This window comes from Vibrio sp. 1159, assembly GCF_033340395.1.
Taxonomy (GTDB): domain Bacteria; phylum Pseudomonadota; class Gammaproteobacteria; order Enterobacterales; family Vibrionaceae; genus Vibrio; species Vibrio alginolyticus.
This window is the reverse complement of sequence record NZ_JAWOWL010000011.1, coordinates 1-57,671: the sequence shown is the minus strand read 5'-3', so window position 1 is coordinate 57,671 and position 57,671 is coordinate 1. Positions and strand designations below refer to the sequence as shown.

Below are 57,671 nucleotides of genomic sequence, written 5' to 3'. Positions count from 1 at the left end.
TTTATTTCCGAATTTGTTTTGTACCCAGTCACGCAATAAGTATCGGCTGCTCAAGAAGGCCAGTGTTGCCCCCATAGTGCTAGCGAAAGAAACCAGTAGCAAGCTTGTCCAAAAACCAAATAAGGCTGCACCAAGTAAGGTGACTACTGCCGCTCCTGGGATAGAAAAAGCGGTAATTGCAATGTAGGTAAAAAAGTAAATCGCAGCCGAGAATACAAAATTCTGATCGATGTATGTAGTTAGTGCTTCTTGTTGGGCTTTTGCATTCTCTAAGGTTAAATACTGGCCAAAGTTAATACCTAAAAAGACGATAGCCGCTAGTAGGATGAGACCTAATATCAGTTTCTTATTCATAATTTTGATTCCAATTTGGGATATATGTAATAAGACAGTAGGAAAACCGAAAAAATTTCACAAAAAAACCGCAGATTAGACTGCGGTTTTACAAGATAGTTTTTAGGCCGACTTTTATTGGAGGCCGTTCATCAACTCATCTCGGCGAGCTTGAGGTACCACACTCCAATGAGTGCCGTTGATAGCACCTTCTAGTGCCCATAGCAACTCAATGTTGACGGTTGCAGAGTGCGTATCTCTTATCGCTTTATAGGCGTTAAGCGCACCTTCCTCTTCAAGCTTCTCTACGGATTCGATGCCGGCTTTTTTTAGCATGCGCTCGGTAGCCAGTCGTAAGTTAGGCAAATCTTTCAAACGGTTAGGCTTTGTACTTGCTTGCTGTTCTTTCTCAAGCTTTGCCTTTTTCAATGATTGATTCGCTACTTCGATTAAGCGTTCGCTTGATTCCCATAAATCGCTGGAAATAGCGTAGTACTTTGTAACGACTGGAAAGCCACGTTTTTTATAAACGTAAGGCTTTAGCCCTTGTTTCTCGAAGTCAGATGAAGTTTTTTGGTCTGCTCTGATATGAAGCTGATTGTTTACCACTAGTGCAAACATTGTTTCATCAGCGAATAGTCCGAAGCCACCAAACATTGAGCGCGACTTGATATTACCAAGTGCCTCAAATAGCTTCATAGAGTCTTTGCGTCCCACTCTTTCGAATGGTTTGCCCTGTGCGTGACACAATGAGCATACTTCTTATATTGAATTAACATCACGGTTTAGCGTTAAAAGTGTGATTTCGGTTCAATAAAAATGATAGATTGAATGCTCTATTTTGCATATGGAAAGGTGCAAATTGGCCTTTGAAAAGGAGTTCTTAATATATATTACATTTATATAAAACAGGGAGTTAACGTTAGTCAATTGTTATTAGAGTGGTGTGAAGTATTAGAGAATGCTTAATTTTTCCAAAAAAATAAGCGCCCCTGTAGAGCGCTTATTTAACCGTGTTAAATACAGTGAAATTTAGTTCATTTTTTTCACAGTATTTCGAATTACAAGCTCAGGTTGCATTTCGAAAATTCGTTTTTCGTGTTCTTTATCTTTGATACGCTCAAGTAGAATTTCGAATGCATTTTTACCAACACGACGTTTAGGTTGGTGGATAGTCGTTAGCGGTGGAGAGAAGTATTCCGCAAGCTCGATGTTGTCGTAGCCGATCACTGAAATATCTTCAGGAATTTTGATCCCGTTTTGTTGCAAGCGGCTCATTAGGCCGAGAGCCATTGTGTCGTTAAAACAGAATACCGCCGTCGGGCGCTTGTCCATTGCGGTAATTTTATCTGCAACTAATACGGCCGTATCACATTCAAAGTTACCTTCAAGGATCCAGTCTTCATTTACAGCTAGGTTCGCTTCACTCATTGCGCGACGGAAACCTGCAATGCGCTCTTGGCAAGCAAGCTTTTCAAAATGACCGCTTAGACAAGCGATATCCGTATGACCATTGTCAATCAGATGTTTGGTTGCAATGTAGCCACCTTCTTCTGAGTTATCCATGATCTTGTCTGCTTGTGAGCTCTCTGGGCCCCAATCCATGACCACTTTAGGAATGTCCGCATGACGGTCAAGCATCTCTTTTAGTTCTTCGGTTAAGTCAGAACACATCACTAGGATGCCATCAACGCGCTTTTCAGCCAGCATACGAATGTAATCGCGTTGTTTTTCGTAAATCCCGCCTGTGTTACATAAAATCAGAGTATAGCCTTGGCGGTAACAGTAGCTCTCAACGCCATCAATCACTTCTGAGAAAAATAGGTTAGTTGATTGAGTTACTAACATGCCAATCGTACGAGTTGAGTTGCATTTTAGGCTGCGTGCAACGGCACTTGGCGCGTAATTCAGCTCGTCAACGGCTTTCATTACTTTTTCTTGCGTTGCTTCTGCAACGAAACGCGTTTTATTGATAACGTGCGAAACTGTCGTAGTGGAAACGCCGGCTAAGCGAGCAACGTCTTTTATCGTGGCCATAAATGGTGTCCTGTATCGAGCTACTGAAATATGTCGTATTGGATGTACCTGATGCTCTAATGGTTTCACACCTAGCAATATAAAATTGGCGCTAAGTGTCTCGGCAGCGGTTGATCCAAGTGCGACAAAAGGGTACGTAGCAGCATCGGTCGATGAATTTTATCTTTTTTCTATCTGATGAGAAATTGCCATCAACCTGTTAAGAAAACACAAAAACCGCTATATTTCAGCGGTTTACATATAAATCATATTTAATCGTTTGCGCTCACATTTTAGCCCTATGTGGACTGACTAGCAATGTTTTCAGCAAGAGATTTGTGTATTTGAAGTCACATTTTGACTGCTAAATAACCAAGCGTCTTTGCGCTAAGTTAAGGCAAACGAATATTATACCCAAGTTACTTACAATTGGTCACTTTCAGGCATACAGGAAGCCCGATAGGCAGGCTCCCTAAAAATAGGCGGCAATTATTCACCAAGAAGGTAGGCGCTGTCTAGTTTACAAAATGCAACTAATAGTTTCGCGACACTCGAGTAAAATCCAAATTCGTCGAATTTTTTACATTTGTCTGAAAACTGAGGTAACCAAGACATCAATTGTTGCTGGATAAAGTCGTTTTGTTTAACGAAGGCTTCTTCCATGTGTTTTTCTTGTTCAAGCTCGTTTGAGCGGATAATCATGTTCCCGAGAAAGTCGAGCTCAACGGCTAAGTGATCCGCAGGTTCCTTTAGGTTTTCGTCTACTTGAACGCCAAATTCAGCCATCAACTTTTCCATTTCCTCAGCTGGCTTGTCATTCAGTAAACCTGATTCACCAATGTACATGGATGCGTAAGGAAGAGCGCCGTATTTTTCTGTCTTCAAAAACAGTTCACAAAAGTCAGCTGCAAGCTCTAGTTGTGCATCTTCACGATCTTGTAACCGATTCAATGCATCAACTAGGCTATCAACAGCTGGTTTCAGCGACTCATTTTCACCTAAACCTGCGAGAAAACTGCGAATTTCAACACTGTGATAGGCTTCCAATTCTTTCTCTGTTAGTTCTTTTGCGAACAAGCTCGAAAACCACCAGTAAATTTCAGCGCGTTTTTCATTAAAAGCTTTCACTTCTTGCATTTTGGGCTCCTGAATGATGCTTCAAGTCATGCATCACAAAGTCAATTAGGGATATCCCCTAAGTGTAATCAATTAAAATGAATAGCAGTAACTATAATTGTTATGTTTTATGGTCAAAAATGACCGTTTATTAATAGCAATGGGCAAGCTTGTTTTGAATCAATAAAAACGCTAAATCTTGCGTTTTAATGTATCTATGACTAGAAATGTTACTAGTTATGAATAGAATACGTCTTGGATAATAAGAAGACAGAAAAGTGGTGTAAATGAGCTATCACGTATTAGTCGTAGAAGATGATGTTGTAACTCGTAGTAAGCTTGCGGGATATTTCCAAAATGAGGGCTACCAAGTCAGCGAAGCAGAGAGTGGCGCGGAAATGCGTGAAGTTTTGCAAGCGGGCGATGTAGACCTGATCATGCTGGATATTAACTTGCCTGGTGAAGACGGCCTGATGCTTACTCGTGAGTTACGTAGCCAATCGGATATTGGTATCATATTAGTAACAGGACGCACGGATAGCATTGATAAAATCGTAGGCCTAGAAATGGGTGCTGACGATTATGTGACAAAACCTTTTGAACTGAGAGAGCTGTTAGTTCGCGTTAAAAACTTGCTGTGGCGTATTTCAGCAGCGCGTAGTGGCAGCTCGAAAGCGAATGAAACCAGTGAAGAGCACATTGTGCGCTTTGGGGAGTGGACATTCGACATTCAACGTCGCGCACTTAGCCGCAACGGTGAGCCAGTAAAACTAACTAAAGCAGAGTATGAACTTTTGGTGGCATTATCGTCTTACCCTAACCAAGTGTTAAGTCGTGAGCGTATTTTGAACATGATCAGTCATCGAGTGGATGCGCCGAATGACCGCACCATTGATGTTCTTATTCGACGTATGCGCGCAAAAATGGAGTTCGATCCTAAGAACCCACAGATTTTTGTAACGGTACACGGCGAAGGCTATATGTTTGCTGGTGACTAGTTGGAACATAACTAAATCGTAAAAAGAAAAAGGAGAGCTTCGGCTCTCCTTTTTTGTGGCTTCAAGATAATACTAGTTTGCTTCAACCATTGGTGTTTGGCCGACAGTATCACGCAACCTTTGCCAAATACTGCCCAAGTACTCATGCCAATAAAGCTCTGTTTGTTCTAAGTAACGCGCTTTAGGTGAGTATTTATCCCAAGGTTGACTTATCTCGCTAATAGCTAAGAAGTTGGTCGGGGCTGGGATTGGTTTAATGCCTGCTGCGTTGAACTCATACAATGCACGGCTCATGTGGCTTGCAGAGGTGACTAACACAATCTCCTTTTGCTGAACGAATGCAGCCGCTTGACGTGCCTCTTCCCATGTATCCTTTGCATCCTCTAATAAAATGATATCGGATTTCGCGACGCCCAACGCAAGGGCAACGTTCGCCATCATTCGCGCGTGGCTAATTTCAGATCCACCAGCATAGCCGGATAAGATTAATTTCGCGCCTGGATACATTCTTAAAATACGAATGCCCTCAGTTAAGCGCATTAATGCTGCACGGCTTAACTGCGAGGTGGGTGGAATTTCGTCATCGATAACATGACCATTCCCTAAAACCATCACGTAGTCGATGGTGCCAGAAACTGGCAAAAAGGCTTTATGCTCTCGCTCTAACGGCATAAGAAGCTTGGTTGAAACAGGTTGGAAGGCAACAAGAAAAATGCCAACAAAAGAGAATAGAACAACGAAGCAGCCAGTTTTACGTTTTGTAGTAAAACTAATGAGAGCAAGACCCAACAAGCCTATCAGCAGCAATGCCGGAAGGGGCATAAGCATGGCTGACACTACTTTTTTCAGCTCAAACATACATAAATAGTCCGAAAAAACATCAATTGATAATAAAAATGAGGGTATCCCTCTTTATTCCTGCTTTCCTTGTGCCAGAATAGCGGCACAATCCGTTATGATAACTCAGCAGAAGTGACAGAAGACCGCAATTTCGACGATATCGCCCACAAATTTGCAAAAAATATTTACGGCTCCGATAAAGGGGAGATCCGCCAAATCATTGTGTGGGAAGATTTTCTACAGATTCTAAGTGAATTAGATGCTGACCAGCAACCCCTAGAAGTGTTGGACGCTGGTGGTGGTTTGGCACAAATGTCGCAAAAGCTTGCTAAGCTCGGACATCGAATCGCTTTATGTGATCTATCTTCGGAAATGCTGCAGTTGGCTAAGCAGGATATTGAAAAAAACGGTTTGCTTGAGCAGTATCGCCTGATTCATTCGCCTGTCCAATCCATCGGTGAACATATGGATGTACAGGTCGATCTGGTTATGTTCCACGCTGTGATGGAGTGGCTGGTTGATCCTAAGGCCGCACTTGAAACAGTTCTAGAACAAGTAAAACCGGGAGGCATCGCATCAGTCATGTTCTACAACCACCACGGTTTAGTCTATAAAAACGTAGTTTGTGGCAACATTCCTCATATATTAGACGGCATGCCTCACCGAAAAAGATTTAAACTACAGCCGCAAAAAGGCTTAAAACCTGAAGAAGTCTACCAGTGGATAGAAAATTCAGGTTTTAATATTTGTGGCAAATCTGGTATTCGCTCATTTAGTGATTACATAGGCAATATGGAATACATGGGTGATTACGAGTTTGAAGATGTGTTGGCGCTAGAAAAACAACTTTGTCGACAAGAGCCATACCTCTCATTAGGCCGCTACATTCATGTGTGGGCTAAAAAGAACGATAAACAGGAATAACAATGAGTGAGATGACTCTCAATGCTGCAGAGCAACCAATCGATGAGCTGGTTGGCTGGGTTAAGCAGCACGATTTCTCGTTGAACCTGACCACAGAGCGATTGGCATTTTTGATAGCCATTGCCGTACTGAGTAATGAAAGGTTCGATGAAGAACTGGGTGAAGGTGAACTGCATGATGCATTTGCCATCGTCACTCGACTATTTGATGAGACCGGCGAAGCCTCCGCTTTTCGTGCGAACAATGCGATCAACGAGATGGTTAAGCAGCGTCTTATGAGCCGTTTTGTCAGTGAAATTACTGACGGAGCGAGCATTTACCGCTTGTCGCCATTAGCGATAGGAATAACCGACTACTACGTGCGTCATCGTGAGTTCTCAAAACTGCGTCTATCTATCCAGCTATCCATGGTAGCGGATGAAATGGCGAAAGCGATTGAGGCAGCACAAAAAGGTGGCACACCGGGTCACTGGAAGAAAAACGTATACGGTGTTTTAAAATATTCTGTAGGCGAAATTTTCGATCAAATTGACCTCAACCAACGTGTTATGGATGAGCAGCAACAGTCAGTGAAACAACAGATTGCTGACCTGCTTAACAAAGACTGGCGCGAAGCGATCAACAACTGTGAAGCACTTCTGTCAGAAACATCAAGCACGTTGCGTGAACTTCAAGATACGCTGCAAGCCGCCAGTGATGAACTGCAAACTCAGATCCTCGATATTCAAGAAATTGTTTACGGTGACCCTGAGCTGGAGTTTATCGAAGAAGCCTTGTTTGGTCTGCAAATGAAGCTGGACCGAATCACAAGCTGGGGCCAGCAAGCTATCGACCTTTGGATTGGTTACGACCGACACGTGCACAAGTTTATCCGTACTGCAATCGATATGGATAAGAATCGTGCGTTTAGCTCGCGTCTGCGTCAATCTGTCAAAGATTACTTCGATGCGCCTTGGTATCTGACTTATGCAGATGCGGAGAGGCTTTCCGACCTTCGTGATGAGGCCCTAGTACTGCGTGATGACGAGGTCACGGGTCAAGTTCCGATGGAAGTAGAATACGAAGAGTTTCAACAAGTCAATGATGAGTTGTCTGAACGAATTGGTGACATGCTAAAAGCGCATAAAGATCAAGGCACACCAATCGATTTGAGTGTGGTACTGCGAGATTACCTTGCACAGCACCCTTACACTCATCATTTTGATTTAGCTCGCATTATCGTCGATCAAGCTGTACGTCTAGGGTATTCAGAATCGGATTACCAAGCGATTCAACCAGACTGGAAAGCAATCAACGAATTTGGGGCAAAGGTACAAGCGAATGTCATCGACCGATACTAATGAATACATGTCAGAGAATCTGGCAAAAGCAATTTCTAACCCTCTGTTCCCAGCGCTAGACAGCATGCTTCGAGCAGGGCGTCATATCTCAAGTGAAGATCTAGACAATCACGCGTTGTTGTCGGATTTCGAACTTGAGCTTTCTTCTTTCTACCAACGCTACAACACCGAATTGGTGAAAGCGCCAGAAGGTTTCTTCTACCTTCGTCCACGTTCAACGTCTCTGATTGGCCGTAGTGTTCTTTCTGAACTGGATATGCTGGTGGGTAAGGTACTGTGTTTCCTTTATCTAAGCCCAGAGCGTCTTGCGCACGAAGGCATCTTCACTAACCAAGAGCTGTACGACGAACTGCTTGCTCTAGCAGATGAAAACAAGCTGATGAAGCTAGTGACGAACCGTGCGACTGGTTCTGACCTCGATAAAGAAAAGCTGTTTGAAAAAGTACGTACGTCACTTCGTCGTCTGCGTCGCCTAGGCATGATCATCAACATCGGTGAAACCGGTAAATTCAGCATCAGTGAAGCGGTATTCCGCTTTGGTGCCGATGTACGTATTGGCGATGACATGCGTGAAGCGCAGCTGCGTCTGATCCGTGATGGTGAAGCAGTAGTGCACACCAAAGAGCCAAGCCAAGGCAGCTTATTGTCTGAAGAAGATCAAGACGATCAAGCCCAAGAAGAAACAACAGAAGAGGGTGAAGTATGAGCATGATTGAACGCGGTAAATACCAATCGCTGACCATGGTCAACTGGAACGGCTTCTTTGCCCGTACGTTTGACATCGATGGTCTGGTCACCACGCTATCAGGTGGTAACGGTGCAGGTAAATCAACCACAATGGCGGCGTTCATCACCGCATTGATTCCTGACCAAACGCTGCTGCACTTCCGTAACACGACGGAAGCAGGCAGCAGCCAATCGTCTCGCGACAAAGGTTTGTACGGTAAGCTACAGCCGGGCGCATGTTATGCGGCGCTAGACGTGGTGAACTCACGTAACCAACGCCTGTTGTTTGCAGTAAAACTGCAGCAAGTTGCGGGTCGTGATAAGAAGGTAGACATCAAACCGTTTGTTATCCAAGGTCTTCCAAGCCATGTGAAACCAACGGATATCTTGGTTGAAAGCGTATCTGCGACTCAAGCTCGTGTACGTCAAATCAACGAAGTAAAAGAATCGATCGCGGAATTTGAAGGTGTTCAGTTCAAAGCGTTCTCTTCTATCGTGGATTACCACGCGCAAATGTTTGAATTCGGTGTGATTCCGAAGAAACTGCGTAACTCTGGTGACCGTTCTAAATTCTACCGCCTGATTGAAGCATCGCTTTACGGTGGTATCTCAAGTGCGATTACACGCTCGCTACGTGACTACCTTTTGCCACAAAACGGTGGCGTGAAGAAAGCGTTCCAAGATATGGAATCGGCACTGCGTGAAAACCGCATGACGCTAGAAGCGATCAAAACCACGCAAGCAGACCGTGACTTGTTCAAACACTTGATTACAGAGTCGACCAACTACGTGGCGGCGGACTATATGCGCCATGCCAACGAGCGCCGTAAAAAACTAGAACAGACATTGTCTTTGCGTTCAGAGTTATTTGGTTCTCGCGAGACCTTGATTGAGCAAAACAATCTGCTTAACCGCGTTCAAGAAGAGCTGGAACTGCTGATCGAGTCAGAATCTTCTTTAGAGCAAGACTACCAAGCGGCTTCTGATCACTTGCAACTTGTGCAAAACGCGCTGCGTCAGCAAGAGAAGATCGAACGCTACCAAGAAGATCTTGAAGAGCTGAGCGAGCGTCTTGAAGAACAAATGATGGTAGTCGAAGAAGCGCAAGAACGCGTGATGATGGCTGAAGAGCAAGCTACCGTTGCAGAAGAAGAGGTGGATAGCCTTAAGACGCAACTTGCTGATTACCAGCAAGCTCTTGACGTTCAGCAAACTCGCGCCCTTCAATATCAACAAGCAGTTCAAGCGCTGGAGAAAGCGAAGCAGCTACTTGGCGATGACAGCCTAACGGCGGAATCGGCTCAAGCGCTTGTCTCTGAGCTTAAGAGTAAAGAATCAGAAAGCACCAATGCGTTGCTATCGGTTAAGCACAAACTGGACATGTCTTCTGCAGCGGCAGAGCAGTTTGAAACCGCGCTTAAACTGGTACAAAGCATCGTTGGTCAAGTTGAGCGCAAAGACGCGTCTGAACATGCGAAAACCGCAATTGCGAAAGCGCGTGAGTCACAACAAATCGCACAAAACGAACAGCAATGGCGAGCACAACACCGTGATCTCGAACGCAGCCTTAACCAGCAGCGTCAAGCACGTGAACTGGTTGCTGAATACAAAAAGCAATATCACGTTGAACTAACCGATGAGATTACGTTTGAACAAGAACGTGAACGTCATGCGACGCAAATCGAATCACTAGAGATAGCTCAAGAAGAAGTTCGTGATCAGCGTGGTGAACAGCGCCGTCTAGAGCAAAACGCGGTGGCAGAAATCAGTAAGCTTGAAGCAATAGCACCAGCTTGGATTGCGGCGAACGATGCGCTAGAGAAACTGAGAGAGCAGAGCGGTGAAGAGCTTGAGGATCGCCATGCGGTAATGAACCACATGCAAGTTGTCCTTGAACAAGAAAGGGAGCTGTCTTTAGCTAAAGATAAGCTCGCTGAGCGCCGTAGCCAGCTAGACGCTGAGATTGAGCGCCTAGCTTCTCCTGGTGGTTCAAACGACCCTCGCCTGAAAGGTTTGGCAGATACGCTGGGCGGTGTATTGCTGTCTGAGATCTACGATGACATCACGATTGATGACGCGCCTTACTTCAGTGCGATGTACGGTCCGGCTCGTCACGCTATCGTTGTTTCTGACTTGTCAGGCATCGAAGAGAAACTGGTAGAGCTAGACGACTGTCCAGAAGACTTGTACATCATTGAAGGTGACATCGATGCCTTTGATGACAGCTCGTTCGATGCAGAAGAGTTAGAGGGCGCGGTTTGCGTTCGTATGAACGATCGCCAAATGCGTTACTCTCGCTTGCCTGAGATCCCATTGTTTGGCCGCGCGGCACGTGAGCAGCGTCTAGAGTTGCTGCGTAACGAACGAGAAGAAGTGGTAGAGAAACACGCAAAAGCGGCGTTTGATTCTCAGAAAATGCAGCGCTTGTACCAAGCGTTTAACCTATTTGTGTCTAACCACATTCAGGTTGCTTTTGACGCCGATCCAGAACAAGCACTGGCAACTATTCGTGATAAGCGTAACCAAATTGCTCGCGTGTTGGCGGATCTGGATGCGAAAGAGCAACAACAACGTTCTCAGCTTCAAACCAGCAAGCAAGCGTTGTCTTCTCTGGACAAGCTAGCGTCACACATGGTGCTTGTTGAAGATGAGTCATTGCAAGCGCGTTTTGATGAGCTAGAAGAGAAAATCGCTCAGCTTGCAGAGGCAAAAAACTTCTTAAACAACCATGCAAAAGCCGTCACGCAATTAGAGAATATTGCGTCTGCGCTTGATGCTGACCCAGAGCAATTCGATGCACTAGAAGCAGAATACAAAGCGGCAGACGAGCGGCTACAAGATCTTAAGAAGCAAATCTTTGCACTCTCGGATCTCGTTGAACGTCGTCACTACTTCGCTTACTCAGATTCAGTAGACCTACTGAACAAGAGTAGCGAACTGAGTGAGCAGCTAAAAGCTAAACTGGTTCAAGCTGAACAAATGCGTACTCGCTCTCGTGAAGAGTTGAAGCAATCGCAGGGTCAAATGAACCAATACAACCAAGTATTGGCATCATTGAAGAGTTCACACCAAGCGAAACTGGAAACGGTTCAAGAGTTCAAACAAGAACTTCAAGAGTTTGGTGTTAATGCGGACGAAGGTGCGGAAGAACGTGCAATGCGTCGTCGTGACGAACTGCACGAGCGTCTACACACGTCTCGCAGTCGTAAGAGCGAATACGAGCGCACGATCACCTCTACTGAACTAGAGATGAAAGGCTTGGCGAAACGTCTGAAGAAAGTTCAGAAAGAATACGTTGAGCTACGTACGTTCGTGGTTGCAGCGAAAGCTGGCTGGTGTTCAGTACTTCGTCTGGCGCGTGAGAACGATGTTGAGCGTCGTCTACACAAGCGTGAACTGGCTTATATGTCAGCGGATGAACTGCGTTCAATGTCGGATAAATCATTGGGTGCGCTGCGTCTCGCGGTTGCGAACAATGACGACCTGCGTGATGCGCTGCGTCTATCAGAAGACAATGCACGTCCAGAGCGTAAAGTTCTGTTCTACATCGCGGTTTACCAACATCTTCGCGAGCGCATTCGTCAGGATATCATCCGTACTGATGATCCAGTTGAAGCGATCGAAGAGATGGAAGTTGAGCTAGCGCGTCTAACGGAAGAGCTAACCCAACGTGAAAACCGCTTAGCGATCAGCTCTGAGTCAGTAGCGAGCATCATTAAGAAGACGATTCAGCGTGAGCAAAACCGTATTCGTATGCTGAACCAAGGCCTGTCGAACATCTCGTTTGGTCAGGTGAAGGGCGTACGTCTAAACGTGAAGATCCGCGAAAGTCACGAAGTGCTACTGAACGGTCTAGCGACACAGCAAGAGCAGCACAAAGACCTGTTTGAATCGACTCGCTTTACTTTCTCCGAAGCAATGGCGAAGCTGTTCCAACGTGTGAACCCACATATCGATATGGGTCAACGTTCTCCTCAGGTTCTGGGTGAAGAGCTACTGGATTACCGTAACTACCTAGAGCTAAGTGTAGAAGTGAACCGTGGTACAGATGGTTGGCTACAGGCTGAGTCTGGCGCACTATCAACAGGCGAAGCGATCGGTACCGGTCAGTCAATCCTTCTGATGGTCGTGCAAAGCTGGGAAGAAGAGTCTCGTCGTCTACGCAGCAAAGACATTGTGCCTTGTCGTTTGCTTTTCTTGGATGAAGCAGCGCGTCTGGATGCGAAATCGATCGCGACATTGTTCGAATTATGTGACCGTCTGGATATGCAGCTTCTTATCGCGGCGCCTGAAAACATCAGCCCAGAGAAAGGTACGACCTACAAACTGGTGCGTAAGGTGTTTAAAGATCACGAACACGTACACGTGGTTGGTCTGCGTGGTTTTGGTCAAACGGATAAGCCTAAGACTGAAGCACAAGAGATGATTGAAGAGTTTGAATCGTAAACTTCGAATCTAACAAAACGCCCGCAATGAACGCGGGCGTTTTTGTATCTGTTTGCGAGGCAGGCTTCGAACTACATAAGATAAGCCGAGACTGTAGGACGGCAGTCTCGGCTTATTAGCGGAACTTAATGAGGAAGCGACGTTTATTCCTCTGGAATATCGTCCCTGACTTCGATCATTTCAGCAAGCTCTTCAAGTGCTTGGACAGAAAGCTCAGACAAGCGTTGTAGGTGTTGGTCTAAGCTCTCTTGTTCTTCAAGCTCTGGTTCATCATTATTTGTTTCTTTTATTAGCATTTCCCAACCTCTCAAGTTGAGTAAGGGGAGCTCTCATCATACTCAAAAGGCAAAGTAGAAAAGAAACGATCTATGTTGATTTTGTTAGCTCGATCATTGATTCAACTTATATATGAGAAGGATGTGTTTAATAAGGAGAGCAAGTGCAAGGTTTTTGGATGCGGGAACAAAAACGCCAGTAATCATGACAATTACTGGCGAGTAATAACGAACATTATGTCGGAGGGTTAGAACAACGGCTTCACACCGAACTGCTCTGCCGCGTAAGCGACGCGTTCAATCGGTTTTGGATACTCAGCAGGTGTACCAAGGCTCTCTATGTGTTTCAAACGAGGAAGCAAGCCTGCACCATTAGCGATTTGGATTGCCAGACCAGGGCGAGCGTTAAGCTCTAAAACCATAGGTCCTTCATCTTTATCCAGCACCATATCCGTACCCATGTATCCCAAACCTGTCATTTCCCAGGCACTTGACGCAAGCTCCAGCAAGCGCTCCCAATGCGGTACTTGAAGGGTCGAAAGGTCTTTACCTGTATCAGGGTGATGAGTAACTGGATGATCGAACTGCACCGCTCTGACGGCTTTACCTGTCGCGATGTCAATGCCTACTCCTACGGCACCTTGGTGAAGGTTTGCTTTGCCGTCGGAAGCCGCTGTAGAACAGCGCATCATCGCCATAACTGGATAACCTTTAAATACGATGATCCGAACATCTGGTACGCCTTCATAACTGAAGCCATCAAAACAGTCATCAAACTTGATTAAGTTTTCAACCACAGCAACGTCATTTTTACCACCAAGAGAGAAAAGGCCAGCAAGCGCATTACTAATGTGACGCTCGACCTCATCCCTACCAATTGTAGAGCCGGAGGGTTTGGTATATACCCCGTTTTTGTGAGACGTAACAACCAGAATGCCTTTACCGCCACTACCTTGTGCAGGTTTGATTACAAAACCAGGCCAGTTCTCAACCATTTTGTGGATAGTCTTAACTTCAGCTTGGTTATGAATGACACCGATCAGGGCAGGAACTGTTGCTCCTGCTGCCTGTGCAATAATTTTGGTCTTTAGCTTGTCATCGACAAGTGGGTATTTAGAACGATCATTGTAACGGCCAATATAGCTGTGGTTACGCTTGTTCATCCCCATAATGCCTTTATGGCGAAGCTTAGACGGCGAAGTAAAACTTTCGAACATCGTTTAGTCCTCCGCTAGTGGTTTGAAGCGTCGTAGCTCAGTGAGGCGGTAACCTGTGTAAGTACCTAGTAATAGAATACCGGCCAGAACAATCAACTGTAGACCAATGAAGTTAAAGGTTAAGTGTTGAATGTATGAGTTCGTCATTGCAAGGTAAACTAATACCGCTGTCAGCAATGAACCACCACCTTGCAGAGCAACTTCCTTCGCACCTTCTTCTTCCCATAGGATTGACATACGTTCAATCGTCCAAGACAAGATGATCATAGGGAAGAAGGTAATTGTTAGGCCTTCTGTTAAGCCCATTTTAAACGCAACAACGGTGAACACCGAGATGATCATAATAACGGTAATAATGACCGCAGATATCCTTGCTACCAGCAATAAGTTCAACCTAGACAAATAGCTTCGAATAATCAGGCCTGTACCTACAATTAGCAAGAAACCGACAATACCCGTTAATAGTTGAGTTTGAACAAAAGCAACGGCAATCAACACAGGCATGAAGGTACCGGATGTTTTCAGGCCGATAATCACACGCAAGAACACAACGATCAGAGCACCGATAGGGATGAGCATGATGGTTTTGAACATCGCTTGCTCTTCCAAAGGTAAGCTATGAATTGAAATATTCAGTAATCCATCTGCTTCTATTTTGTTGTTTGTAGCTTGTTGTGGTGTCATTTCTTGCTTAATCATCGAGAAATGCACTTGGCTATTTTTACCACCAACAAGGTCAAGTAAGGATACGTTTGATTCATCCCACACTAACAAGTTGGGTTTCACTGCTTTTTGTTCGGATTTTGGTGAAAACAGTACCCAATCTTTACCTGACCAAACCTGAACCATTGGTTGAATTGTTTGGCGTCGACGACCATCTTCTAGTTCGATAACACCGACGGTTTTGCTTTGTATACCTGCGGTAAGCAAAATATTATGCAGTGCATCAGTACGGCTGAAATCGTTCAGTAGTAGCGACGAGTTTTGGCTATCTGGGTCATTAAGCGCTTTGATAAGCTCACGAGTAAACGTCACATTATCGGCAGAGCGACTCATCGCACGTTCGATAAGGGCATTTGCCGCTGCTGCTTGTGGTGCTGATAGCGTTGGTGGCGTAATGTCTTCCGTTGGCGGTAAAGGAGTGACTTTAGCCTGAGGGTCTACTAAGAACTGGGCTTTGTAGTATATGGTTTGTGGCCCTTGAGCTTGGCGAATTGACCATTCTGCACGACGGCCTGAATCGTCATTGATGTAGGAAACGCCATAACCTGATGAGGAAGCAGATTCACCGATAAGTGTGTAACCACTTTGTGTATGAGGTGCTGCAAGTGACGCTTTTACTTCGTTGCCGTTAGCATTGAACTCAATACGAGCTTCTACATCCCATACCTGACGAGTTTCGCCTGGCGTCCAAGGCACGCCGTAGTTTTCATGCCTGAAAACACTCAGAGCAATGCCCGCAATCACCAATAAGATGATAGAAAGGTAAAACGGTATTTTTGACGTCATAATCTACCTTATTATTTTTTATCTTCGTCCGTTTGGATATAGGTACGACTTACATCGACAAGTGCTATGTCGCGCATAAATTCTCTACCCAGTAAAATAGGATGGTTCATATGTGAGCGATCTGCCAACGTAAATTGCGCTTTTTCATGAATTTTTCCAACGCGCACCCAAAGTTCTACCACAGCGCGGCGTTCTAACTCTTCACTGGTAACCTGGCGGATTTTGACGTAGCGAATGACAGGAGCTTCGATCCAAGTACTTTTCTCTTCTTCGGATTTACTGGTGTCTGCTAAGTGGAATCGGACCCATTTTTTACCATTTCTTTCGAACTCTTCAATATCAACGGCATTTAAAGACGACGTCGCGGCACCAGTGTCGATACGTGCATCAAAAGTTTGCTTAATCGACTCTACAGTGACCTTTTCGATAGAGCCAAGGACAATATCGTGAGTTGGGGTTGGTTCCACAGGAGCGGGAGATTGGACAATAATCGGCTCTTTCGGTTTTTTTACTTCTGCCATTGCTTCATCGCGAAATGTAAGAAGTTCAACCTGTAGTTTATCGACTTGTTCTTCAAGGCTGTCGATATAGTCCGATTGGTTGCTGAGCTGTAGCTCTAGGTTGGTAATGCGATTATTGACATTCGCTTCTGAATTTTGAATCGCCGCTAACGTTTCTTGGTGGTACTGTTCGCCTTTGGTTAGTGAGCATCCAGATAGTAAGGCGATGGCAACAATCGGGGTCAATCGTAATAACATTGAAAACCTTGGGATTGGATTAAGTTGTTTATTTTTTAGGAGTTTAGCTTATATCGATAAAGCCTCACAAGTAAGAATGTTTCTCTATTACTTATTGTTTGAGGAATAGTGATGAAAAGCCAAAAATCAAGGGCATAAAAGCGCATCCTTATTTAGAGCGTGCTTATATTTTGACGTGAAAAATGGATTCAAAAAACAAACTCGCTCATTACGAGGAAAGAGGGTAATGTCTTAACTCGTAAAATGAGTTAAGACAATGTCAGGAATCTCAGCGAATTATGATTTGCGAGCGACAAGAACCGCGCGGCGAGGGGCAGGATAGCCTTCTACAGTTTTGCTTGGGTCGTTCGGATCTAAGTAGTCAGGTAGAGAGTTATGCGTCATCCAATCTGTGGTACGTTGTTCATCTACGGATGTGATGTTTTCATCAACGATACGAACATCTTCAAAACCGACCAATTCTAGCCACACTTTTAGGGCTTTTGCTGAAGGGAAGAAATAGACATTACGCATTTGCGCGTAACGAGAAGTCGGGACCAGTACTGCATTCTCATCACCTTCAATCACGAGTGTTTCCAATACGAGTTCACCTCCAGATACCAATTGATCTTTTAGTTGCACTAAATGATCGAGAGGCGAGCGGCGATGGTAAAGCACGCCCATGCTGAATACCGTATCGAACGCTTCTAACTTAGGTAGTTGTTCAATGCCCAATGGCAGTAGGTGTGCACGTTGGTCATCGCCCATTAGTTTACGAATTGCTTCGAACTGAATCAGGAACAGGTGAGATGGATCGATACCGACAGTTAAGCGTGCACCTTCGCCTAGCATGCGCCACATGTGGTAGCCGTTACCACAACCTACATCGAGTACGCTGCGATTCTTTAATGGTGAAATATGCGGAAGCACGCGGTCCCATTTCCAATCACTGCGCCACTCAGTATCAATATGGATGCCGTGTACGTGGTATGGGCCTTTCCGCCAAGGATGGAATGTACGAAGTAAGCTTTCTAGCTTTTTAAGTTCCCCTTGAGGCATCGGCTCATTGTTTGAAATCGTGACAGAATCAACAATGTCGATGTTGTCCGGTCTACCCGCTGGGATTTTGTTCAGGGCTTTCAACCAGCGACCAAAGTCACCGTGCTCTGCATTTTGCCAATCCGTTAGCTGTTGCGGAAGCACATTAAGCCAAGGTTGAAGACGAGTGTCTTGGGCAATCAATTGGTAGAAATTTGCAAAGTTAAACATAGTTAGTCAATCGCTGAGTTGATGGGTATAAATTATTAACGAAAGCCGAAATCGGTATGGTTCAGGCTTGGTATGCATGGTCTATTTAATCGCGAACATGGAGCCGAAGTTAAAGCATTGGAACCAAACGTCGTAGCTAGAAAAGCCAATTTTAGCGAAACGCTCTTTATGTTCTTTCTTTGAATCTGGGCGCATTACGTTTTCTATCGCGCTACGCTTTTGGCTGATTTCTAGTTCGCTATAACCATTCGCACGTTTAAAGTCGTGGTGAAGGTCAATTAACAGTTCGTTCGAAACTTCATCTTCGAAGACGAACTTCTCCGATAGAATCAAAATGCCGCCTGGACGCAGGCCTGCGTAAATTTTCTCGAGCAAGGAGTAACGATCTTCTGGAGAGAGGAATTGCAAAGTGAAGTTCAACACCACCACTGACGCGTTTTCAATTTCGATATTGCGAATGTCTGCTTCTACTACATCCACAGGAGTGTCACTGCGGTAAGCGTTGACGTGAAGTTTACAACGCTCAACCATCGCAGGAGAGTTGTCCACTGCGATGATTTGGCAACCTTCTTGTTTGATATGGCGACGCATAGACAATGTTGCAGCACCCAAAGAACAGCCAAGGTCATAGATGTTTGAGTGAGGTTTTACAAAACGCTCTGCCAGCATACCGATTGCAGAAATGATATTGCTGTAACCCGGTACCGATCGTTGAATCATGTCAGGAAATACTTCCGCTACGCGTTCATCGAACGTGAAATCCCCAATTTTATCGATTGGAGCCGAAAAAATAGTATCTGGATTGCTCTTAGGGTTCATAACTAAGTCTCTGCATACAAGCCGCCTGAAAATGTCAGGCACCAAAAAAGGCGCGTATTTTATGGGAATTTCGCGCCTCTGTCATGTGTTGCGTTAGAACATCTGTAACTGCGAGTTGCCATCGTCAGCTGGGAAAGGCGCTAACTCAGGGAGCGTGATACGTTTTTGTATGTCTTTATACAGGTTTGCAGCCAACTCTGGCGCAATTATATTGTCTGCGGTATGGATCATGACATATGGCTGTTTACCTTCGGCAATCCATTGTGGCAACTTGTTGAGCCATGGTTTAAAAAACTCGTAATTTTGCTGTTCTTCTGGATGACCAATAAAGCGAATCAAAGGGTGTGAAGCGGTAGCAATGGCGTGAACAGGGACTCGTGGTTTTTTCATTTGTGCATCAATAATCGCCTCATTGTCGGGCTTAGCGGCAAAGACTGGGCGGCTATCCATAATAATGCGGTCAATATTATTCTCTACTAACCATTGGTTAAGTGCTCGCTCTTCTTCGCCTTTGGAGAAAAATGCCATATGGCGAACCTCAACACCGAGAGGGAAGTTAGGTGGAAAGCTCGCACAGAACTTTTTCAGTCGATCAAGGTGCTCAGGACCAAATGCGGCTGGTAATTGAATTGTCCATTGGCCTACACGGTCATGCAAAGGCTCCATGACTTTCATGAAGTCTCTCAGTTGTTCGCTGCAACCTCTTAGCATTTGCTCATGAGTGATGGCTTTAGGAAGTTTGAAAGTAAAGCGAAAATCATCGTGGGTTGCGGCTCTCCAGTTTTGCACTGTATTGAGCGTCGGTGTGGCATAAAATGTTGTGTTGCCTTCCACGGTATGAAACACTTGCGCATACCTTTCTAAACGTTCAGCGGGCTTTGTCCCGCTGCCGTAAAAACTTTGTTGCCATTGATTGTGCGACCACATCGTCAATCCAAGTCGAAGAGGTAAGTTATCCATTATTCTTTACTGCTTGCTACTCGTGTGAATACTTTACGAGAGTTTTGCTGAAATAGGTAATTTCACGCTATAATCCTCCCCAATTTTTTCGCTTTGGTGCGCTTTTGAACATTTGTTGTACTAAAAAGCACCAGTGAATGATAAAACACACGTAATTGTATGTTGAGTAGTCGATTTTCGTGGACATTCAGCGTATAACTGAATCTTTACTCTGCTTAGCAATGAGGCTGACAGAGCGTAGTTAACAACATTTGAGAGATTGGGAATTTCATTATGCGTACCCATTACTGTGGTCACCTGAACAAGTCCCTTGCAGGACAAACTGTAGAACTTTGCGGCTGGGTTAACCGTCGTCGTGATTTAGGCGGTCTTATTTTTATTGATATGCGAGATCGCGAAGGTATCGTTCAGGTAGTTGTTGATCCAGATATGGCGGATGCGTATGAAGTGGCGAACACACTTCGTAATGAATTCTGTATCAAACTAACGGGTGAAGTGCGCGTTCGCCCAGAGAGCCAAGCAAACAAAGACATGGCAACAGGTGAAGTTGAGATCCTTGCGAAAGGTCTTGAAATCATCAACCGTTCTGATGTTCTGCCTCTAGACTTCAACCAAAAGAACTCTGAAGAGCAGCGCCTGAAGTACCGTTACCTAGATCTACGTCGTCCTGAAATGAGCGACCGCATCAAGCTACGTGCTAAAGCGTCTAGCTTTGTTCGTCGTTTCCTAGATGACAACGGCTTCCTAGACATCGAAACACCAGTCCTAACAAAAGCGACTCCAGAAGGCGCTCGTGACTACCTAGTACCTAGCCGTGTTCACAAAGGCAGCTTCTACGCGCTTCCTCAGTCTCCACAGCTATTCAAACAACTTCTAATGATGTCTGGTTTTGACCGTTACTACCAAATCGTTAAGTGTTTCCGTGATGAAGACTTGCGTGCTGACCGTCAACCAGAATTCACTCAGATCGATATCGAAACGTCATTCATGACGGCTGACCAAGTTCGTGCAACGACTGAGAAAATGGTTCGTGAAATGTGGCAAGAGCTACTAAATGTTGACCTAGGTGAATTCCCAGTAATGCCGTTCAGCGAAGCGATTCGTCGTTTCGGTTCGGACAAGCCAGACCTACGTAACCCACTGGAACTAGTAGACGTTGCTGACCTAGTGAAAGATGTTGAGTTCAAAGTATTCTCAGGTCCAGCAAACGACGAAAAAGGCCGCGTTGCCGTTATTCGCGTTCCAGGTGGTGCATCTTTGACTCGTAAGCAAATTGATGGCTACGGTGAATTCGTTGGCATCTACGGTGCGAAAGGTCTAGCTTGGATGAAGGTTAACGACCGTGCAGCGGGCATGGAAGGTATCCAATCTCCAGTCGCTAAGTTCCTAAATGAAGACGTGATCAACGGCATTCTAGATCGTACTCAAGCGGAATCTGGTGACATTATCCTATTTGGCGCTGATAAAGCGGGCATCGTTGCAGAAGCAATGGGTGCGCTACGTTTGAAACTAGGTAAAGACCTAGAGCTAACGGATGAGTCTGCATGGGCTCCACTATGGGTTGTTGACTTCCCAATGTTCGAAGAAGATGACGAAGGCAACCTACACGCGATGCACCACCCATTCACATCGCCTCTAGGTGTGACTGCAGAAGAGCTAAAAGCAAACCCTGCTGCGGCAAATTCTAACGCTTACGATATGGTTCTAAATGGCTACGAAGTGGGCGGCGGCTCTGTTCGTATCCACAACGCAGATATGCAAGAAGCCGTATTTGATATTCTAGGTATCACACCTGAAGAGCAACAGCTTAAGTTCGGCTTCCTGCTTGATGCGCTGAAATTCGGTACGCCTCCACATGCTGGTCTTGCATTTGGTCTAGACCGTCTAGTAATGCTGCTATGTGGTACAGAGAACATCCGTGATGTTATCGCGTTCCCTAAAACAACAGCAGCTGCGTGTCTACTAACAGACGCACCAAGTATTGCGAACCCAGCAGCGCTAGAAGAGCTAGCCATCGCAGTAACTGCAGCGAAAGAAAAAGACGCAGAATAAGCGCACAACATTTGAAGAAAACTCCCGCAACTGCGGGAGTTTTTGTTTAAATAAACCCAAGAAACTTCCAAAGCAATTTCCCAAGCAACGCTTTTAGAACATGTTTTGTTATTAAGCGTCAAAATACATTAAAAGGTGAATTATGGCTGGTCATAGTAAATGGGCGAATATTCGTCACCGTAAAGCAGCGCAAGATGCGAAGCGCGGCAAAATCTTTACTAAATTAATCCGTGAAATCGTTGTTGCGGCAAAAGAGGGGGGCGGTGAGCCAGAAAATAACCCACGTTTGCGAGCCGCAATTGATAAAGCACTGTCTAACAACATGACACGTGACACTGTCAATCGCGCTGTCAGCCGAGGTGCTGGTGGTGAAGGCGACGACAACATGGAAACCGTGATCTATGAAGGTTATGGTCCAGGTGGTACGGCGGTCATGGTCGAATGTATGACGGATAACCGAAATCGTACGGTATCTGGCGTACGCCATGCATTCTCAAAGTCAGGCGGTAATCTGGGGACGGATGGTAGCGTCAACTATCTTTTCGACAAGAAAGGCGTGATTTCATATGGCCCAGGTTTAGATGAGGATGCGGTAATGGAAGTAGCATTAGAAAGTGGTGCTGATGACATTGAAACGGCAGAAGATGGCTCGATTGATGTCTACACGGCCCCAGGCGATTTTGGACTCGTAAAAGATGCTCTTGATGCCGCAGGGTTTGAGGCAGAGAACGCTGAGGTGTCTCTGATCCCATCTACGAAAGCAGATTTGGACGCGGACACTGCGCCAAAACTACTTCGTTTGATTGACGCTTTGGAAGATCTGGACGACGTTCAAGAGGTTTATCACAATGGTGATATCTCTGACGACGTTGCTGCTACGCTAGATTAAACTCAAGGTGTCGGGAGCGGTATTTGCTCCGAAGTTAGCAAGTAATAATAAAAAGACTGAGGCCGAATTAGGCCTCATTTTTAGGAACATTCATGTCAATTATTTTGGGCATTGACCCAGGTTCGCGCATTACCGGCTATGGGGTCATTCGTCAAAATGGACGCCACTTGCAATACCTTGGTAGTGGCTGCATTCGTACTTCAGAAAAAGAACTTCCGGGTCGGCTTAAACAGATTTATGCAGGCGTCACGGAAATCATTACCCAGTTTCAACCGGACGTTTTCGCGATCGAGCAAGTGTTTATGGCCAAAAACGCGGATTCAGCGCTAAAACTTGGCCAAGCTCGTGGCAGTGCAATTGTTGCTGCGGTGAATGCGGAGTTGCCGGTATTTGAATACGCAGCTCGTCTTATTAAGCAAGCTGTCGTCGGCACTGGTGGCGCGGACAAAGCGCAAGTTCAGCATATGGTTCAGCAGATGCTTAAATTGCCCGCCAAGCCTCAAGCGGATGCAGCCGATGCTTTAGGTGTGGCGATTTGTCATGCCAATACTAACAAGACTCTCGTTGCGTTAGCGGGCAAAGCAACCAGTGCCAGAAAAGGGCGCTACCGTTAAAATTAACTGGATGTCTATCCAGTTCTTTATTATCCTGTCGCAAATTCATTTCCAAAGAGTATTTATAGTGATTGGACGTCTTCGTGGCATACTGATTGAAAAGCAACCACCTGAAGTATTAATTGAAGTTAATGGCATTGGCTATGAAGTCCAGATGCCAATGAGCTGTTTTTACGAACTGCCAAATGTTGGCGAAGAAGCCATTATTTATACTCACTTTGTTGTCCGTGAAGATGCGCAATTGCTATACGGTTTCAACACGGTAAAAGAACGAGCACTTTTCCGTGAAGTGATCAAAGCCAATGGCGTTGGTCCTAAACTCGGTCTTGGTATTCTCTCTGGTATGACAGCAACGCAATTTGTTACTTGTGTGGAACATGAAGACGTTTCTACGCTGGTTAAGCTTCCAGGCGTTGGCAAGAAAACCGCAGAGAGATTGGTTGTTGAAATGAAAGACCGCTTGAAAGGGTGGGGCGCTGGCGATCTATTTACACCATTTACGGATGCTGCTCCTGCGGATTCTAGTGCGACATCCAACAACGCGGAAGAAGAAGCAATCAGTGCGCTTCTAGCTCTAGGTTACAAGCCGACTCAAGCGTCGAAAGTGGTATCTCAGATCGCTAAACCGGACATGAGCAGTGAGCAAATGATCCGTGAAGCTCTAAAATCAATGGTGTAACGCTGGTTGCACAGTGAACATTTGTTCAAGATAACTCATTCTCTAAGGTTAATGCCAATCGCTTAACGATGTTTTTTGTGTCATTCCAGCGAGCCTGGCGAGACTGGGAATCTAATAGCAGCACGCTGAGCGGTTAATGAAACAATTTGACCATAAATCGCTCGGATAGAAGATCCTGTATCACGCTCCTTCGTCGCTGTACAGGATGACGAGATATAGAAATATGCCACTTGCTGTTAAACGAGCGGCATTATTCTCTCAGGTAACCATTTTTCAAGGTAAAAAGATGATTGAAGCCGATCGTTTAATCGCGCCAGAAAACCCTGCCTTTCGTGATGAAGATGTCATTGATCGTGCTATTCGGCCAAAAAAATTAGCGGATTACCAAGGTCAGGACCATGTCCGTGACCAAATGGAGATCTTCATTAAAGCTGCTCAGTTACGTAGCGAAGCACTTGATCACCTTTTGATTTTTGGTCCCCCAGGTTTGGGTAAAACCACACTTGCGAACATCGTTGCCAATGAAATGGAAGTGAACATTCGCACTACTTCAGGCCCTGTACTTGAGAAAGCAGGCGATTTGGCCGCGCTGTTAACCAACCTCGAAGAAAACGATGTGTTGTTCATCGATGAGATTCACCGCTTGAGCCCGATGGTTGAAGAGGTGCTGTATCCGGCGATGGAAGATTATCAACTGGATATTATGATCGGTGAAGGTCCGGCCGCTCGTTCTATTAAGATCGATTTACCACCATTTACGTTAATTGGTGCGACGACCCGAGCGGGCTCTTTAACGTCACCATTGCGCGACCGCTTTGGTATTACTCAGCGCCTTGAGTTTTATAAGATAAAAGACCTCCAAGATATCGTGCAGCGAAGCGCGGATTGTTTAGGTTTATCAATGGAACCTGAAGGTGCATTGGAAGTGGCAAGACGTGCGCGTGGCACACCACGTATTGCTAACCGTTTGCTACGTCGTGTTCGTGATTATGCGGAAGTAAAAGGCAATGGTCACATTTGTGCCGATGTTGCCGATAAGGCGTTGAATATGCTTGATGTGGACGCCGAAGGCTTCGATTACATGGACCGTAAGCTACTACTCGCGATTATGGAAAAATTTGGTGGTGGTCCGGTCGGGCTCGACAACATGGCAGCGGCGATAGGTGAAGAAAAGGACACTATTGAAGACGTTCTTGAACCTTATCTTATTCAGCAAGGTTATTTACAACGCACTCCGCGTGGAAGAATCGCGACAGATCGTGCGTATTTGCATTTCGGAATTGAAAAATAAGATTCCCTCGCTGGGCCGTTGTTGCCCAGCGCTTCATTAAAGTTGACCAAACTCACATTTTTTGAATTTTTTCTCATACTGGTTTAGTAAGTAAAAAGCATTGATTGTTAACTCGATGTTTGCTTGCAACTGGTTAATTTCTCTCCTGATTACTCTCTCTTAACATCCGTATCCAATACTGGTTGATCTAGATCAATGTGATGGATTTTTGTGCAAATTCCGCGCATAAGCATTGATGTATATCAAAGCGCGTTACGGCTATAAACCTTTTGAAACAATCTGTTTTTACAAGTAATATTAGCCCCAGCTATATTAGCTGATGCTTAACAATTAACTAACCAATGAAGCACATTTTTGCAACAATGAGTTGTGATAATTCAACATTTTTCAAGTGTAAATAACACCTGAATATGGATTGCAATATGTAGAGAGTGTCATTCAGCCGACACATAGGAGTTACCATGATTGACGTAGTTGATCTATCGCGGTTGCAGTTTGCACTGACAGCGATGTATCACTTCCTATTCGTACCATTGACCCTTGGTATGGCCTTCCTTCTGGCCATTATGGAATCGATGTACGTAATGACGAACAAGCAAATCTATAAGGACATGACCAAGTTCTGGGGTAAGCTATTCGGTATTAACTTTGCACTTGGTGTGGCGACAGGCCTTACCATGGAGTTCCAGTTTGGTACGAACTGGTCTTACTACTCCCACTATGTAGGTGATATCTTCGGTGCACCGCTAGCGATCGAAGCACTTGTCGCATTCTTCCTGGAGTCAACTTTTGTTGGTCTATTCTTCTTCGGGTGGGATCGTCTATCTAAACGCCAACACTTAGCGGTTACCTGGCTTGTGGCACTAGGCTCTAACTTCTCTGCTCTTTGGATTCTTATCGCAAACGGCTGGATGCAAAACCCAGTAGGCGCAGATTTCAACTTCGAAACCATGCGAATGGAAATGGTGAGCTTCTCTGAGGTTGTACTAAACCCAGTTGCTCAGGTTAAGTTCGTGCATACGGTTGCTTCTGGTTACACTTGTGGCGCAATGTTTATTCTAGGCATCAGTTCATACTACCTATTAAAAGGTCGTGACATTGCGTTTGCTCGTCGTTCGTTTGCTATTGCTGCTTCTTTCGGTATTGCAGCTATCTTATCTACCATCGTTCTTGGTGACGAATCTGGCTACGAGCTTGGTGAAGTTCAAAAAGTGAAACTCGCTGCAATTGAAGCAGAGTGGCACACTGAACCTGCACCTGCCGCATTTACGTTATTTGGTGTTCCTAACCAGGAAACGATGCATACCGATTACGCAATTAAGATCCCTTACGTAATGGGTATTATCGCGACACGCTCTTTTGATGAGCAAGTAACAGGTCTTCGTGATTTACGTGATGAACACGTCGATCGTATTCGTGACGGCATGTACGCTTATGAACTTCTAGAGAAGCTTCGTGCGGGCGACAAGTCAGAAGAAAACATGACTGCGTTTGATGAAGTGAAAGGTGACCTAGGTTACGGTCTACTTCTAAAGCGCTACACAGACAATGTTGTTGATGCAACAGAAGAGCAAATCCAAGCTGCTGCGGACGACTCAATCCCAACAGTATGGCCGCTATTCTGGTCATTCCGTATCATGGTTGCTTGTGGCTTCATCATGTTGTTTGTCTTTGGTGCGGCGTTTATCCAAACGTGTCGTCAGAAGATTGAACAGAAACAATGGATTCTAAAAGCTGCACTATTTAGCATTCCACTACCTTGGATTGCAATTGAAGCGGGTTGGTTCGTCGCTGAGTACGGCCGTCAGCCTTGGGCTGTAGGTGAAATTCTACCAGTGCATGTTGCAGCTTCTGCGCTAACTGCAGGTGAAATCTGGACTTCACTCTTCGCAATTCTGGCGCTATACACGGTATTCCTGATTGCAGAAGTTTACCTAATGTTGAAATTCGCTCGTAAAGGCCCAAGTAGCCTGAAAACGGGTCGCTACCACTTCGAGCAAAATGCTGACTCTGTTGAAGACAAAGTTAGTCGCCAAGTAGAAGCGTAAGGTAAGGAGATAACAAGATGTTTGATTACGAAATCTTGCGACTCATCTGGTGGGTACTAATCGGTGTTCTACTAGTTGGTTTTGCAGTAACAGACGGCTTCGATATGGGTGTAGGCGCGCTTGTACCTATTATCGGTAAAAACGACACGCAACGCCGTGTCATGATTAACTCAATTGCTCCTCACTGGGATGGTAACCAAGTTTGGCTTATCACTGCTGGTGGTGCACTGTTCGCAGCTTGGCCTTTGGTTTACGCAACGTCATTTTCAGGCTTTTACTTAGCGATGATTTTGACACTAGCAGCGCTATGGCTTCGTCCTCTGGGCCTAGACTACCGCTCTAAAATCGAAGATCCAAAATGGCGCAATACCTGGGATATCTGTATCTCAATCAGTGGTTTTGTTCCGCCAATCATCTTTGGTGTGGCGTTTGGTAACCTTCTACAAGGTGTACCGTTCCAATTGAGTGAGTTCTTGATGCCAACATACCATGGCTCATTCTTTGGTCTACTAAACCCATTTGCACTGTTGTGTGGTCTAGTAAGCTTGTTCATGATTTTGATGCAAGGTTCTACTTGGCTACAAATGAAAACAACAGGCGAAGTGCATGTGCGTGCGCGCAACGTTGCTCAGTTGGCTGGTTTACTGACGGTTGCTGCGTTTGTAGCGGCTGGTTTCTGGATCCAAAATATCGATGGCTACGTCATTGTTGGCGGTATCGACACTAACGCTGCTTCTAACCCTCTAAACAAAGAGGTTATCCGTGAAGCTGGTGCGTGGATGAAGAACTTTGAAAACTACCCACTACTATGGGCTGCTCCTGTATTAGGTGTTGCAATGCCGCTTCTCGCTGTATTGGCATCTCGTCTTGAAAAATGTGCGATTTCGTTCATTACTTCAAGCTTGGGTGTTGCTGGTGTTATCTTTACTGCAGGTTTTGCGATGTTCCCATTCATCATGCCTTCAGACTTAATGCCAAGCCACAGCTTAACAATGTGGGATGCAACGTCATCTGAGCTGACTCTGAACCTAATGACAGGCGTTGCGTTTGTTATGGTGCCAATCATCCTTGGTTACACATCTTGGACTTACTACAAGATGTTTGGTCGCCTTGATGACCAGTACATTGAAGACAACAAAAACTCACTTTACTAAGGAGCATTTACTATGTGGTATTTCGCATGGATTCTAGGTGTACTACTTGCTTGTGCATTCGGTATCATCAACGCTCTTTGGCTAGAGCACTCAGAAATGATGGATAAAGACAGTGAGTAACCTCGCTGATAAGGTAGCGAAACTTCACGCACCAATGGATAAGACTCTGCTACGAGTCTTATCTCTCATCCTTGGCTTTATGCACATAGGATTGGTGATGTGGGACCCTGAAGCTTACCATCAAGCAATTGGTGGTTTTAACTCAATCATCGCACCAGCACTGATTTGGTCTGTATGTTCAAGCATGGTGTATGGGGTGGGCTTCAAGCCAAGAAACTGGTACTGGCAAGTTTTGTTTAGTCCTTATTTCTCGTTAGCTATCTTAATTTATCTAACGGCACTTTATTTCATTTAGGCTGAAATATGCTGTAATAAAGTCGGTTACTAAATCATCGAATAAAAGCTAGGTATCTCGCCTAGCTTTTATTTTTTCTACAAATTTCAAAAATATTTCCTTAGCTCGGTACCAATTGCTGTCGCTTCAGTTATAGTAATTACTTTAAAGAATTGAATATATTGGTACTCCCTTGCAAGGCACATCAAATCTCTTTCACTGGCCGATCACCGTGTACTATGAAGACACTGATGCGGGCGGTGTTGTATATCATTCTAATTATCTAAAATTCTTTGAGCGCGCACGGACAGAGATGTTACGTGCTAAAGGCATTTCTCAACATGTGTTACTGGAACAAAATATCGGCTTTGTTGTCCGACACATGGATATCGATTTCAACCAAGGGGCTAGGCTGGACGAGCATCTGACAGTCGTAACCCGAGTGTCAGAAATAAAACGTGCTTCTCTGCAATTCTGTCAAGAGTTGGTCAATGATCAAGGCAAGATATTGTGCAAGGCCTCGGTTAAGGTAGCATGTATCGATAATAAGAAAATGAAACCAATAGCTATTCCAACCTTTATAAATTCGGAGCTAACAAATAGTGACTGCTGATATTTCCATTTTAGATCTCTTTCTTCAGGCCAGTCTGTTGGTAAAGCTTGTGATGCTGACGTTGCTTGGCATGTCAATTGTGTCATGGGCAATGATCATCAAGCGCAGCAAAGTGCTTTCTCAAGCATCAAAAAATGCAGAGCAGTTTGAAGACAAATTTTGGTCGGGTACTGATCTTTCTCAGCTTTACCAAAAAGTAAAAGCGCGTAAAGACGAAATTGAAGGCACAGAAGAAATCTTCTACGCAGGTTTTACAGAGTTTGCTCGCCTACGTAAGAGCAACGCAAATTCACCAGCTTACATCATGGAAGGCACTGGCCGCGCAATGCGCGTTGCTGTTTCTCGTGAAGTAGATGAGCTAGAAACAAGCTTACCGTTTTTGGCAACAGTCGGTTCTATAAGCCCTTATATCGGCCTATTTGGTACCGTTTGGGGCATCATGCACGCCTTTATTGCGCTGGGTGAAGTAAAGCAAGCTACGTTGTCTATGGTTGCACCGGGTATCGCCGAGGCACTTATCGCGACAGCGATGGGGCTATTTGCGGCTATTCCGGCAGTAATGGCGTACAACCGCCTAAGCAATAAAGTGAGTAAACTAGAGCACACTTACGCAACATTTTCTGAAGAATTCCACAGCATCCTTCATCGTCAAGCGATGGCTGGCCGAGACAGCGCGGATAAGGAATAAAGCATGGCGGGTTATCAACCTAAAAAGCGAAAAATGACAGCGGAGATCAACGTTGTTCCGTATATCGACGTAATGCTCGTACTGTTGATCATTTTTATGGCGACCGCTCCATTTGTGACTCAAGGCGTCGACGTTGATCTTCCGAAAACATCGACCGCAGAATCTATGCAAGACCTTGCTGGCGAGACTGACAGTAGCTTTATTATCATCGAAATTGATAGCGAGGGTAATTTAGGCCTAAGCGTAAATGATGAAGAAGTTCAGCGAGGTTTGTCGTTGCAAGATGTTATTGTGCGAGTGAAAGCGGAGCGAGAGGTTAAGCCGGATTCACCAGTTGCGGTAGGTGGCGACGCGGCAACACCATATGCCGATGTTGTTCTATTGCTAGATGAACTAAGTCGAGCTGGTATCCCTAAGGTAGGTCTAATGACCGATATCAGGGAATAGACATCAATTATCTATGAAAGATCACAAGAAGAAACCCAACCAATACGCCAAACCGATAGCAATATCGGTTGGTTTGCATGCAATTCTAGTTGCAGCCCTGCTTTGGGGGACGGACTTCAACATGTCTAAACCAGAGCCTACAGGGCAAATGGTTCAAGCTGTTGTCATCGATCCAAAACTTGTGCAGCAACAAGCGAAAGAAATTCGCCAGCAACGCGAAAAGGCAGCGAAAAAAGAACAAGAGCGTCTTGATAAACTGAGACGCGAAGCAGAGCAGCTAGAAAAAAACCGCAAAGCTGAAGAAGAGCAAATTCGCAAGTTGAAAGAGCAGCAAGCGAAAGATGCTCAAGCGGCACGAGAAGCAGAAGCTGCACGTAAGAAAAAAGAGCAAGAGCGCAAGCAGGAAGAAGAACGTGTTCGCAAAGAAAAAGAGCGAGCTGCTAAGCTAGAAAAAGAGCGCAAGGCAAAAGAAGAAGCCGTGCGTAAAGCTGAGCAGGAGCGTTTAGCAAAAGAAGCGGCTATAGCAAAAGCTGAGCAAGAACGTTTAGCTCGTGAAAAAGCAGCAAAAGAAGCGGAAGAAAAAGCACGTCGTGAGCGTGAAGCTGCTGAAAAAGCTGAACAAGAGCGCATTGCAAAAGAGAAAGCGGCAAAAGAGGCAGCGGAGCGAGAGCGTAAAGCGAGAGAAGCAGCTGAGCGTGCCGAGCGTGAGCGTAAAGCTCAAGAAGCCGCGTTAGATGATATTTTTGCGGGTCTCGAGGATGAGGTCAGTAAAAACAGTGCTGCGCGCAATCAATTTATTGACGACGAACTTTCTCGTATGTCATCCATCTATACTCAAAATATTCAGCAAAAGCTGATTAAGGATGACTACTTGCTGGGAAAGGAGTGTAGGGTAAACATCAAATTGATTCCGACAGGAACTGATATGATGGTCTCTGGTGTTACCGTTTTGAGTGGTGATACTCGAGTATGTGCTGCGGCGAAGCGAGCAATAGCTCAGGTAGGGACGTTCCCTAAATCTTCAGAATCAGCGGTCAATGAAAGACTAAAAGACATCAACATAACTGTTGCTTTGGACTAAAAGGAATAAGACGTGATTAGACGCCTTTTACTAGGAATGTTTGTACTGTTTAGCAGTATGACAAATGTGGCGAATGCCGCATTAGAGTTGGTCATTACCGATGGTATTGATTCAGCACGACCAATTGCTGTTGTTCCGTTTAAGTGGGAGGGCACACAAGCGCTTCCAACGGATGTTTCTGCTGTTATCGCCTCGGATTTACAACGTAGTGGTAAATTTAGCCCAGTTCCAACGAGCAAAATGCCACAAACACCGTTCAGTGAATCAGAAGTTAATTTTGATGCTTGGACCAATTTAGGCGTGGATGCGCTATTGACTGGTTCAATCAAGCAAAACGACCAAGGTGACTACGTTATCAACTATCAACTTGTTGATATTGTGCGTGGTCAGTTAACGGGTGGGAAGAGTAAGGCGCTTGGTAGTGACGGTGAATTGGTTCTGTCAAAAGATCATGTGCTGTTCAATAAAGTAGCCACTGTTCAAGGGCCTCGTATGCGTGAGTACGCTCACCGTATCTCTGATTTGGTGTATGAGCAGTTGACTGGCGACCGTGGCGCTTTCATGACTCGTATCGCATATGTGGTAGTGAACGATAAAGACCGTTTCCCTTACCAACTTCGAGTCGCTGATTACGATGGCTACAATGAGCGTCTGGTTTTACGCTCTAAGCAACCATTAATGTCACCAGCGTGGTCACCAGATGGTAAAAAGCTTGCGTATGTTAGCTTCCAAAATGGCCAAGCAGAAATCTTCATAATGAACATCTACACCGGTGAACGTGAGAAAATTACTTCATACCCACGTCACAATGGTGCACCAAGATTTTCGCCTGATGGCAATAAGTTAGCGATTGTTCTTTCTAAAACAGGCTCGCTTCATGTTTATACGTTTGACCTTAACACTCGTAAACTGACGCAAATTACGCGTGGCAGATCAAATAATACGGAACCGTTCTGGCATCCGGATGGAAAATCGTTGATTTTCACATCGGATAGGGGTGGTAAACCACAGATTTATCAAGTAAATTTGGGCAGCGGTTCTATTGACCGTTTGACTTGGCAAGGCAGCCAAAATTTGGGTGGTCAGATTACTCCTGATGGGCGATTCCTAGTTATGGTGAACCGCAGCAACGCAGGATTTAATTTGGCGAAACAAGATTTGGAAACTGGTGCTCTTCAAGTCTTAACTAAGACCTTGCTTGATGAGTCTCCTAGTATTGCCCCAAACGGTGGCATGGTTGTGTATAGCTCGATTTACAACAAGAAAAACGTACTATCGATGGTGTCAATTGATGGTCGATTCAAAGCTAGATTACCGGCAACAAATGGGCGTGTTCGAGCGCCTGCATGGTCACCGTTTTTGTAGTAATAAGTTTGATTAATAAAGGAAAATAAGATGCAACTGAACAAGGTTCTAAAAGGGCTACTAATCGCGCTTCCTGTAATGGCTGTTACAGCGTGTAGTTCAAGCGACGACGCTGCTTCTAACACTGGTGCAGCAACAAACAACAATGGCGCAGTGGAAACAACAGTAGCTACGCCAATTGATCAAAGCGGTCAGTTGACAGAGCAAGAGCTAAAAGAGCAAGCGCTACGTGAAACTCAAACAATCTACTTTGCTTTTGACAACTCAACAATTGCAGCAGATTACGAAGAGATGCTAGCGGCTCACGCTTCTTACCTAAGCAAGAACCCAGCACTTAACGTAACTATCGAAGGTCACGCTGATGAGCGCGGTACACCTGAGTACAACATTGCTCTAGGTGAGCGTCGTGCACAAGCAGTAGCGAACTACCTACAAGCACTAGGTGTTCAAGCTGACCAAATCTCAATCGTTAGCTACGGTGAAGAGAAGCCACTTCTTCTAGGTCAATCAGATGAAGTTTACGCTAAGAACCGTCGCGCGGTTCTAGTATACTAATTCGAGGTAATCCTCATGTTCAGTAACACTAAGCGCGCTGTTGCGCTTACGTTACTGGCAAGTGCAGCGAACTTTGCGTTCGCTGCACCAGCTCCAGTATCCGATCTCAACAGCACATCATCCGTCTCTAAGAGCCGTTCATCTGAAACGGAAGTAGAACGTCTAGAACGTTTGCTACAAAATCGCAATCGCGTTCAGCTCCAAATGCAACAGCAAATTGACCAAATGTCACAAGAGATCAGTGAATTGCGTGGTCAATTAGAGCGAAATAGCTACGAAATGAAACAAATGTTGCAACGTCAACGTGAGTTGTTTGTCGAGCTGGATCGTGTTCGTGGAGAGATAAAATCCACACCTGCACAAGAAGCACAACCTGTGAAAACAGGTGGCCAGTACACTCCAAATGTTGATGAGCAAACGGCATACCAAAATGCAGTCGACCTCATCCTCAAGAAACGTGACTACACTGGCGCAATTGCAGCGTTCCAGCAGTTCCAGAAAGATTATCCTGATTCTACATATTCAGCGAATTCTCACTACTGGCTAGGTCAGTTGTACTTCGCTAAAAAGCAGGATGAGGATGCAGTGAAAAGTTTTGCCGCTGTTGTGTCTTATAAAGACTCCAATAAGCGAGCCGATGCGTTGCTTAAGTTAGGCGAAATCGCTGAGCGTAATAACAATGCAGCTCAAGCGAAAAAGTACTACCAACAAGTGGTTGATGAATACCCAGGTAGTGCATCTGCAAAACTTGCCAGCTCTAAGCTGTAAGACGTTATGTTTTGAAAAGGAAGCTTCGGCTTCCTTTTTCTTTTCCATTTTCTGTTGGTGCAGAACGGCTAAGTCGATAGCAATGATGCAGAGCCTCTGACCTTATGTTGCACCGAATTTCGCTACTCGGAAATGCTACCTGTAACAAAGATATACGGCTAGACCGCTAGAAATCCCCGCGACAAGTTGGTTTTTGAAAATTAACGAGGTTACAATACTCGGATTAAAGGAAGTTGCGTAGAGCAAGAGCAATGAGCCATATATTAGATAAAATCGACACTGTTTACCCATTCCCACCGAAACCAGTTCCATTAAGCGAAGAAGAAAAAGCATCTTACATTGAGCGTATTAAAAAGTTACTCAAAGAAAAAGATGCGGTATTTATCGCGCACTACTATACCGACCCTGAGATTCAAGCCCTAGCTGAAGACACTGGCGGGTTTGTTGGTGACTCGTTGGAAATGGCGAAGTTTGGTAATCGTCACCCTGCAAGTACATTGATTATTGGTGGTGTTCGCTTTATGGGCGAGTCGGCCAAAATTCTGACACCAGAAAAGCGCATTCTAATGCCAACGTTGGAAGCGGAATGTTCGCTTGACCTTGGCTGTCCTGCGGATAAGTTCAGCGAGTTTTGTGATGCTCACCCTGATCATACGGTTGTAGTTTACGCAAATACTTCAGCAGCGGTTAAAGCCCGTGCCGACTGGGTCGTTACATCGAGCATTGCGCTTGAAATCGTGGAACACTTAGACGCTGAAGATAAGCCAATTATTTGGGGACCAGACCGTCACCTAGGATCGTACATCGCTAACAAAACTGGCGCAGATATGCTGCTTTGGCAGGGTGAGTGTGTGGTTCATGATGAGTTCTCTGCTGATGCGCTACGAAAAATGAAGAGCGTGTATCCAGATGCGGCTATTTTGGTTCACCCTGAGTCACCAGCAAGCGTCGTAGAACTTGCCGATGCCGTTGGATCAACGAGTCAGCTGATCAAAGCAGCGAAAGAGCTTCCTCACAAACAAATGATCGTTGCGACAGACAAAGGCATTTTCTTTAAAATGCAGCAACTTGTGCCAGAGAAAGAACTTATCGAAGCGCCAACCGCAGGTGCAGGCGCAACATGTCGCAGCTGTGCACACTGTCCTTGGATGGCAATGAACGGTTTGAAAGCAATTGAGAAAGCGCTTAGTGAAGGTGGTGAAGAGCACGAGATTTTTGTTAACGAAGAACTGCGTGTTAAATCCCTTATCCCGCTTAACCGCATGCTAGATTTTGCTGAGCAGCTAAATATGCAAGTGAAAGGTAATGCTTAAAAAGTAGGCGTAACTGAAAATAAATCTCAAAAACCAGCCGAATATGGCTGGTTTTTTTGTGTCTTACTATCAATGAGTTACTATTGATGCAATCAATGAATATCGAGGTCATAAATTTATGGCGGTGTGGTTAGTAGTTAAAAAGTGGCTTAGTTCCCACCTTTTTAAATTGAGCAACCGAAGCCTTCTCATCTTTAGTGGCTTATATGTGAGCCTTTCATGGTGGCTGCTGGTTCTCGCTGGTGAAACAGCATTAACAGACAGTTTCGCTAACTTTATCTATTACCTCATGGTTACGGCGAGTACGGTGGGTTATGGCGACCATTCTCCAGTAACAGATTTGGGTAAATGGGTTGTCGTACTATTTGTAATCCCCGGCGGTTTGAGCTTATTCGCCGCATTATTGGGGCGTGTCGCTGGAGCAGCGATGGACTATTGGCGAGCGGGTATTTTAGGAAAACGGAGAGTAAGAGTGGAGAACCATATTGTATTGTTGGGCTGGAATGGATCGAGAACGATGCACCTTATTCGCATGTTACAACATGAAGAAGAGGGAAAGCGTCCGATTGTTTTATGCAGCCGTTCAGAAATAGAGAACCCGTTACCTGGCGAAATCAGTTTTATCAAAGTGACCAGTTATACCGATTCGCAAGAAATGAAAAACGCCAATATTGCCGAAGCCGCTTGCATTATTGTGGATAATCTCTCGGACGACATTACCTTGTCAGCCGCTCTATACTGCGCATCTGTAAACCCTTCCGCTCATTTGGTCGCTTACTTTAAAGATGAAGCGCTAGGCCGACTTCTAAGTCAGCATTGCCCGAAAGCGGAATGCATACCTGCTGTTGGCGCAGAAATGTTGGCAAAAGCGGCGGTTGACCCGGGCTCAAGTGCGCTTCATCAGGAGCTTTTGGCTTCAACACGAGGTATGACGCAATACTCAGTTATTTATCCTGAGGGGCAGTCTGCCACCACTATTGAGAATCTCTTCGTTTTTCTCAAAAGACGCCATCATGCCACGCTGATTGCTTTTGATATTGGCGATGGTATTCAACTCAACCCAGATTTAGATGCTGAAGTACCCGCGAGTACCAAGCTGTTTTACATTGCAGATGAACGTATTGAAGATTTTGCCTGGAAAGAAATGAACAAGGAACAATAATGCACATGATTGCTGGCCTGTTAGCAGGCTTCCCAAACTTTTTACTCTATTTCTCTGTTTCTATTATTTTTGTATTGGCGTTTAAGTTCATCTACGTCAAGTTGACGCCATACGATGAGTGGCATCTGATCAAAGAAAAACAAAATACAGCAGCAGCGATTGCGCTAAGTGGGGCCTTCCTTGGTTACTGTCTCGCGATTTCGGGGGCGGCAAAAAACTCAGTCAATATCGTCGATTTTATGGTATGGGGCGTTGTTGCAATGCTTGCTCAAATTATTGCATTTGCAATTGTACGCTTTATTTTACTTCCGAAAGTGGCAGAGCGTATCGAAAAAGATGAACTGCCAGCCGGTATTGTATTAGCAGCAGTTTCTGTTTCGGTTGGCGTATTGAATGCCGCGTGCATGACCTACTAGGAGGAACGATGAAGCGGAGTTCTAACGTTAAACGTTCTTCCATGGACAAAAGCTTAAAGCTTGGGAAAATTCTTCCCTTTGCTGCCTTTGGTGGTATTTTCTTCTTTGCTACGTACGAGTCAAAAACAGAAGGGTACATTTTTTCTGATGCCGATGAGTGTAAATCTAACTCGCCTGAGTTTAGTGAACAGTGTGACATTGCATACCAAGAAGCTTTAGCTCGTGCCGAACAAAATGCCCCTCGCTACCGCAGCGAGTTCGAATGCGAGAATGATTTCTACGAGGATGATTGTTACTACAGTTCCAGTTCCCGAGCTTATGTACCTAACTTTGGCGGTTTTTTTTACAGTCGCTCATTAAGCGGGTTGAAAGGTTATAACAAGAGCTATTACTCAGAGCCGATGTACCGTTATAAATCCAAATTCTATAATGGAGCAGGACAATTCTTTGGCTCCTACCGAAATCAGCCGACCAAAGTTGCGACGAATAGCCTTAATAAACGTGGTGGCGGCACCATTGGCAGGGCGATGTCTCGAGGCGGGTTTGGTAAAGCGGTGTCGGTCAGTCGAGGCGGTTAAAAAGAACTATGTTTCGACGAGAAATACAAGAGCGCGAAAACTGGCGTGAATTAGCACGCCAGTTTGGTTTTGGTTTCCATACCATGTATGACCAACCGTATTGGGATGAGAGTGCTTACTATCAATTCACGCTGGAGCAAATTGAGCGCGATATAGAAGCGCCCACTGAAGAGCTGCATCAGATGTGCCTGGCTATTGTGGATGAAGTCGTTCGGAGTGAGCGGTTGCTGACGCAATGTGCGATCCCTGAATCTATGTGGGAGCAGGTCGCTTCTTCATGGAGACGAAGCGAACCTTCGCTTTATTCGCGGCTGGATTTCGCGTACAACGGGACCTCGCCTGCAAAATTACTGGAAAACAATGCGGATACGCCAACCAGCTTGTTTGAAACTGGCTTTTGGCAGTGGGTGTGGCTAGAAGATGTTGTAAATAAAGGTCGAGTTCACCAGAGCGCGGATCAATTCAATATTCTTCAAGACTTTTTGATCGAGCGCTTTGCCGAAATAGCAAAATACCAACCAGGACAAACACTTCACTTTAGCTGCTGCAAGTACACTGAAGAAGATAAAGGGACTGTCCAGTATTTAGAGGATTGCGCGCGAGAGGCAGGGTTAGCAACGGCATTCGTGCATGTCGAAGATATTGGAGTGACGGAAGATGGTCTGTTTGTGGATGCTGACGACAGAGCGATTCGTTGGATGTTTAAGCTTTACCCTTGGGAGTTTATGTTTGAAGAGGAATATGCGAAGTACTTAGCGACTGCGAACGTAAACTGGTTAGAACCGATGTGGAAGTCGATTCTATCCAATAAAGCACTTTTACCGTTATTGTGGGAGCGCTTTCCTAATCACCCGAACCTTTTGCCCGCTTATTTTGCTAACGATTCAAAAGCGAACACTATGAGAGATTGTGTCATCAAGCCACTATTTTCTCGAGAGGGCGCGAACATCGAGATCGTCATCGATGGAAAACGTTTTGTTAAAACGTCAGGGCCTTATGAATCTAAATTCAATATCGTCCAGCAATACCATCCACTACCTAAGTTTGGGCAAAACCATACGTTAATTGGCAGTTGGTTGGTCAATGATAGAGCTGCCGGTATTTCGATTAGGGAAGACAGTAGCTTAGTGACTCAAGATATGGCGCGGTATATTCCACATGTAATTTTAACATGATCAAAAAAGCTCTCCATTTGGAGAGCTTTTTGTCTATTCAGCCGTTCAATCTTGATGGTCGACAGCGTTGCGTCTATTGTTCTTCAGCTAATGCAACACCGCGCTGGGTAAGACCACATAACATCACTGGCATTGCATTGAAGATCTCTTCAAACTGCTCTAAGCCTTCCATACCTTGTTCGGCCAATGTTTCAATGGTTGTTTCTGGGTCGTAAAGCATAGTAAGAGAAAGTAAAACACCACCGAGTAGGGCATTATCTTCGCTATCCTCAGGCATCAACGTTTCCCAGTCATCACGCGCAAGTTGCCAGCCTTGTAATACACCTTCACAGAAATCGCGAGCCTGACTTGTTACAATGTCTTGCTCATCTAGCGCGCACCCTGCAGGCCACTGCCAAGTGCCTTCTAGGAGAGCGGGACGAGTTTGGTTCCACATTTGTACAATCTCGTCAATGTACTGCTCTAGTTGTTCACCGTCAGTAAATGGCGCTGTTTCTTCTCCACCCCATAAGAATGGCAACCACTCTTGAGGCATTAATACGTTTGGCGCTGCAGCCATCGCTGTTACAAAGCCTTGAGTTTTTGCTAGGTTTAGTAGTTTACCGTCAAGTTCTGGGAGAGAAAGGATGTCTTGTAGTTTCAAAATAGAATACCATTTGTTAATGGGCTGGTTGATTGCGCTCATCTTACCAATCAATTAGTGATAAATCGATATTAGGGAATGATTCACACATCTATGGAAATTCGCTCATCACTTAGAAAAAAAAGCATTCTCGCCCTAACACTTTACCTGTGCTTCTTTATCGCCACTATCGGTTCTGTCGCCTATTTGGTTGTTGAGCCACCGGTTAGACAAAAGCTAGAGCAAAACCTAGAGTTACGTACCCAACTCCTGGCTCTTGAGATAAAAGAGCCCCTCCTCAGTTCTACAGGTGTATTGAGCAGCTTAGTAGGGCTAGCCCAAGGGACTGAAAATATTCAATCTCTCAACACAATAATTCCACATATACTTCAATTGAGTGACAAGATGCTTGTTAGTGGTGGCGTATGGCCTAAACCCGAACTAAAAGCAGAACAATGGAGATATAAAAGTCTATTCTTCAATAAAAACAGTGATAGTGGTATTGACCAAATTCACTCCTACAATAACCCCGAATCTGGCGGTTATGATAATGAAGCCTGGTATGTCGCTGCCGCCGATGCTCCGGTAGGTTCTGTTAGTTGGTCTACGGTTTACATCGATACCTTTACTCAGGTCCAGATGATTACCGCGTCTTCTCCGTACTACCAAAACGGTCGATTCGCTGGAGTTGTAACGGTAGACCTATCACTTGATGCACTTTTTCAGTTTATTCGAGAGCACACGAACCAGCATTCTTTGGGGGTAGTGGTTCGCGATGCTGACTCAAACGTGATTATTGAACACAACTTTCAACTGACGGACGAAATTTATGTCAGCGAGCTTGATTTCGGAGAGTTCGATTGGCGCATGGAAGTTGTCAACGCAAAAGCTAAAGTCGCCGATCAAGTGTTTGAACAAGTGATGAGCGTTGAGGGGAGGATCATTCCATTTTTGCTCTTGTGTGTCTTGGTCGGTTACTACTTACTGAATCGCTATATTGTTGAACCAATTGTTCGCATTGCCGCTAAGATTGATGACTCGAAAACTGGTGGGATCATAGATATTGACTACGATAGCGATGACGAAATCGGACAGCTTATCGAGAAGTTCAATGAAAAGACGATCTATTTAGAGCAGGAGAGAATAAAAGCTCAGGCTTCGACAAACGCTAAAACGGCATTCTTAGCCACATTGTCCCACGAGATTCGCACACCAATGAACGGTGTACTAGGAACTGCCCAGATACTGTTAAAAACACCACTTACCGATGAGCAGCGTAAGCACCTGAGAACACTTTATGATTCAGGTGATCACATGATGACATTACTCAATGAGATTTTAGATTACTCAAAAATTGAACAAGGGCATGTTGAGTTTGAAAATAAGCCTTTCCCAATTGAGTCGATTATCGGCAGTATCAAGAGTGTTTATCAAACGCTATGTGCAGAAAAAGGTCTTCGCTTTAGAGTAGTCTCGCATTTACCAACGGGTCGTTGGTACAACAATGACAAAGCCCGTTTGCGTCAAGTACTGTTCAATCTACTCAATAACGCTGTTAAGTTCACCGATCGTGGCATCGTAGAGGTAGAGCTAGCCGAGAAATCGAGTAAGGCTGGCACCAAGCTGATACTAAAGGTAAAAGATACAGGGATTGGTATTTCAAAAGAGGCACAAAAACGCATTTTTCGTCCTTTTGAGCAAGCAGAGTCATCAACGACTAGACGGTTTGGTGGTACAGGGCTTGGTTTAGCAATAGTCAAAGAAATCGCGGAACATATGGGTGGGCAAGTGGTTGTAGAGAGTCAGGAGGACGCTGGAACGACTTTTACTGTCGAAATTGCCCTTACACCTTGCAAGCCGGGTAAAGTAGAGTCAATCAATACACATAAATTGAACTGTAAAGGGTTGAAAGCACTCATTGTTGAAGACAACCGAACAAATGCGATCATTATGGAAACTTTCCTCCGAGCCAAGGGCTTTGAGTGCACAAGTGTCGAAAATGGTCAGCTTGCAGTCGATGAGGTTGCGATCAAACCATTTGATTTGATACTGATGGATAATCATATGCCTGTTCTAGATGGCGTTGGGGCCATATCAGCCATTCGAGCAATGAGTTCACCTGCTAAGTCGGTACTGATTTTTGGCTGTACAGCGGATGTGTTCAAAGAAACACAAGAGCGTATGATTAATGTAGGAGCAGACCACATAATAGCGAAACCAATAGTGGAGTCTGAATTAAATGATGCACTGTATCTTCATGCGACACAGTTATATCAGTACCAATCGGACTTTGATGGAAATGCAGCAGATAGCTTTAATGCTGAAAAGTGGTTACTCAACTTCTATGTCGCTCTAGATAATGGACATCTTAATGAAGCACTTGAGGCTATTTCAGCGATCATTGCGGAGGCTCCCCTTGAACTCAGTGGCGACGTTTCTTCAGTCGCCGAACGGATAAGAAGTAACTTAAAGCGTCAGCAATCCCCGGACCAAGATGATATCGATACATTAACGATTTTGCTGGCCTCACCATAACTGAATCAATATGGCGCAACTGTAAATTGTTCTTACTATTCATACGTCATCCAGCGTCGTCACAAACTCTTCTAACCTGCAATGAACAGGCTTGCAGTTTTACTTTTACGAGTAAAGCAGCAAGACCTTCTACTGTGATTATATCGGTAATACTCTGAATTTTCGCAGCTTGGTAGCATAAGCTATAGGAGTGACTGTTTACAGTCCGAGTTTTGTTCTAACTTTACGTCAAAATAATTATCGTAACCCCTTTTTATGTAAGTGAAATCCGTGTTTTTGTACCATTTTTACGTAATTTTAGGCGTTTTTACTCGCCATTGGTGAAAAAAACTACTTTTACTTTAAAAGTTGGTTATAAATTTACAACTTAATTTTAAATACAGAGCCATAAGCTAGTTTTTGTGTGTTCTAATTGCATCATTAACTGGCTTGATGTCTTTTTAGTGGTTAATAGTTTTATTATTTTTATTAATTGCAGTGTTTGATTTTAAGGGTTTTGTAAATGAAGTCTCGTGGACCATTTTGTATTCGTCACGCCGCAGCGGATACCTTTGCTATGGTTGTTTTTTGCTTTATCACAGGGATGATTGTCGAGATTTTGATTTCAGGGATGACATTTGAGCAATCTCTAGCATCGCGTACGCTATCGATTCCAGTGAATATCGCCATTGCTTGGCCGTATGGGGTTTTTCGTGATTGGGTGCTGCATCAAGGTAGTAAGGTGTCGCCGTCTTCCTTTATGAAAAACATCTCTGATCTGGTCGCTTATGTACTATTTCAATCTCCAGTTTATGCGGGTATCTTATTCGCGGTTGGCGCGTCTACAGATCAAATTGTGACCGCAGTGGCAAGTAACGCTGTTATTTCTTGTGGCATGGGTGTGTTGTATGGGTACTTCTTGGATATGTGCCGCCGTTGGTTCCGTGTTCCCGGTTATTCTCAAAGCATGTAAATGCCCCAGTTTTGCTCAATTTAGTTACTTAGTGAGCAATCGATTCGAAAAGGGCGCTTTTTTTTATGTTTAGCCTTGACCATCAGGCACATAATCATTAAATTAGCGCCTCGTTAGCCAATGATGCTAACCAAAATTTGATTCGGTGAGTTGTCCGAGTGGCTGAAGGAGCACGCCTGGAAAGTGTGTATACGGCAACGTATCGAGAGTTCGAATCTCTCACTCACCGCCATTTCTTAAAAAAAGACGTCTTAGAGCGTCTTTTTTTACGCCTCTAGATATTACAAATCAATAAGTTACGTCCAAAGATGTCTAGTGTTGCTCTACACCATATACATTTTGGGTGTAGGTTAGATAGTACGCAGATTTTTTCATCTATCTAACCACCTACACTTTGCATCTTATTTTACCCTAAAAGTCGCATTCATTTACGGTTGTTTTTCAATGTTTAAAAGTTACTTAAAGCATTGAAAATCATAATTATAAAACCGAAAAGTGTAGGTGGATTTTTTTGACGAGATTCGACCACTTAATCCACCTACATTTTCGACTAAGGAGGTGCTCGTGGCGAACTTAAATAAGTTGACTGCAAAGCAAGTTCAAACTCTTAAAGCGGATAACAATAAGCAGGTTCGATTTTCGGACGGCGGGGGATTATACCTTTGCATTAGACCATCGGGGTCACGATATTGGGAGTTTAGATATACACGACCAGTATCTGGAAAGAACACCTTTATGGGGATTGGGCCTTACCCAGACATAACTCTTGCTAAGGCGAGAGAAAAAGCTCAAGAAATGCGTAGGCTTCTGCTTGACGGAATTGATCCGAAGATAGATAAATTTGAGAAAAAGGCGCAAGTGAAACTGACACAAGCGCAAACCTTATGTCAAGTCGCGCTGGTATGGCGAGATTTTAAATCTAGCCAACTGAAGCAAAAAACACTTCACGATAACTGGCGTAAACTCGAGATTCATGCGTTCCCCAAGCTGGGAAATATACCCCTAAAGTCGATTAAAGCTCCAATGGTGATTGAAGCTTTAAGAAGTCTAGAGAGCAAAGGTAAGCTCGAAACAGTAAAGCGAACGGCGCAATTGCTCAATGAGGTGATGAACTTTGCGGTAAACAGCGGTTATATCGAACATAACCCATTGAGTGGAATTCGTGATGTTTTTAAAAAGCCAATTGTTGAGCACATGAAGGCGCTTAGCCCTGACGAAATTTCCGATTTAATGAGAGCGCTTGGTCACGCGAATTTATATATAACAACACGCTGCCTTATCGAGTGGCAACTTCACACGATGACAAGGCCATCAGAGGCTGCGGGTGCTCGCTGGGATGAGATCGATTTCAATACCAACACATGGATAATCCCAAGTACTCGGATGAAAATGAAGCGCGAGCATCGAGTGCCGCTGACAACAGAGACCTTATCGATACTGGAAAACATAAGGCCGTTATCGTCAAACAGCCCATATATTTTTCCATCCAATCGCAGTTTAAGCCGTCATATCGATTCTGAATCAATCAACAAAGCTCTGGGACGAATTGGCTTTAAAAATCGAACAACTGCGCACGGATTTCGTTCACTAGCAAGTACCACGTTGAATGAGTGGGGGGAAGATCCAGATTTAATTGAAGTCGCTTTAGCACACGTCGGTCGAGATAGAATTCGAAATGCCTACAACCGGACAGACTACTTGGAACGTCGCCGAGAAATGATGCAGAAGTGGAGTTCTTATATTTCAGAGAATTCGGTGGGTTCGTTCTCGGTCTTAAACGTTATGCAAGTCAGATAAGTGTGAAAATTGTTCATCTAAATGGTCTTCAGACAAAACTGTGCTTTGTAGACTATTAATGAGTCTAAATAAGGAGATGATTATATGACGGTACGAATTATAAGAATGCCTGAGCTCAGTGAGAAAACTGGCTGTGCTCGTAGTACGATCTACGCTTTTATCTCAAGAGGTGAATTTCCTAAACCAATCCCGCTAGGTATGAGAGCGGTGGGCTGGAAAGAGAGTGAAGTTGATGAGTGGATAGAGAAACGGCAGTCTTTGCGAGATAGCCAATAATCACGTGGTATCGCGTAAAATGAAATTTTTTGATGATAATTTTGACCCTATGGCTCTTTGCTCTAGGGTCATTTTTTTCGCTGATAAGGTAGAGGATACAGGCCAAGTTTTACGATTATTGAAGGCCCAGCCCTAGTTTTGATTTTAATGATTGTTTACGTGATTCTGCTTTGGGTTCTGGCGCTGTACTCATAGAAGTAACGTCACCATCCGGTGCAAGGCCATCCACCGGTACAGATGTCGTGGATAGATTGGCTTGGCTCATTTGAATTAAGCCAAAGGTGGCCAGCATCCGCAGGCGCTCAGCGCGTTCCCGTGGCGGCGTCTTTTCCAATTCTTTGAGCAGTTCAGGGTGGCTCCCTGGGGGAATGTTGACCACAACTCTCATAATCATGCCCCATAAAACCAGAAGCCTCGGACGTTCGCCAAAACAGATTGTTCCGGCACGATGATCTTGCTTCGTGAAAAAATCTCCTTGGCCGCTTCCTTATAAGCCATGGCTCCACCTCCGGCGATCAATACCAAGTCCGCATTGATGCTTTCGTCACGCATGGATTGGCGCATGGCTGTAAGAGCAACAGGCGCTACCTTTTTCATGGCAGCATTCAGATAAGGTGAAATATCGACCTTTTCTCCAAATAGCAGCACCTGCAAGTCGCCGGTTCTCATGGCTTTCTCAAGTCGATCCATACCCACTTTGGCGCCATGATCTTCTGAAATCAGCTTATCAATGGTTTCCAGTAGCACGGACATTGCCTGAAGACTGGTTCCTGATGAGCTGTAGCGAATTTCTCCGGCTTCAAGGGCAACCCAGTCAACAGAAAAGAAGCCGGGATCGATGACGACGACACGACCTTCTTCAATTAAGCCCAAATCACCACCTGTTTGAACCAGATCCATATAGGCACCGGCAGGCTGCGGCAGCACTTTGACGTCATGAACGGTGATGCTGCGCTTAGGCGTCACTTGATGGACACCTTTTAAACGCTGCACAAGATCAGACTTACGTTGTGGTTCATGAAACTGGGAAACCGGTAATCCAGTGACAACCAAATCGATGGACTCAGTTTCAGCCATTAACAAGGCGGCATGAAAAAGCGCCTTATAGGTTTTTGTGGTCGGATATTCCGGGTGAAGCTCTCGTTCCCAGCCTTGAAGGCGTCCAGCAGGAACACCAGCGGCCCAACGCTCATTATCGACAGACACATACAAACAAGTGTCATCATCGCCTCCACCGATACGCTCAGGCATACGATCCGCAGGACCGGCACCCGCAGGTAGAATAATGGTTTTCGGTTCACTGCCTGATTGGCCAATTGCCAGCTTCAGGTTTGAGTAACCGATATCTACGCCTAGTATAAACATACTTATCTCCTGTGCACTCAAAGTGCTCTAACAGTTTTCAATCAACCGCGCTGTTCACGCTTGGGCATTTCCAAGTGCTCTGGCGGTTCACTCAAATGTCATTATCAGGATTTGGTGCACTGGCGGTGGGCAGAAAGGTGACAAATCCTTTCATCTATCTGCCTATTGCATTTTCGAAAAAGTATGAGAATAGGCTCTGTTTGGCGGCGGATGAATGAGCCAAAAAAATCGAGACGCCAAACGTCGTTTGCATTCTGGCCTGAACTCGCCAAACGGTTTGTATCTTCATGACGATACGTCTTTTTAGGCGTTTTTAAGTGAAATCGGGCTGTATCCCTTGTCAGATATGGGATTGCGCGAGTCGATTTATATCGAGACGCCAAACAGTGATTGCTACGGCAGTTTTACGTTTGGCGTTTCGATCCAAAAGCCAAACGGATAGTGGTTTTGGCTTTTGGGGTTAATTGGATGGGGAAATTGGTTTGGTAGAAATCGTCAATGAACAATGGAAAGCAGAGGTATCAGATTTACTTCAGCAAGAAACGGACAGGCTAAAAGCACTGGCACGAGCTGAAGTTGATGACTTTTGGGTTACCCATTACAAGGTTCGAGAGAATGCGCCCTTTAAAGACTGGGGGCTGCTTGGTGTCCGTATCAGAGACTTTAAGTATGGCTTTGGCATAGAGTGGTACATCAACAGCTTTCACGGTCAACGAGGCAAGCGCGTGGTCTTTAGCAAGGGACTGCGTATTTCAAAGACGAAGCTGAGATACGCATTTTTGGACTGCCAAGGTCTAGCCAAAGAATGGGAGTTAGCGCTGGCCATGGAGAAAGAAGAATTCTTCAGTGATGTTCGACGCCAAGTTGATAAGCTCAACATGCTACGTCGCAGAGTGAATGCCTATTGAATCACAGGGTCTACTTCACTCGTGGTAACTGTTCCCAGCGTGTTGTGTAGGCGGGAGACAAATGCTCTCGCTTCATCGACCAATCTTTCTTTGTACCTTGTCCAGCAAAGAAAACCTTTCCGGCACCACTTTGGTTAATGGTGTCCAATACAGACATTAACTGTTGGCTATTAGAGCGGGTCGATACGTCATCGAATAGTCCTGGTTGAAACATGCCTGGATCGTAAAAGTCAGACAGCATGACGCCCGCTTTGGCATAACGAAAACCATCCTTCCAAATTCGCTTGAGTAAGTGATTGGCCAGCTCGATAAAATCCCGCGTATCGCAACTGGGGATCAGTAACTCACCCGATGCGGAATTGCTGTACTGCGGCTCGTTGTCCTTAAAGGGGCTGGTTCGTATAAACACGGTCATCACTTTGGCTTGCTGCTGTTCTTTGCGTAGCTTCTCAGTGGCGCGGGTTGCGTATTCACATACGGCCTCACGTAACAATTCAAATTGCGTTACTTTTGCGCCAAATGAACGGCTACAGACGATTTGCTTCTTAGTTGGCGGGATCTCTTCAAGTTCAATGCACGACTCACCATTGAGCTCTCTGACGGTTCTTTCTAAAACCACCGAAAACTGGTCTCTGATGGCTCTAGGAGAGGCATTGGCTAGGTCTAAGGCTGTGGTGATACCCAACGCATTTAAACGCTTAGAAAGCCGTCTACCAACGCCCCAAACATCATCAACCGGAACTAATGCGAGCAATCGACGTTGCCGATCTGGATTGGTCAGGTCTACAACACCCTGAGTGGCTGGATACTTTTTGGCAGCATGGTTTGCCAGTTTGGCGAGTGTTTTAGTCGGTGCAATGCCTACACAGACGGTGATCCCAATCCAGTGGCCTATGCGCTCTCGCACTTGTTGTCCGAACTCGACAAGAGATATGGCAGACTCAATACCGGTTAAGTCCAAAAACGCTTCGTCAATGGAGTAAACCTCTACTCGTGGTGCCATCTCTTCCAAAGTGCGCATCACTCGACTGCTTAAATCTGCATACAGCGCATAGTTAGACGAGAATGCCAAAATGCCATGGCGCTGCATTTCAGATTTGATCTGAAAGACGGGTACGCCCATTTTAATACCGAGTAACTTAGCTTCACGTGACCGTGCAACCACGCAGCCGTCGTTATTGGACAGCACCACAACCGGCGTATCTTTTAAATCAGGACGAAACAGCTTCTCACAACTGGCGTAAAAGTTGTTGCAGTCCACCAAGGCAAACACAGGCATGGGATAGTCACGACCTGCGGCGCATGTTTCGCACCACATTGGTGACCACACCAAATATCTCTAACTCTGTCCCTTCAGGAATATGAATGGGCTCATACGCCGGGTTTCTTGGGATCAGCTTGACGCACGGCCTGAGTTGAAGCTCCTTTACCGTGAGTTCACCATGGATGCCCGCGATGACAATGTCACCGTGTTCTGCTTGGACAGAGCGATCAACCACCAAAATATCATCTGGGTGAATCCCGGCATCAATCATTGAATCACCTTCAACACGCACAAAGAACGTTGCAGCCGGTCGCTTGATGCACAGCTCGTTGAGGTCGAGCGTTTGCTCAACATAATCCTGCGCTGGTGAGGGAAAACCAGCAGAAACACGTTCCATGAACAATGGAATACGAAGGCGCTTGGCTTTGATGAAAGCAAGTGCGCCGCTACGGCCTATCAGCGAGACACTCATGACGAACCTCGAAAAATCATAATTAATACTGTTTGTTTATACAGTATCTAATGCTATGCTGATTTCTACAAGTAAAATTGTAGGTAAAACTGGTGTTGTTCGAGTAAGACGCTGTGTTGTCGGTGATTTATTTTTTGTGTTGAAAAACTAGATGTGGGGGATCGCTTGCCCTCGTCAAAGCCTACAAGGCTTGGACAATACTGCTTCTGCCTACTGCTCTTGTTTCTGTTACTGATCCTGTTACTGCTACTGGTTAACGCATGGGTCAAGTAACTGTCAGGCAAGGCTTGTTGAACCCTTTGCAAAGGGTTTAAAAACAGTTAGTAAAATTCTGCTTTGTATTGAATTTACTGGCTTAAAGCGAAGTCAGGAGCATCATTAAAATGCTCAGTCGAACTCAGTTAAAGCCTTTTTCAACCGTTTGAAAAGGGATTGGCTAAGCCATACGTAAAGGGTATCGGTAAGGGTTACCTAAACGGTTTAGCTAAGGCTTTCTGAAAGGCTTAGCCAAAGCCTTCATACATGGGTTCAACCAATAGAAAGATTAAAAAAACGCAGAGGTATTCAAGGTGCATTTTGAAAAACCTGTGGCACAGTGAAATAACCCAAAGCGAACAACATAATTGAAGAGGAACCATCAATGACAAGAGCCCCTGCGCCATTTCCGCTAGAGCGCCTCGCGGATATCCCAGACAGACCAGAAGATTTTAGATTGCTGGAGCGTATTCCATTAACGCGTGAGCCGCAGTCCTGGCCACTTGAACTTTCTCCTATGGTCGGTGATGAACAGCCAATGGTGCTGCTCGATACAGAGACAACTGGACTGTCTGCCGATGACGAGTCCATTATTGAGCTTGGTATGGTTAAGGTGCTTTACAGCCCATCAGCTAAGCGGATTGTGTCGATTGTTGATGTGATCAGCCTGTATGAAGATCCCGGCAAGCCAATCCCCGAGCTGATCACCGAGTTAACCGGTATCACCGATGAGATGGTGCAAGGCCAGCGCATTGATGATGCAATTGTAGCGAGTTGGTTATCCGATGATCCGTTGGTGGTTGCACACAATGCACAGTTTGATCGCCCTTTCTTTGAAAAGCGGTTTGCTGCATTAGGACATCTATCTTGGGCCTGTTCAGCCAGTGGCATAGATTGGAAGGCGCTGGGTTTTGAAAGTCGAAAACTTGAGTATCTGCTGCTTCGCTTAGGTTGGTTCTATGAAGGACACCGAGCGGCAACCGATTGTTTGGCGATGGCCTGGTTGTTTCATTTGTTGCCCGAGTCCGTTGCAAACTTGTTGTCTGAAGCAGACAGGCGAACTGTGTTAGTTCGTGCGTTTGGTGCGCCGTTTGACGTAAAGGACTATTTAAAAGAGCGTGGTTACCGCTGGCATGACGGTGTTAAAGGTGCCAACAAACATTGGTGGCGCGAAATCAGCGAAGACGAGTTGCCGCAGGAACAAACTTACCTGGATGATTTGTATCATCGTGGCTCAGAACATGCCCACTATGACTACAAAGATGCTCGCAATCGATTTAAAGCTTTGTAGCTCTCTACAAGTTAAGCCTTGCATATTTGAAAACCTCTGGAAAATGGAAAGTGAACTCATGGTTTAACCAATAAGAGGAATCTTTCCATGTACCAAGACACCTACATTGAACATTATGCTTGCGCAATCTCGCCCTTTCAAGGGCGAGTCAAGCAAGAGGTAACTAGCTGCAAGGCAGCAACTTGCAAACGTCAAGAAGTATGATAAAATACTGTATATCCATACAGGTCATTGATAGGGTACTCTTTGCTCACTGGTATCAAGCTCCGCGCTAACCCTACATCCAATCAAAAACTGGTATTAAGCCAGTGGATGGGCTGTGCGCGTAGCATTTGGAATGCCAAAGTGGATGAGGAAAGGTATTACCGCACTTTTGCAAGGAAGTATTACCCGATTGGTACTTACGCGCCGCTTGATCAAAAGACATCGCAGTTTAAATCGAAAGAACTATCTCCTTGGCTATACCAGTGTCCTAGCCAAATACTCCGCAATAGTGCTGTTAACTGGTATCAAACCTATCAAAAGTTCATGAAAGGCGCATGTGGACGGCCAAAGCGCAAGCCAAAAACCGACAAGGGAAGCATTTATCTTACCCGTGAAGTATTCCATTTCGACCGTTGTGAAGATGGTAATTTACGCCTGTTTATTGGCACTAAGACTAATAATATTGGTTATTTATCGTTTAAAGCGCATCGTAAGTTTGAGATCCCTAATTCGCTGTATGTGCGTAAAGAGCGCGGTCAATACACGGTGTCTTTCTGTTATGAGAATGGAAAGAATGAAGTTGAGCTATCGAGCAATGCTGAACACTTGGCGTTTCTGCAAGGCTCAACAAAAGAGTATCTGGAAGAAAGCGTTATCGGTGTAGACCGTGGTGTTGCCATCCCTGCTCATGCTGGCTCAATGACGTTCGACTTCTGTGACAATCAGAAAAAAGAAGATGACCAAAGTTGATCGCTACATTAAGCGACTACAACGCAAGTTGGCGCGTCAAACTAAAGGCTCAAACCGCAGGAACAAAACTAAGCACCGTATTGCTACGCATCACGCTAAAAAGGCGAACATACGTAATGACTTTGCGCATAAAACAAGTCGTTCATTAGTCGATAGTCAAGCTAAGGTTATTGTGTTCGAGGCGCTAAGTACCTCACGCATGACGCGCAAGCCAAAGGCAAAACAAAACGAGCAAGGCCGATATGTGTCAAATAAAGCCAAACAAAAGGCAGGGCTAAACAAGTCTATTCTGAACGTTGGTTGGCACATCATAGAAACCTACACCAAATACAAGGCTTACCAAGCGGGTAAAGCCGTATTCAAAATCCCTGCTCCTTATACCAGTCAGGAGTGCGCTCAGTGCGATCACACTCACCCCGACAACCGAAAATCACAAGAACTCTTTGTGTGCGGCAATTGTGGCAATACTGACAATGCAGACAACAACGCATCATTGGTCATTAAGAAACGGGCAATTAATCTAATATTAGACACTGGAACGGTGTTGTCTGACGATGGAGTTCTAAGAACTCAGTCAGATAGTGGACGTGGAGGCAATCGTAAGACTAGCCGAGCCAAAAGCTCGACTAGCGGTGTCCAACGAAGCGTCAAAAAAGAAAAGCTAGCGGCTTAGGCGGTTATCTTGGAAGCTCGCTGCTTTAGCTGCGAGTAGTTCACTACTGGGGCGAAATCTTCGTCTCTGCCCGCATCATTGAATTTGGCATCACGTTCGAGCGCTTTCTTAAAGATCCATGAAAGCACTTGATGTCCAGTGGTCAAGACTCAGCCCCAGACGCGATTGCTGAAGGGATGTTGCCATTGCTACCAGCCCAGGCAGAGGTTGCTAGGCGCATTCGGGAGAGTGAACAACGAGCCCTGATGTCTACAGAGTCGGACAAAGGGGTATCGCATCGCGGTAACATCGTGGTGCCATTGGTTCGGGTAGCGCATTGATAGCGGCTACCAGCAATGGCATGAAACAAGGTCTTCACACTGATACCTGAGCGGCAATTGCAATCCAGATCATAAAGTTGCTGCTTAGTCTTCCCTACAAAATAATTTGTGATAGGATGATACCTAATAAAATTAATTAGGTTGAAGCCTATTCAGTGTTTTATGACCATCTGTCCAGCTTCAACCGGTAGAGATTGATTAGTCATTGTGGATGAAGAGCAGCATTGAGTGACGCTTTTCAATGTGATTACGCGATGTCTGACGGTACTTTATAAACAGAGTTTTAAGAAACTGGTTGAATTGGATAAACAAGACGCATGACAAATGATGGTCTGAAACAAACGGTAGCAGCGAGTTCACTCGCTAAAGAAAGTGCGAAAGGAAAGCCAGATAGGCTTTCGCAGATAGCGCAGTTGCCACAAGCAACCAGGGATCGCATTGCCCATATCGATTTCACCTTATTGTTTAAGGGCGAAGCGGTGCGGGCGGATTTAGTCGATCGCTTCAGCATAGCGGCCACACAAGCAACGAAAGACTTCACAATGTACCGAGAGCTTGCGCCAGGCAACATTGAGTATGACCAAAAGCTCAAATTGCATAAGCGTGGTGAAGCATTTGAACCCCTGTTCGACTATGACGTTGTGAGAACACTGGCAACCATTAGCCAAGGGTACGGAGATGGCTTTACTGGAAAGGTAAAACCACCTCTTGCGTGTGAAGCGCCTTATCACCTTAACAAGCCGAGTTTATCGATAGTGGCGAAAGTCACCGAGGCAATTCACAAAGGCAAAGCCTTGAGTATCACCTATGTGTCGTTATCGAGTGGTGAAACCACGCGTGAAATTGTGCCGCATACGCTGGTGGACAATGGGCTGCGTTGGCATGTTCGTGGTTTTGACCGCAAGCATAATGAGTTCCGTGACTTTGTACTGACCCGCATTAAAGCAGCGGTTGTGATTGAGGATTCGACGTTGTCTGAAACGGAGCTCGAAACCCAAGACCGGCAATGGAATCGCTTTGTAGAGCTAGAGTTAGTGCCGCATCCTCGTATTGAGCACAGCGAAGCGATTGAACTGGATTATGGTATGAAAGGTGGCGTGATGAAGGTTGAGATTAGAGCTGCAACTGCTGGGTACTTGCTTCGGCTTTGGAATGTTGATTGCACCAAAGAGGCTCTGCTAAAAACACCCGAATTCCATTTATGGCTAAAAAATCATCAAACTTTATACGGTGTCGGTAACCTTGCGATTGCGCCTGGTTTCGATATGGTCACAGAATAGGAAATAACATGAACAAGCAACAATTAGCCGCAAAAATCTGGGAATCAGCAAACCAGATGCGCTCAAAAATCGAAGCTAACGAATACAAAGACTACATCTTAGGTTTCATTTTTTACAAGTACCTGAGCGACCAATTAGTTCAGTTTGTCACCAAAGAGGGCATGACACCTGAAGACATTAAAGCCCTAAACGAAGAAGACGCGGACACGGTCAAGTACATTCAAGACAATCTAGGCTATTTCATCGCTTATGATAACTTATTTTCAACATGGATTGCTCCAGAGTCCGACTTTGACGAGTCTAACGTGCGCGATGCGCTATCCGCCTTTAGCCGTTTGATTTCGCCTACCTACAAAAAATTGTTTGAAGGAATTTTCACCACACTCGAAACGGGTCTTAGCAAACTGGGTGAAAGCGCGGGTAAGCGCACAAAAGCCATTAGTGACCTACTGCATTTAATCAAAAGTATCCCAATGAACGGTAAGCAAGGCTATGACGTACTGGGTTACATCTATGAATACCTGATTGAAAAATTTGCCGCTAATGCCGGTAAAAAAGCCGGTGAGTTCTACACGCCCCATGAAGTCTCGGTGCTGATGTCGCACATCATCGCCCACGAATTAAAACACAAAGACACCATCGAGATTTACGACCCAACGTCGGGCTCGGGTTCGTTACTGATCAATATTGGTGAAGCGGTCGAAAAATACGCCAAAAGCAAAGACAGCATTACCTATTATGCTCAAGAGTTGAAAGCCAATACCTATAACTTGACTCGTATGAACCTGATCATGCGCGGCATTAAAGCCAGCAATATCAAAACCCGTAACGGTGATACTTTAGAAGACGATTGGCCATACTTTGATGAAAACGATCCGCAAGGTACTTATCATGCCCTATATGTGGATGCGGTCGTCTCTAACCCGCCTTACTCACAAGCGTGGGATCCAAGTTTTAAAGACAGTGATCCACGTTACTCGCGTTTTGGCTTAGCGCCCAAAACCAAAGCCGATTTTGCCTTTTTGCTGCACGACCTTTACCACCTAAAACCCGATGGCATTATGACCATTGTATTGCCCCATGGGGTGTTGTTCCGTGGCGGTGAAGAAGGCGAAATTCGTAAGCAATTGATCGAGCAAAACCACATTGATGCCATTATCGGCTTACCTTCTAATATCTTTTTTGGTACTGGTATTCCTACCGTTATTTTGGTGCTCAAGCAGAAGCGTGAAAACAATGACGTATTGATTGTGGATGCCTCCAAGCACTTTGTTAAAGAAGGCAAAAACAATAAACTGCAAGCCAGTGACATCAAGCGCATTGTTGATGCGGTAATTAACCGCGACAGCATCGAAAAATTCTCGCAAGTGGTGAGTAAGCAAACCCTGCGCGATAATGACTACAACTTAAACATCCCCCGTTATGTAGATTCGTCACCAGCGGCTGAAAGCTGGGATTTACACGCCACTATGCTAGGTGGAATACCCAATAGCGAAATTGCGCAGTTACACCAGTATTGGCAATCATTCCCGCAATTGCATGATGCGCTGTTTGTGGCCAAGTCTGCCGCCTACAGTGAATTAGCCATTGCCAAACGAGACGTTAATGCAACCATTACCCTGCATCCACAAGTCATAGAATTTATCAGTGCTTATAACCAAGCTTTTGCTGGTTTTGATGACTATTTAAACAATACGCTTATTCAAGGCTGGCAAGATGTTAACCGTAACCAGCAAGAGTCTGAATTAAGCACCGAGTTATTCACACGCTTAAGCAGTGTTGCCCTCATCGACAAGTACCAGGCCTATCAGTTTTTAAACAACCAATGGCAAGTTATCAGTACCGATTTGGAAGTGATGCAAACCGAAGGCTTCGCCGCCACTAAGCAAGTTGACCCAAATATCGTGGTTAAAAAGGTTAAGGGCAAAGACACCGAAGTACAAGACGGCTGGAAAGGCCACATCATGCCATTTGATTTAGTACAACAAACTTACTTGAGCGATGACCTAGCGGCACTGGCAAAACAAGAAAACCGCCTTGTCGAAATCGCCAGCTCGCTGGAAGAAATACTCGAATCACTAAGCGAAGAAGACAAAGAGCAAGACACGGTAAAAGAAAGCAAAGACGGCTTTGCCAATGCCGAAGTCGCCAAGGCGGCGAAAGCTTTCCTAAAAGAGCAAAAAGAGACCAAAACTAAGTTCTTAGCCGACAGCCCTGAGCCAGAAGAAAGTTATAAAGCAAAAATCATTAAGGCTAATAAACTCATCGATGAAGAAAAAGCTCTGAAAAAAGCGGTCAAAGAAGCACAAGTCGCCCTGCACTTAAAAACTAAAACCACCATCGAAGGGTTAAGCGATGAGCAAGTGAACGAATTGCTGCACCTAAAATGGATCGCGCCATTAAGCCAAGAGCTTGCTGCCATGCCAAGTGTCGTGATTTCAGAGTTGACCAACCAATTACAATCCCTTGCCGATAAATATGCGGTGACCTATTCGCAAGTGGCGAATGAGATTAAAACCACCGAACAAGAACTAGCTGACATGATGGGCGAACTCACCGGCAATGAGTTTGATATACAAGGCTTAGCTGAGCTTACTAGCTTATTGAAGGGCGAATAAGATGAGTATGGAAAAGAATGTGCCTGAAATCCGCTTTAATGGGTTTAGTGGGGAGTGGGCGCAAAGACCATTTGGAGATTGTTTTGACAATATTCCTAACAATACCTTATCGAGAGCCGATCTAAATTACGAGCATGGTATTGCCAAAAATGTTCACTATGGCGATGTGTTAATTAAATTTGGCGAAATTCTTGATGCCAGCGATACATCTATCCCTTTTGTTACAGATGAAAATGTTGTAAGTAAGCAAAAACATGCCGCGCTAAAAAATGGTGATATTGTAATTGCAGATGCAGCTGAAGATAGCACAGTTGGTAAATGCACTGAGCTGTTTAATATAGATGAACAAGTTATTTTGTCTGGTTTGCACACCATTGCAGTTAGGCCTAATTTACCCTTTGCTTCTAAATATCTTGGATATTATTTAAATTCGTCATTATACCATGATCAGCTTTTACCTCTGATGCAAGGTACTAAAGTATTGTCAATATCAAAGACTGCTTTAAAAAATACGAGTGTTAATTTTCCGAGTGTGAATGGAGAGCAAATTCAAATAGGAAATTATTTCCAAAAACTCGATAGCCTAATCAACCAACACAAACAAAAGCATGAAAAGCTCAGCAACATAAAAAAAGCCATGCTGGAAAAGATGTTCCCCAAACAAGGCGAAACTATCCCAGAAATCCGTTTTAAAGGGTTTGGTGAAGAGTGGAAGGAAAGCTCAATTGGCGAAATTTGTGGTGTAACCTTTGGTGGTGGTACTCCATCGACTAACGATAAAGATTTCTGGCAAGGTGAAATTCCTTGGATTCAATCCTCTGACCTAAAAGATGGGATTGTTAGCTCCGTTACTGCAAAGAAATACATTACAAAATCAGCTGTAAACAAGTCTACGACTAAGTTGATCTCTGGCAATTCCATAGCAATTGTTACGCGAGTTGGAGTAGGTAAAATATCTTTGATGCAAGGCGAGTTTGCAACAAGCCAAGACTTTTTATCACTAAGCGATTTAAAAATTAATTCACAATACGCCGTTTACGTTATATGGAAACAATTGCAAATTGAAAAAGAACAAGTTCAAGGGACCTCGATAAAAGGAATCACAAAGGATGAGTTGTTAGGAAAGTCTATAAGCTACCCTGATTCGGAAGAAGAGCAAACCGCCATCGGCAACTACTTCCAAAAACTCGATGCGCTGATCAATCGTAACTATTCACCCACGAGCTATTGACGATGCTTTACGCTAAGAACACTGGCAACTGATAATCGATTTTAAGCATAT

At 44.9% G+C, this 57,671-nt stretch carries 54 protein-coding genes, 1 tRNA gene, 1 pseudogene and 1 riboswitch (1 of these 57 running past the window's edge); of the genes and pseudogenes, 39 read left to right on the top strand and 17 right to left on the bottom strand.

The window, feature by feature from the left end:
* The 4 genes from R7127_RS10855 to torD all read right to left on the bottom strand — a co-directional run.
* Positions 1 to 354: the 5' portion of a TVP38/TMEM64 family protein gene (locus R7127_RS10855; RefSeq protein ID WP_005378366.1), read on the bottom strand. The gene continues 333 nt to the left of window position 1, outside the view; the window shows 354 of its 687 coding nt (coding positions 1-354); it begins with the start codon at positions 352 to 354; its stop codon lies beyond the left edge, outside the window.
* A gap of 114 nt (positions 355 to 468) precedes the next feature.
* Complete coding sequence (locus R7127_RS10850) at positions 469 to 1,032, bottom strand: TfoX/Sxy family DNA transformation protein (protein ID WP_318141825.1); 564 nt, start codon at positions 1,030 to 1,032, stop codon at positions 469 to 471.
* Positions 1,027 to 1,078, bottom strand: a riboswitch (cyclic di-GMP riboswitch). It overlaps the preceding gene by 6 nt.
* 287 nt (positions 1,079 to 1,365) lie before the next feature.
* Positions 1,366 to 2,370 (bottom strand): HTH-type transcriptional repressor PurR, encoded by a 1,005-nt coding sequence (purR, locus tag R7127_RS10845; protein ID WP_005378368.1) that lies wholly within the window; start codon positions 2,368 to 2,370, stop codon positions 1,366 to 1,368.
* Positions 2,371 to 2,838: 468 nt separating this feature from the next.
* Entirely contained in the window at positions 2,839 to 3,486 is a 648-nt protein-coding gene (gene torD, locus R7127_RS10840) for a molecular chaperone TorD (RefSeq protein WP_005378369.1), read from the bottom strand.
* Between the two features lie 266 nt (positions 3,487 to 3,752).
* Here torD and torR point away from each other — a divergent pair, with 266 nt between their 5' ends.
* Positions 3,753 to 4,463, top strand: coding sequence for a two-component system response regulator TorR (gene torR, locus R7127_RS10835; protein WP_005378370.1), 711 nt, complete (start codon positions 3,753 to 3,755; stop codon positions 4,461 to 4,463).
* Positions 4,464 to 4,535: 72 nt separating this feature from the next.
* On the opposite strand, the gene elyC is transcribed toward torR, so the two are convergent.
* Entirely contained in the window at positions 4,536 to 5,321 is a 786-nt protein-coding gene (elyC, locus tag R7127_RS10830) for an envelope biogenesis factor ElyC (RefSeq protein ID WP_005387893.1), read from the bottom strand.
* Positions 5,322 to 5,435: 114 nt separating this feature from the next.
* On the opposite strand from elyC, the gene cmoM reads away from it, so the two are divergent.
* From cmoM to mukB, 4 genes are read left to right on the top strand one after another with little or no spacing between them, the layout of a single operon-like run.
* On the top strand, positions 5,436 to 6,227 hold the full coding sequence (gene cmoM, locus R7127_RS10825; RefSeq protein ID WP_025998624.1) for a tRNA uridine 5-oxyacetic acid(34) methyltransferase CmoM: 792 nt from the start codon (positions 5,436 to 5,438) through the stop codon (positions 6,225 to 6,227).
* A gap of 2 nt (positions 6,228 to 6,229) precedes the next feature.
* A complete protein-coding gene (gene mukF / locus R7127_RS10820; protein ID WP_017634722.1) occupies positions 6,230 to 7,567 on the top strand; it encodes a chromosome partition protein MukF in 1,338 nt (445 codons plus the stop codon).
* On the top strand, positions 7,548 to 8,273 hold the full coding sequence (gene mukE / locus R7127_RS10815; RefSeq protein ID WP_064376612.1) for a chromosome partition protein MukE: 726 nt from the start codon (positions 7,548 to 7,550) through the stop codon (positions 8,271 to 8,273). The genes mukF and mukE overlap by 20 nt, the downstream gene beginning before the upstream one ends.
* A 2-nt stretch (positions 8,274 to 8,275) precedes the next feature.
* Positions 8,276 to 12,739, top strand: coding sequence for a chromosome partition protein MukB (gene mukB / locus R7127_RS10810; protein ID WP_064376628.1), 4,464 nt, complete (start codon positions 8,276 to 8,278; stop codon positions 12,737 to 12,739).
* 143 nt (positions 12,740 to 12,882) lie between these two features.
* On the opposite strand, the gene R7127_RS10805 is transcribed toward mukB, so the two are convergent.
* The 7 genes from R7127_RS10805 to R7127_RS10775 form a co-directional block, all read right to left on the bottom strand.
* A complete protein-coding gene (locus R7127_RS10805) occupies positions 12,883 to 13,035 on the bottom strand; it encodes a hypothetical protein (RefSeq protein WP_005378381.1) in 153 nt (50 codons plus the stop codon).
* 227 nt (positions 13,036 to 13,262) lie between these two features.
* The gene (locus R7127_RS10800; RefSeq protein WP_005378387.1) at positions 13,263 to 14,231 is read right to left on the bottom strand and encodes an alpha-L-glutamate ligase-like protein; all 969 of its coding nucleotides are present in this window, start codon (positions 14,229 to 14,231) and stop codon (positions 13,263 to 13,265) included.
* 3 nt (positions 14,232 to 14,234) lie between these two features.
* The gene (locus R7127_RS10795; protein WP_005378389.1) at positions 14,235 to 15,740 is read right to left on the bottom strand and encodes an inactive transglutaminase family protein; all 1,506 of its coding nucleotides are present in this window, start codon (positions 15,738 to 15,740) and stop codon (positions 14,235 to 14,237) included.
* A gap of 11 nt (positions 15,741 to 15,751) precedes the next feature.
* Positions 15,752 to 16,498 (bottom strand): ATP-dependent zinc protease, encoded by a 747-nt coding sequence (locus R7127_RS10790; protein WP_005378391.1) that lies wholly within the window; start codon positions 16,496 to 16,498, stop codon positions 15,752 to 15,754.
* A gap of 276 nt (positions 16,499 to 16,774) precedes the next feature.
* On the bottom strand, positions 16,775 to 17,746 hold the full coding sequence (gene cmoB / locus R7127_RS10785) for a tRNA 5-methoxyuridine(34)/uridine 5-oxyacetic acid(34) synthase CmoB (RefSeq protein WP_005387902.1): 972 nt from the start codon (positions 17,744 to 17,746) through the stop codon (positions 16,775 to 16,777).
* 81 nt (positions 17,747 to 17,827) lie between these two features.
* Positions 17,828 to 18,565, bottom strand: coding sequence for a carboxy-S-adenosyl-L-methionine synthase CmoA (gene cmoA, locus R7127_RS10780; protein ID WP_017635063.1), 738 nt, complete (start codon positions 18,563 to 18,565; stop codon positions 17,828 to 17,830).
* 93 nt (positions 18,566 to 18,658) lie between these two features.
* Complete coding sequence (locus tag R7127_RS10775) at positions 18,659 to 19,525, bottom strand: DUF72 domain-containing protein (protein ID WP_033905053.1); 867 nt, start codon at positions 19,523 to 19,525, stop codon at positions 18,659 to 18,661.
* 273 nt (positions 19,526 to 19,798) lie between these two features.
* Here R7127_RS10775 and aspS point away from each other — a divergent pair, with 273 nt between their 5' ends.
* The 21 genes from aspS to R7127_RS10670 all read left to right on the top strand — a co-directional run bounded on the left by aspS (position 19,799) and on the right by R7127_RS10670 (position 38,807).
* Complete coding sequence (gene aspS / locus R7127_RS10770) at positions 19,799 to 21,577, top strand: aspartate--tRNA ligase (protein WP_005378401.1); 1,779 nt, start codon at positions 19,799 to 19,801, stop codon at positions 21,575 to 21,577.
* A 142-nt stretch (positions 21,578 to 21,719) separates the two neighbouring features.
* A complete protein-coding gene (locus tag R7127_RS10765) occupies positions 21,720 to 22,466 on the top strand; it encodes a YebC/PmpR family DNA-binding transcriptional regulator (RefSeq protein ID WP_005378402.1) in 747 nt (248 codons plus the stop codon).
* Positions 22,467 to 22,558: 92 nt separating this feature from the next.
* Positions 22,559 to 23,080 carry a crossover junction endodeoxyribonuclease RuvC gene (ruvC, locus tag R7127_RS10760; protein ID WP_005387909.1) on the top strand — a complete coding sequence of 174 codons (522 nt, stop codon included), beginning with the start codon at positions 22,559 to 22,561 and terminating at the stop codon, positions 23,078 to 23,080.
* 67 nt (positions 23,081 to 23,147) lie between these two features.
* Complete coding sequence (gene ruvA / locus R7127_RS10755) at positions 23,148 to 23,759, top strand: Holliday junction branch migration protein RuvA (RefSeq protein ID WP_017820041.1); 612 nt, start codon at positions 23,148 to 23,150, stop codon at positions 23,757 to 23,759.
* A gap of 286 nt (positions 23,760 to 24,045) precedes the next feature.
* The gene (gene ruvB, locus R7127_RS10750; protein ID WP_005378312.1) at positions 24,046 to 25,050 is read left to right on the top strand and encodes a Holliday junction branch migration DNA helicase RuvB; all 1,005 of its coding nucleotides are present in this window, start codon (positions 24,046 to 24,048) and stop codon (positions 25,048 to 25,050) included.
* 461 nt (positions 25,051 to 25,511) lie between these two features.
* The gene (gene cydA / locus R7127_RS10745; RefSeq protein ID WP_005378311.1) at positions 25,512 to 27,098 is read left to right on the top strand and encodes a cytochrome ubiquinol oxidase subunit I; all 1,587 of its coding nucleotides are present in this window, start codon (positions 25,512 to 25,514) and stop codon (positions 27,096 to 27,098) included.
* Positions 27,099 to 27,115: 17 nt separating this feature from the next.
* The gene (cydB, locus tag R7127_RS10740; protein WP_006742909.1) at positions 27,116 to 28,252 is read left to right on the top strand and encodes a cytochrome d ubiquinol oxidase subunit II; all 1,137 of its coding nucleotides are present in this window, start codon (positions 27,116 to 27,118) and stop codon (positions 28,250 to 28,252) included.
* Between the two features lie 12 nt (positions 28,253 to 28,264).
* Complete coding sequence (gene cydX / locus R7127_RS10735) at positions 28,265 to 28,372, top strand: cytochrome bd-I oxidase subunit CydX (RefSeq protein ID WP_000270284.1); 108 nt, start codon at positions 28,265 to 28,267, stop codon at positions 28,370 to 28,372.
* Positions 28,365 to 28,667: a cyd operon protein YbgE gene (gene ybgE / locus R7127_RS10730; protein WP_033905055.1), complete on the top strand. Its 303-nt coding sequence runs from the start codon at positions 28,365 to 28,367 to the stop codon at positions 28,665 to 28,667. Before cydX ends, ybgE begins: the two co-directional genes overlap by 8 nt.
* A 172-nt stretch (positions 28,668 to 28,839) precedes the next feature.
* A complete protein-coding gene (gene ybgC / locus R7127_RS10725) occupies positions 28,840 to 29,259 on the top strand; it encodes a tol-pal system-associated acyl-CoA thioesterase (protein ID WP_017820044.1) in 420 nt (139 codons plus the stop codon).
* On the top strand, positions 29,249 to 29,947 hold the full coding sequence (tolQ, locus tag R7127_RS10720) for a protein TolQ (RefSeq protein ID WP_005378301.1): 699 nt from the start codon (positions 29,249 to 29,251) through the stop codon (positions 29,945 to 29,947). Before ybgC ends, tolQ begins: the two co-directional genes overlap by 11 nt.
* A 3-nt stretch (positions 29,948 to 29,950) precedes the next feature.
* Positions 29,951 to 30,394 carry an ExbD/TolR family protein gene (locus tag R7127_RS10715; RefSeq protein ID WP_005378298.1) on the top strand — a complete coding sequence of 148 codons (444 nt, stop codon included), beginning with the start codon at positions 29,951 to 29,953 and terminating at the stop codon, positions 30,392 to 30,394.
* 13 nt (positions 30,395 to 30,407) lie between these two features.
* Positions 30,408 to 31,475, top strand: coding sequence for a cell envelope integrity protein TolA (gene tolA, locus R7127_RS10710; RefSeq protein ID WP_017820045.1), 1,068 nt, complete (start codon positions 30,408 to 30,410; stop codon positions 31,473 to 31,475).
* A gap of 12 nt (positions 31,476 to 31,487) precedes the next feature.
* Complete coding sequence (gene tolB, locus R7127_RS10705) at positions 31,488 to 32,840, top strand: Tol-Pal system beta propeller repeat protein TolB (protein WP_005387925.1); 1,353 nt, start codon at positions 31,488 to 31,490, stop codon at positions 32,838 to 32,840.
* Positions 32,841 to 32,870: 30 nt separating this feature from the next.
* A complete protein-coding gene (pal, locus tag R7127_RS10700) occupies positions 32,871 to 33,395 on the top strand; it encodes a peptidoglycan-associated lipoprotein Pal (protein ID WP_005378293.1) in 525 nt (174 codons plus the stop codon).
* Between the two features lie 15 nt (positions 33,396 to 33,410).
* Positions 33,411 to 34,163 carry a tol-pal system protein YbgF gene (gene ybgF, locus R7127_RS10695; protein ID WP_005378285.1) on the top strand — a complete coding sequence of 251 codons (753 nt, stop codon included), beginning with the start codon at positions 33,411 to 33,413 and terminating at the stop codon, positions 34,161 to 34,163.
* A gap of 251 nt (positions 34,164 to 34,414) precedes the next feature.
* Entirely contained in the window at positions 34,415 to 35,476 is a 1,062-nt protein-coding gene (nadA, locus tag R7127_RS10690) for a quinolinate synthase NadA (protein ID WP_318141826.1), read from the top strand.
* Positions 35,477 to 35,594: 118 nt separating this feature from the next.
* On the top strand, positions 35,595 to 36,638 hold the full coding sequence (locus R7127_RS10685; RefSeq protein ID WP_017635053.1) for a potassium channel protein: 1,044 nt from the start codon (positions 35,595 to 35,597) through the stop codon (positions 36,636 to 36,638).
* Positions 36,638 to 37,054: a DUF350 domain-containing protein gene (locus R7127_RS10680; RefSeq protein ID WP_005378281.1), complete on the top strand. Its 417-nt coding sequence runs from the start codon at positions 36,638 to 36,640 to the stop codon at positions 37,052 to 37,054. The genes R7127_RS10685 and R7127_RS10680 overlap by 1 nt, the downstream gene beginning before the upstream one ends.
* Positions 37,055 to 37,062: 8 nt before the next feature.
* Positions 37,063 to 37,632, top strand: a complete 570-nt coding sequence (locus tag R7127_RS10675; protein WP_025766906.1) for a DUF1190 domain-containing protein — start codon at positions 37,063 to 37,065, stop codon at positions 37,630 to 37,632.
* Between the two features lie 8 nt (positions 37,633 to 37,640).
* Complete coding sequence (locus R7127_RS10670) at positions 37,641 to 38,807, top strand: glutathionylspermidine synthase family protein (protein WP_054866291.1); 1,167 nt, start codon at positions 37,641 to 37,643, stop codon at positions 38,805 to 38,807.
* 73 nt (positions 38,808 to 38,880) lie between these two features.
* Here the strand turns inward: R7127_RS10670 and R7127_RS10665 are convergent, their stop codons facing one another.
* Positions 38,881 to 39,492: a YecA family protein gene (locus R7127_RS10665; RefSeq protein ID WP_005378278.1), complete on the bottom strand. Its 612-nt coding sequence runs from the start codon at positions 39,490 to 39,492 to the stop codon at positions 38,881 to 38,883.
* Between the two features lie 51 nt (positions 39,493 to 39,543).
* On the opposite strand from R7127_RS10665, the gene R7127_RS10660 reads away from it, so the two are divergent.
* The 5 genes from R7127_RS10660 to R7127_RS10640 all read left to right on the top strand — a co-directional run bounded on the left by R7127_RS10660 (position 39,544) and on the right by R7127_RS10640 (position 44,989).
* The gene (locus R7127_RS10660; RefSeq protein WP_017820050.1) at positions 39,544 to 41,964 is read left to right on the top strand and encodes a hybrid sensor histidine kinase/response regulator; all 2,421 of its coding nucleotides are present in this window, start codon (positions 39,544 to 39,546) and stop codon (positions 41,962 to 41,964) included.
* Between the two features lie 502 nt (positions 41,965 to 42,466).
* Complete coding sequence (locus R7127_RS10655; RefSeq protein ID WP_005378276.1) at positions 42,467 to 42,916, top strand: L-alanine exporter AlaE; 450 nt, start codon at positions 42,467 to 42,469, stop codon at positions 42,914 to 42,916.
* Between the two features lie 144 nt (positions 42,917 to 43,060).
* Positions 43,061 to 43,148 (top strand) — tRNA-Ser (locus tag R7127_RS10650).
* Positions 43,149 to 43,480: 332 nt separating this feature from the next.
* The gene (locus R7127_RS10645; protein ID WP_225468018.1) at positions 43,481 to 44,713 is read left to right on the top strand and encodes a tyrosine-type recombinase/integrase; all 1,233 of its coding nucleotides are present in this window, start codon (positions 43,481 to 43,483) and stop codon (positions 44,711 to 44,713) included.
* An 84-nt stretch (positions 44,714 to 44,797) separates the two neighbouring features.
* Entirely contained in the window at positions 44,798 to 44,989 is a 192-nt protein-coding gene (locus R7127_RS10640) for a helix-turn-helix transcriptional regulator (RefSeq protein ID WP_065274308.1), read from the top strand.
* A 115-nt stretch (positions 44,990 to 45,104) separates the two neighbouring features.
* Here R7127_RS10640 and R7127_RS10635 read toward each other — a convergent pair whose 3' ends face one another.
* Both R7127_RS10635 and R7127_RS10630 read right to left on the bottom strand, forming a co-directional pair.
* Positions 45,105 to 45,377, bottom strand: a complete 273-nt coding sequence (locus R7127_RS10635) for a hypothetical protein (RefSeq protein ID WP_041154127.1) — start codon at positions 45,375 to 45,377, stop codon at positions 45,105 to 45,107.
* Positions 45,378 to 45,379: 2 nt separating this feature from the next.
* A complete protein-coding gene (locus R7127_RS10630) occupies positions 45,380 to 46,354 on the bottom strand; it encodes a ParM/StbA family protein (RefSeq protein ID WP_065274309.1) in 975 nt (324 codons plus the stop codon).
* Positions 46,355 to 46,818: 464 nt separating this feature from the next.
* On the opposite strand from R7127_RS10630, the gene mobI reads away from it, so the two are divergent.
* On the top strand, positions 46,819 to 47,262 hold the full coding sequence (mobI, locus tag R7127_RS10625; protein ID WP_119978311.1) for a conjugative transfer protein MobI(A/C): 444 nt from the start codon (positions 46,819 to 46,821) through the stop codon (positions 47,260 to 47,262).
* 10 nt (positions 47,263 to 47,272) lie between these two features.
* Here the strand turns inward: mobI and umuC are convergent, their stop codons facing one another.
* Both umuC and umuD read right to left on the bottom strand, forming a co-directional pair.
* Positions 47,273 to 48,580 (bottom strand): translesion error-prone DNA polymerase V subunit UmuC, encoded by a 1,308-nt coding sequence (umuC, locus tag R7127_RS10620; RefSeq protein WP_405534601.1) that lies wholly within the window; start codon positions 48,578 to 48,580, stop codon positions 47,273 to 47,275.
* Positions 48,549 to 48,998: a translesion error-prone DNA polymerase V autoproteolytic subunit gene (gene umuD, locus R7127_RS10615; protein ID WP_225468017.1), complete on the bottom strand. Its 450-nt coding sequence runs from the start codon at positions 48,996 to 48,998 to the stop codon at positions 48,549 to 48,551. Before umuD ends, umuC begins: the two co-directional genes overlap by 32 nt.
* A gap of 640 nt (positions 48,999 to 49,638) precedes the next feature.
* Here umuD and R7127_RS10610 point away from each other — a divergent pair.
* The 7 genes and pseudogenes from R7127_RS10610 (at position 49,639) to R7127_RS10580 (ending at position 57,620) form a co-directional block, all read left to right on the top strand.
* Complete coding sequence (locus tag R7127_RS10610; RefSeq protein WP_225468016.1) at positions 49,639 to 50,544, top strand: 3'-5' exonuclease; 906 nt, start codon at positions 49,639 to 49,641, stop codon at positions 50,542 to 50,544.
* Positions 50,545 to 50,790: 246 nt separating this feature from the next.
* Entirely contained in the window at positions 50,791 to 51,498 is a 708-nt protein-coding gene (locus R7127_RS10605; RefSeq protein ID WP_225468015.1) for an RNA-guided endonuclease TnpB family protein, read from the top strand.
* Positions 51,485 to 52,171 carry an RNA-guided endonuclease InsQ/TnpB family protein gene (locus tag R7127_RS10600; protein ID WP_225468014.1) on the top strand — a complete coding sequence of 229 codons (687 nt, stop codon included), beginning with the start codon at positions 51,485 to 51,487 and terminating at the stop codon, positions 52,169 to 52,171. Before R7127_RS10605 ends, R7127_RS10600 begins: the two co-directional genes overlap by 14 nt.
* Before the next feature lie 29 nt (positions 52,172 to 52,200).
* Positions 52,201 to 52,491 (top strand): annotated as a pseudogene (locus R7127_RS10595) (hypothetical protein).
* Between the two features lie 317 nt (positions 52,492 to 52,808).
* Entirely contained in the window at positions 52,809 to 53,771 is a 963-nt protein-coding gene (locus R7127_RS10590; protein ID WP_225468013.1) for a WYL domain-containing protein, read from the top strand.
* Between the two features lie 8 nt (positions 53,772 to 53,779).
* Complete coding sequence (locus tag R7127_RS10585) at positions 53,780 to 56,389, top strand: type I restriction-modification system subunit M (RefSeq protein ID WP_272165242.1); 2,610 nt, start codon at positions 53,780 to 53,782, stop codon at positions 56,387 to 56,389.
* Position 56,390: 1 nt separating this feature from the next.
* The gene (locus R7127_RS10580) at positions 56,391 to 57,620 is read left to right on the top strand and encodes a restriction endonuclease subunit S (RefSeq protein ID WP_318148399.1); all 1,230 of its coding nucleotides are present in this window, start codon (positions 56,391 to 56,393) and stop codon (positions 57,618 to 57,620) included.
* Positions 57,621 to 57,671 lie beyond the last annotated feature (51 nt).

What these genes read in the sequence shown, in the direction of transcription:
- R7127_RS10765 (WP_005378402.1), top strand. Translation starts at nt 21,720, where the DNA reads ATGGCTGGTCATAGTAAATGGGCGAATATTCGTCACCGTAAAGCAGCG.
- R7127_RS10600 (WP_225468014.1), top strand. Translation starts at nt 51,485, where the DNA reads ATGACCAAAGTTGATCGCTACATTAAGCGACTACAACGCAAGTTGGCG.
- cmoB (WP_005387902.1), bottom strand. Translation starts at nt 17,746, where the DNA reads ATGTTTAACTTTGCAAATTTCTACCAATTGATTGCCCAAGACACTCGT.
- R7127_RS10580 (WP_318148399.1), top strand. Translation starts at nt 56,391, where the DNA reads ATGAGTATGGAAAAGAATGTGCCTGAAATCCGCTTTAATGGGTTTAGT.
- torD (WP_005378369.1), bottom strand. Translation starts at nt 3,486, where the DNA reads ATGCAAGAAGTGAAAGCTTTTAATGAAAAACGCGCTGAAATTTACTGG.
- R7127_RS10670 (WP_054866291.1), top strand. Translation starts at nt 37,641, where the DNA reads ATGTTTCGACGAGAAATACAAGAGCGCGAAAACTGGCGTGAATTAGCA.
- umuD (WP_225468017.1), bottom strand. Translation starts at nt 48,998, where the DNA reads ATGAGTGTCTCGCTGATAGGCCGTAGCGGCGCACTTGCTTTCATCAAA.
- mukB (WP_064376628.1), top strand. Translation starts at nt 8,276, where the DNA reads ATGATTGAACGCGGTAAATACCAATCGCTGACCATGGTCAACTGGAAC.
- R7127_RS10655 (WP_005378276.1), top strand. Translation starts at nt 42,467, where the DNA reads ATGAAGTCTCGTGGACCATTTTGTATTCGTCACGCCGCAGCGGATACC.
- cmoA (WP_017635063.1), bottom strand. Translation starts at nt 18,565, where the DNA reads ATGAACCCTAAGAGCAATCCAGATACTATTTTTTCGGCTCCAATCGAT.
- R7127_RS10665 (WP_005378278.1), bottom strand. Translation starts at nt 39,492, where the DNA reads ATGAGCGCAATCAACCAGCCCATTAACAAATGGTATTCTATTTTGAAA.
- cydB (WP_006742909.1), top strand. Translation starts at nt 27,116, where the DNA reads ATGTTTGATTACGAAATCTTGCGACTCATCTGGTGGGTACTAATCGGT.
- mukF (WP_017634722.1), top strand. Translation starts at nt 6,230, where the DNA reads ATGAGTGAGATGACTCTCAATGCTGCAGAGCAACCAATCGATGAGCTG.
- cydA (WP_005378311.1), top strand. Translation starts at nt 25,512, where the DNA reads ATGATTGACGTAGTTGATCTATCGCGGTTGCAGTTTGCACTGACAGCG.
- R7127_RS10715 (WP_005378298.1), top strand. Translation starts at nt 29,951, where the DNA reads ATGGCGGGTTATCAACCTAAAAAGCGAAAAATGACAGCGGAGATCAAC.
- torR (WP_005378370.1), top strand. Translation starts at nt 3,753, where the DNA reads ATGAGCTATCACGTATTAGTCGTAGAAGATGATGTTGTAACTCGTAGT.
- ruvC (WP_005387909.1), top strand. Translation starts at nt 22,559, where the DNA reads ATGTCAATTATTTTGGGCATTGACCCAGGTTCGCGCATTACCGGCTAT.
- purR (WP_005378368.1), bottom strand. Translation starts at nt 2,370, where the DNA reads ATGGCCACGATAAAAGACGTTGCTCGCTTAGCCGGCGTTTCCACTACG.
- R7127_RS10675 (WP_025766906.1), top strand. Translation starts at nt 37,063, where the DNA reads ATGAAGCGGAGTTCTAACGTTAAACGTTCTTCCATGGACAAAAGCTTA.
- R7127_RS10790 (WP_005378391.1), bottom strand. Translation starts at nt 16,498, where the DNA reads ATGTTATTACGATTGACCCCGATTGTTGCCATCGCCTTACTATCTGGA.
- cydX (WP_000270284.1), top strand. Translation starts at nt 28,265, where the DNA reads ATGTGGTATTTCGCATGGATTCTAGGTGTACTACTTGCTTGTGCATTC.
- mukE (WP_064376612.1), top strand. Translation starts at nt 7,548, where the DNA reads ATGTCATCGACCGATACTAATGAATACATGTCAGAGAATCTGGCAAAA.
- nadA (WP_318141826.1), top strand. Translation starts at nt 34,415, where the DNA reads ATGAGCCATATATTAGATAAAATCGACACTGTTTACCCATTCCCACCG.
- R7127_RS10640 (WP_065274308.1), top strand. Translation starts at nt 44,798, where the DNA reads ATGACGGTACGAATTATAAGAATGCCTGAGCTCAGTGAGAAAACTGGC.
- R7127_RS10660 (WP_017820050.1), top strand. Translation starts at nt 39,544, where the DNA reads ATGGAAATTCGCTCATCACTTAGAAAAAAAAGCATTCTCGCCCTAACA.
- elyC (WP_005387893.1), bottom strand. Translation starts at nt 5,321, where the DNA reads ATGTTTGAGCTGAAAAAAGTAGTGTCAGCCATGCTTATGCCCCTTCCG.
- R7127_RS10590 (WP_225468013.1), top strand. Translation starts at nt 52,809, where the DNA reads ATGACAAATGATGGTCTGAAACAAACGGTAGCAGCGAGTTCACTCGCT.
- pal (WP_005378293.1), top strand. Translation starts at nt 32,871, where the DNA reads ATGCAACTGAACAAGGTTCTAAAAGGGCTACTAATCGCGCTTCCTGTA.
- R7127_RS10805 (WP_005378381.1), bottom strand. Translation starts at nt 13,035, where the DNA reads ATGCTAATAAAAGAAACAAATAATGATGAACCAGAGCTTGAAGAACAA.
- ruvB (WP_005378312.1), top strand. Translation starts at nt 24,046, where the DNA reads ATGATTGAAGCCGATCGTTTAATCGCGCCAGAAAACCCTGCCTTTCGT.
- R7127_RS10585 (WP_272165242.1), top strand. Translation starts at nt 53,780, where the DNA reads ATGAACAAGCAACAATTAGCCGCAAAAATCTGGGAATCAGCAAACCAG.
- tolA (WP_017820045.1), top strand. Translation starts at nt 30,408, where the DNA reads ATGAAAGATCACAAGAAGAAACCCAACCAATACGCCAAACCGATAGCA.
- umuC (WP_405534601.1), bottom strand. Translation starts at nt 48,580, where the DNA reads ATGTGGTGCGAAACATGCGCCGCAGGTCGTGACTATCCCATGCCTGTG.
- R7127_RS10635 (WP_041154127.1), bottom strand. Translation starts at nt 45,377, where the DNA reads ATGAGAGTTGTGGTCAACATTCCCCCAGGGAGCCACCCTGAACTGCTC.
- R7127_RS10685 (WP_017635053.1), top strand. Translation starts at nt 35,595, where the DNA reads ATGGCGGTGTGGTTAGTAGTTAAAAAGTGGCTTAGTTCCCACCTTTTT.
- R7127_RS10630 (WP_065274309.1), bottom strand. Translation starts at nt 46,354, where the DNA reads ATGTTTATACTAGGCGTAGATATCGGTTACTCAAACCTGAAGCTGGCA.
- aspS (WP_005378401.1), top strand. Translation starts at nt 19,799, where the DNA reads ATGCGTACCCATTACTGTGGTCACCTGAACAAGTCCCTTGCAGGACAA.
- R7127_RS10610 (WP_225468016.1), top strand. Translation starts at nt 49,639, where the DNA reads ATGACAAGAGCCCCTGCGCCATTTCCGCTAGAGCGCCTCGCGGATATC.
- R7127_RS10680 (WP_005378281.1), top strand. Translation starts at nt 36,638, where the DNA reads ATGCACATGATTGCTGGCCTGTTAGCAGGCTTCCCAAACTTTTTACTC.
- R7127_RS10800 (WP_005378387.1), bottom strand. Translation starts at nt 14,231, where the DNA reads ATGTTCGAAAGTTTTACTTCGCCGTCTAAGCTTCGCCATAAAGGCATT.
- R7127_RS10850 (WP_318141825.1), bottom strand. Translation starts at nt 1,032, where the DNA reads ATGAAGCTATTTGAGGCACTTGGTAATATCAAGTCGCGCTCAATGTTT.
- ybgF (WP_005378285.1), top strand. Translation starts at nt 33,411, where the DNA reads ATGTTCAGTAACACTAAGCGCGCTGTTGCGCTTACGTTACTGGCAAGT.
- R7127_RS10795 (WP_005378389.1), bottom strand. Translation starts at nt 15,740, where the DNA reads ATGACGTCAAAAATACCGTTTTACCTTTCTATCATCTTATTGGTGATT.
- R7127_RS10775 (WP_033905053.1), bottom strand. Translation starts at nt 19,525, where the DNA reads ATGGATAACTTACCTCTTCGACTTGGATTGACGATGTGGTCGCACAAT.